The 42,059-nt window shown below is 52.5% G+C and carries 35 protein-coding genes and 1 tRNA gene (1 of these 36 only partly in view); 15 read left to right on the forward strand and 21 right to left on the reverse strand.

Going from position 1 to position 42,059, the window contains the following annotated elements; translation table 11 throughout:
• On the forward strand, window positions 1-469 hold the 3' portion of the coding sequence (locus tag OGY04_RS15505; protein ID WP_286585584.1) for a MurR/RpiR family transcriptional regulator. Its footprint begins 356 nt before the window's first position; 469 of the gene's 825 nt are visible here — the last part of the coding sequence; its start codon lies beyond the left edge, outside the window; its stop codon occupies window positions 467-469.
• Between the two features lie 55 nt (window positions 470-524).
• Here the strand turns inward: OGY04_RS15505 and eno are convergent, their stop codons facing one another.
• The 5 genes from eno to rlmD form a co-directional block, all read right to left on the reverse strand.
• Entirely contained in the window at window positions 525-1,823 is a 1,299-nt protein-coding gene (gene eno / locus OGY04_RS15510; RefSeq protein ID WP_003034129.1) for a phosphopyruvate hydratase, read from the reverse strand.
• A gap of 87 nt (window positions 1,824-1,910) precedes the next feature.
• Window positions 1,911-3,548 carry a glutamine hydrolyzing CTP synthase gene (gene pyrG, locus OGY04_RS15515; protein ID WP_003034127.1) on the reverse strand — a complete coding sequence of 546 codons (1,638 nt, stop codon included), beginning with the start codon at window positions 3,546-3,548 and terminating at the stop codon, window positions 1,911-1,913.
• Window positions 3,549-3,898: 350 nt separating this feature from the next.
• The gene (gene mazG / locus OGY04_RS15520) at window positions 3,899-4,690 is read right to left on the reverse strand and encodes a nucleoside triphosphate pyrophosphohydrolase (RefSeq protein WP_003825693.1); all 792 of its coding nucleotides are present in this window, start codon (window positions 4,688-4,690) and stop codon (window positions 3,899-3,901) included.
• Between the two features lie 130 nt (window positions 4,691-4,820).
• Window positions 4,821-7,055 carry a GTP diphosphokinase gene (gene relA / locus OGY04_RS15525; RefSeq protein ID WP_003825690.1) on the reverse strand — a complete coding sequence of 745 codons (2,235 nt, stop codon included), beginning with the start codon at window positions 7,053-7,055 and terminating at the stop codon, window positions 4,821-4,823.
• A gap of 100 nt (window positions 7,056-7,155) precedes the next feature.
• A complete protein-coding gene (gene rlmD, locus OGY04_RS15530) occupies window positions 7,156-8,454 on the reverse strand; it encodes a 23S rRNA (uracil(1939)-C(5))-methyltransferase RlmD (protein ID WP_286585585.1) in 1,299 nt (432 codons plus the stop codon).
• Between the two features lie 57 nt (window positions 8,455-8,511).
• On the opposite strand from rlmD, the gene barA reads away from it, so the two are divergent.
• Window positions 8,512-11,268 (forward strand): two-component sensor histidine kinase BarA, encoded by a 2,757-nt coding sequence (barA, locus tag OGY04_RS15535; protein WP_153686788.1) that lies wholly within the window; start codon window positions 8,512-8,514, stop codon window positions 11,266-11,268.
• A 247-nt stretch (window positions 11,269-11,515) separates the two neighbouring features.
• Here barA and OGY04_RS15540 read toward each other — a convergent pair whose 3' ends face one another.
• From OGY04_RS15540 to syd, 8 genes are all read right to left on the reverse strand, one after another.
• Window positions 11,516-12,658 (reverse strand): glycerate kinase, encoded by a 1,143-nt coding sequence (locus OGY04_RS15540; RefSeq protein WP_008785686.1) that lies wholly within the window; start codon window positions 12,656-12,658, stop codon window positions 11,516-11,518.
• Window positions 12,659-12,740: 82 nt separating this feature from the next.
• Entirely contained in the window at window positions 12,741-14,081 is a 1,341-nt protein-coding gene (gudD, locus tag OGY04_RS15545) for a glucarate dehydratase (RefSeq protein ID WP_003034111.1), read from the reverse strand.
• Window positions 14,082-14,101: 20 nt separating this feature from the next.
• Window positions 14,102-15,442: an enolase C-terminal domain-like protein gene (locus OGY04_RS15550; RefSeq protein WP_234103216.1), complete on the reverse strand. Its 1,341-nt coding sequence runs from the start codon at window positions 15,440-15,442 to the stop codon at window positions 14,102-14,104.
• Between the two features lie 2 nt (window positions 15,443-15,444).
• Window positions 15,445-16,797: a galactarate/glucarate/glycerate transporter GudP gene (gene gudP / locus OGY04_RS15555; RefSeq protein ID WP_048215647.1), complete on the reverse strand. Its 1,353-nt coding sequence runs from the start codon at window positions 16,795-16,797 to the stop codon at window positions 15,445-15,447.
• Window positions 16,798-17,140: 343 nt separating this feature from the next.
• Window positions 17,141-17,590: a flavodoxin gene (locus OGY04_RS15560; RefSeq protein ID WP_003825676.1), complete on the reverse strand. Its 450-nt coding sequence runs from the start codon at window positions 17,588-17,590 to the stop codon at window positions 17,141-17,143.
• A gap of 19 nt (window positions 17,591-17,609) precedes the next feature.
• Window positions 17,610-18,392: a tRNA pseudouridine(65) synthase TruC gene (gene truC / locus OGY04_RS15565; RefSeq protein WP_286585588.1), complete on the reverse strand. Its 783-nt coding sequence runs from the start codon at window positions 18,390-18,392 to the stop codon at window positions 17,610-17,612.
• Window positions 18,392-18,721, reverse strand: coding sequence for a YqcC family protein (locus OGY04_RS15570; protein WP_115454806.1), 330 nt, complete (start codon window positions 18,719-18,721; stop codon window positions 18,392-18,394). The genes truC and OGY04_RS15570 overlap by 1 nt, the downstream gene beginning before the upstream one ends.
• Before the next feature lie 633 nt (window positions 18,722-19,354).
• A complete protein-coding gene (gene syd / locus OGY04_RS15575; RefSeq protein WP_032944836.1) occupies window positions 19,355-19,900 on the reverse strand; it encodes a SecY-interacting protein in 546 nt (181 codons plus the stop codon).
• Window positions 19,901-19,968: 68 nt separating this feature from the next.
• On the opposite strand from syd, the gene queF reads away from it, so the two are divergent.
• The 5 genes from queF to xni all read left to right on the forward strand — a co-directional run bounded on the left by queF (window position 19,969) and on the right by xni (window position 26,491).
• Window positions 19,969-20,817, forward strand: coding sequence for an NADPH-dependent 7-cyano-7-deazaguanine reductase QueF (queF, locus tag OGY04_RS15580; RefSeq protein WP_003825665.1), 849 nt, complete (start codon window positions 19,969-19,971; stop codon window positions 20,815-20,817).
• Window positions 20,818-20,930: 113 nt separating this feature from the next.
• Window positions 20,931-22,295 carry a nucleotide 5'-monophosphate nucleosidase PpnN gene (gene ppnN / locus OGY04_RS15585; RefSeq protein WP_003034076.1) on the forward strand — a complete coding sequence of 455 codons (1,365 nt, stop codon included), beginning with the start codon at window positions 20,931-20,933 and terminating at the stop codon, window positions 22,293-22,295.
• 560 nt (window positions 22,296-22,855) lie between these two features.
• Window positions 22,856-24,145, forward strand: a complete 1,290-nt coding sequence (locus OGY04_RS15590; protein ID WP_003034073.1) for an HAAAP family serine/threonine permease — start codon at window positions 22,856-22,858, stop codon at window positions 24,143-24,145.
• Window positions 24,146-24,198: 53 nt separating this feature from the next.
• Window positions 24,199-25,566, forward strand: a complete 1,368-nt coding sequence (locus OGY04_RS15595; RefSeq protein WP_003034070.1) for an L-serine ammonia-lyase — start codon at window positions 24,199-24,201, stop codon at window positions 25,564-25,566.
• A gap of 169 nt (window positions 25,567-25,735) precedes the next feature.
• Entirely contained in the window at window positions 25,736-26,491 is a 756-nt protein-coding gene (gene xni, locus OGY04_RS15600; protein WP_219987664.1) for a flap endonuclease Xni, read from the forward strand.
• A 76-nt stretch (window positions 26,492-26,567) separates the two neighbouring features.
• Here the strand turns inward: xni and fucO are convergent, their stop codons facing one another.
• Together fucO and fucA are read right to left on the reverse strand one after the other, a co-directional pair.
• Window positions 26,568-27,716 (reverse strand): lactaldehyde reductase, encoded by a 1,149-nt coding sequence (gene fucO / locus OGY04_RS15605; protein WP_060683307.1) that lies wholly within the window; start codon window positions 27,714-27,716, stop codon window positions 26,568-26,570.
• A gap of 11 nt (window positions 27,717-27,727) precedes the next feature.
• Window positions 27,728-28,375, reverse strand: coding sequence for an L-fuculose-phosphate aldolase (gene fucA / locus OGY04_RS15610; RefSeq protein ID WP_003825656.1), 648 nt, complete (start codon window positions 28,373-28,375; stop codon window positions 27,728-27,730).
• A 563-nt stretch (window positions 28,376-28,938) separates the two neighbouring features.
• Here fucA and fucP point away from each other — a divergent pair.
• The 5 genes from fucP to fucR all read left to right on the forward strand — a co-directional run bounded on the left by fucP (window position 28,939) and on the right by fucR (window position 34,792).
• Entirely contained in the window at window positions 28,939-30,249 is a 1,311-nt protein-coding gene (gene fucP, locus OGY04_RS15615; RefSeq protein ID WP_008785696.1) for an L-fucose:H+ symporter permease, read from the forward strand.
• A gap of 31 nt (window positions 30,250-30,280) precedes the next feature.
• A complete protein-coding gene (gene fucI / locus OGY04_RS15620) occupies window positions 30,281-32,056 on the forward strand; it encodes an L-fucose isomerase (protein ID WP_003825648.1) in 1,776 nt (591 codons plus the stop codon).
• 107 nt (window positions 32,057-32,163) lie between these two features.
• On the forward strand, window positions 32,164-33,582 hold the full coding sequence (fucK, locus tag OGY04_RS15625) for an L-fuculokinase (protein ID WP_286577201.1): 1,419 nt from the start codon (window positions 32,164-32,166) through the stop codon (window positions 33,580-33,582).
• Window position 33,583: 1 nt separating this feature from the next.
• Window positions 33,584-34,006: an L-fucose mutarotase gene (gene fucU / locus OGY04_RS15630; RefSeq protein WP_048236690.1), complete on the forward strand. Its 423-nt coding sequence runs from the start codon at window positions 33,584-33,586 to the stop codon at window positions 34,004-34,006.
• Window positions 34,007-34,063: 57 nt separating this feature from the next.
• Window positions 34,064-34,792: an L-fucose operon activator gene (gene fucR / locus OGY04_RS15635; protein WP_003825642.1), complete on the forward strand. Its 729-nt coding sequence runs from the start codon at window positions 34,064-34,066 to the stop codon at window positions 34,790-34,792.
• Between the two features lie 35 nt (window positions 34,793-34,827).
• Here the strand turns inward: fucR and rlmM are convergent, their stop codons facing one another.
• From rlmM to OGY04_RS15655, 4 genes are all read right to left on the reverse strand, one after another.
• Entirely contained in the window at window positions 34,828-35,928 is a 1,101-nt protein-coding gene (rlmM, locus tag OGY04_RS15640) for a 23S rRNA (cytidine(2498)-2'-O)-methyltransferase RlmM (RefSeq protein WP_003034040.1), read from the reverse strand.
• Window positions 35,921-36,316: a DUF423 domain-containing protein gene (locus OGY04_RS15645; RefSeq protein WP_003034037.1), complete on the reverse strand. Its 396-nt coding sequence runs from the start codon at window positions 36,314-36,316 to the stop codon at window positions 35,921-35,923. The genes rlmM and OGY04_RS15645 overlap by 8 nt, the downstream gene beginning before the upstream one ends.
• 18 nt (window positions 36,317-36,334) lie before the next feature.
• Window positions 36,335-37,252: a glycine cleavage system transcriptional regulator GcvA gene (gene gcvA / locus OGY04_RS15650; RefSeq protein ID WP_003034035.1), complete on the reverse strand. Its 918-nt coding sequence runs from the start codon at window positions 37,250-37,252 to the stop codon at window positions 36,335-36,337.
• Window positions 37,253-37,617: 365 nt separating this feature from the next.
• A complete protein-coding gene (locus OGY04_RS15655) occupies window positions 37,618-37,845 on the reverse strand; it encodes a YgdI/YgdR family lipoprotein (protein WP_003825635.1) in 228 nt (75 codons plus the stop codon).
• Between the two features lie 192 nt (window positions 37,846-38,037).
• Here OGY04_RS15655 and csdA point away from each other — a divergent pair, with 192 nt between their 5' ends.
• Both csdA and csdE read left to right on the forward strand, forming a co-directional pair.
• Entirely contained in the window at window positions 38,038-39,243 is a 1,206-nt protein-coding gene (csdA, locus tag OGY04_RS15660) for a cysteine desulfurase CsdA (RefSeq protein WP_286585590.1), read from the forward strand.
• A complete protein-coding gene (gene csdE / locus OGY04_RS15665) occupies window positions 39,243-39,689 on the forward strand; it encodes a cysteine desulfurase sulfur acceptor subunit CsdE (protein ID WP_103014855.1) in 447 nt (148 codons plus the stop codon). The genes csdA and csdE overlap by 1 nt, the downstream gene beginning before the upstream one ends.
• Before the next feature lie 77 nt (window positions 39,690-39,766).
• Here csdE and tcdA read toward each other — a convergent pair whose 3' ends face one another.
• On the reverse strand, window positions 39,767-40,573 hold the full coding sequence (tcdA, locus tag OGY04_RS15670; RefSeq protein WP_003825630.1) for a tRNA cyclic N6-threonylcarbamoyladenosine(37) synthase TcdA: 807 nt from the start codon (window positions 40,571-40,573) through the stop codon (window positions 39,767-39,769).
• Between the two features lie 108 nt (window positions 40,574-40,681).
• Entirely contained in the window at window positions 40,682-41,779 is a 1,098-nt protein-coding gene (gene mltA / locus OGY04_RS15675) for a murein transglycosylase A (RefSeq protein ID WP_008785702.1), read from the reverse strand.
• 205 nt (window positions 41,780-41,984) lie between these two features.
• Between mltA and OGY04_RS15680 the strand changes: the two genes are divergently transcribed.
• A tRNA-Met gene (locus OGY04_RS15680) sits at window positions 41,985-42,058 on the forward strand.
• The last annotated feature ends 1 nt before the right edge of the window (window position 42,059 follow it).

Here is a 42,059-nt window from a genome sequence, read left to right on the forward strand (position 1 = left end):
GGCACTGCATCAGGCCCAGTCGGTACAGATTTATGGCGTAGCGGCCAGCGCTATTCTGGGTGAGTATTTACATTACAAACTCCTGCGCCTCGGCAAACCTGCACAATTGTTCAGTGACATGCATCGTGCAGCCATGAACGCCACAACGCTTAACAAAGACTCGCTGGTGGTAGCGATTTCCAGTTCAGGCTCGACGCGCGATCTACTGCATGTCGTTAAACTGGCGCGTAAGCAAGGCGTGCGCGTACTGGCGTTAAGTAATACGCCGCGCAGCCCGTTGGCTTCGCTGAGTGATATTCAACTGGTCGCAGCCAAACCCGAAGGTCCGTTAAGTGCTGGCGCGCTAAACGCCAAGGTGGGAGTGATGCTGTTGGTAGAACTTCTCACCACGTCGCTGATTGCGCTGGATGAAAAGTACGGTGATGTGAGCCAGCAAACCGCCAGCGCGACCTTACCGTTGCTGCTTTAAAGACATAAAAAAACCCGCCGCAGCGGGTTTTTACGTTAAGAGCTAAAGAACAGGATTACGCCTGACCTTTGATCTCTTTACGACCGTTGTACGGTGCTTGTTCACCCAGAGCTTCTTCGATACGAATCAGCTGGTTGTACTTAGCAACGCGGTCAGAACGGCTCATAGAACCAGTTTTGATCTGGCCTGCAGCGGTACCAACAGCCAGGTCAGCAATGGTAGCGTCTTCAGTTTCGCCAGAACGGTGAGAGATGACAGCGGTGTAGCCAGCGTCTTTCGCCATTTTGATCGCAGCCAGAGTTTCGGTCAGAGAACCGATCTGGTTGAATTTGATCAGGATGGAGTTAACGATGCCTTTTTCGATGCCTTCTTTCAGGATCTTGGTGTTAGTTACGAACAGATCGTCACCAACCAGCTGGATTTTGTCGCCCAGTACTTTAGTCTGGTATGCGAAACCGTCCCAGTCAGACTCGTCCAGACCATCTTCGATGGACACGATCGGGTACTGTTTGGTCAGTTCTTCCAGGAAGTGAGTGAATTCTTCGGAGGTGAATGCTTTGTTGCCTTCGCCAGCCAGAACGTATTTACCGTCTTTGTAGAATTCAGAAGCTGCACAGTCCATCGCCAGGGTGATGTCTTTGCCCAGCTCGTAGCCAGCTGCTTTAACCGCTTCAGCGATTACAGCCAGAGCTTCAGCGTTGGAACCCAGGTTCGGCGCATAGCCGCCTTCGTCACCAACTGCAGTGTTCATACCTTTAGCTTTCAGAACTTTAGCCAGGTTGTGGAACACTTCAGAACCCATACGAACGGCTTCTTTCAGAGTCTTAGCGCCAACCGGCTGAATCATGAATTCCTGGATGTCGACGTTGTTGTCAGCGTGCTCACCACCGTTGATGATGTTCATCATCGGAACCGGCATGGAGTATTTACCCGGAGTACCGTTCAGTTCAGCGATGTGTGCATACAGCGGCAGGCCTTTTGCAGCAGCTGCTGCTTTGGCGTTAGCCAGGGACACAGCCAGGATGGCGTTTGCACCGAAGTTGGATTTGTTTTCAGTACCGTCCAGATCGATCATGATCTTGTCGATGCCAGCCTGATCTTTAGCATCTTTACCCAGCAGAGCCTGAGCAATTGGGCCGTTAACAGCTGCAACAGCTTTCAGTACGCCTTTACCCATGAAACGGGATTTGTCGCCATCGCGCAGTTCCAGTGCTTCGCGGGAACCAGTAGAAGCACCTGACGGAGCTGCTGCCATACCAACGAAACCACCTTCCAGGTGTACTTCGGCTTCAACAGTCGGGTTACCACGGGAGTCGATGATTTCACGACCGATGATTTTAACGATTTTGGACATTAGATTTTCCTCAGTACAAGTTAAACTAAAACTCCAGACAAACAATGCACCCTAATGGGTGCATTGCCGTTCTAACTTATTTACTTCTTACTTCGCCTGACGCTTCTGATGTTCACTGGCGGCTTTCACAAAGCCGGCAAACAGCGGGTGCCCATCACGTGGCGTGGAAGTAAATTCCGGGTGGAACTGACAGGCCACGAACCACGGATGATTCGGTACCTCAATGATCTCGACCAACTGATCATCACCGGAACGGCCTGCAATACGCAGACCCGCAGCTTCAATCTGTTTCAACAGCATATTGTTGACTTCGTAACGGTGGCGATGGCGTTCAACAATTGTCGGCGCGCCGTACAGCTGACGAACCAGGCTATCGTCGCTCAACTGACACTGCTGCGCACCAAGGCGCATTGTGCCGCCCAGATCGCTCTTCTCGGTACGGACTTCGACGTTGCCGTCTTCATCGCGCCATTCGGTAATCAGGGCCACCACCGGGTACTTACAGTCTGGCACAAATTCCGTGGAGTTGGCGTTATCCATACCCACTACGTTACGTGCAAACTCAATCAACGCAACCTGCATACCCAGGCAAATGCCCAGATAAGGAATATTGTTCTCACGCGCAAAGCGCGCCGTCGCGATTTTACCTTCAACACCACGGTAGCCGAAGCCGCCTGGGATCAGGATTGCATCAAGACCTTTCAGGATCTCAACGCCACGCGTTTCGACATCTTGCGAATCGATCAGCTTGATGTTGACGGTGACACGATTCTTCAGACCACCGTGCTTCAGCGCTTCGATAACTGACTTATAGGCATCCGGCAGTTCAATGTACTTGCCGACCATACCGATAGTCACTTCGCCTGCCGGATTCGCTTCTTCGTAAATAACCTGTTCCCATTCTGACAGATTAGCTTCCGGACAGTTCAAGCTGAATCGTTTACAAATATAATCGTCAAGGCCCTGAGATTTCAACAGGCCCGGGATTTTATAGATGGAATCGACATCTTTCAGAGAAATCACCGCTTTTTCCGGAACGTTACAGAACAATGCAATTTTTGCACGTTCATTAGCCGGAACTGCGCGATCGGAGCGGCAAATCAGGATATCTGGCTGAATACCGATAGAAAGCAGCTCTTTTACAGAGTGCTGAGTCGGTTTAGTTTTGACTTCACCAGCCGCCGCCATGTACGGAACCAGCGTCAGATGCATAAACAGCGTGTGCTCACGGCCAATTTCTACGGCCATCTGGCGAATCGCTTCAAGGAACGGCAGAGATTCGATATCCCCAACGGTTCCGCCGATTTCGACCAGAACAACATCATGACCTTCACCGCCTTCCAGAACGCGCTCTTTAATGGCATTCGTGATGTGCGGGATAACCTGAACTGTTGCGCCCAGGTAGTCGCCACGGCGCTCTTTACGCAGAACGTCGGAGTAGATACGACCCGTAGTGAAGTTGTTGCGGCGGCTCATTTTGGTACGAATGAAACGCTCATAGTGACCCAGGTCCAGGTCGGTTTCAGCGCCGTCTTCGGTAACGAACACTTCCCCGTGTTGGATTGGACTCATAGTACCTGGATCGACGTTGATGTACGGATCCAGTTTCATCATGGTTACATTGAGGCCACGGGCTTCAAGAATGGCTGCCAGGGAGGCTGCGGCAATGCCTTTTCCCAGAGAGGATACGACCCCGCCGGTCACAAAAATATAGTTCGTTGTCATGCTGGACCTGAGAAGTTAGGGTGAAACGATGGAATTACCAAGACGGGAAAGTAGTATACCCGAACATGACGAGCGCCACAAACTTTCATTATCCCCTCTCCTTCGTTCTTCAAGCCGCACCGGTGTTGGCTTCCTTCACTCACCCCAGTCACATAGCATTTCTATGTTCCTGGGGATTCTTTCAGTCGCCGCCTTGTTGCGACTCGAATAACTCGAAGAGGCAGTATACAAGGTGTTTCATCAACATAACGGGAAGAGAAAATAGCCTCTTTTGGGTAAATGTTTTTGACGTAAATCAAGCGCTTGTTATTTAAAAAATCACACAAATCGCCCTTGACCGACGAAATCCCTTAGAGATCAATTTCCTGCCGTTTTACCTGTTGCCAGACTTCTTCCATAGTTTCCAGATCAACACCAGTCATTTCCAGACCGCGCGAAGCCACAATTCGCTCAACTTCACGAAAACGCCGCTCAAACTTCTCGTTCGCTTTCTGCAATGCGGTCTCTGCTTTAGTGCCTAAATGCCGGGCCATATTAACCGTAGCAAATAGCAGATCGCCCATTTCCTCCTCCAGTTTAGCCTGGTCAACAACAGCCTGCTTAGCCTCAAACATGACTTCGTCGATCTCTTCGTAAACCTTGTCGACAACCGGTCCTAACGTTTTCCAGTCGAAGCCAACATTTGAGCAGCGTTTCTGGATTTTTTGGGCGCGCATTAATGCCGGTAAACTGCGGGGAATATCGTCGAGTGCGGAATGCTGTGCCTTCTGGGCGCGTTCTTCACTTTTGATTTTTTCCCAACGGGTCAAAACCTCAGTACTGTTACTGGCAGAAACATCAGCAAAAACATGTGGATGACGGCGTTCAAGTTTATCGCTTATCGCAGCACAAATATCATCAAAGTTGAAGCGTCCTTCTTCCTGCGCCATCTGGGCGTAAAACACCACCTGGAACAGCAGGTCGCCCAGCTCTCCGCGCAGGTCGTCAAAATCTTCACGCGCAATCGCGTCCAGCACTTCATAGGTTTCTTCGAGGGTGTATGGGGCAATAGTGGAGAATGTCTGCTCTTTGTCCCACGGACAGCCGTTTTCCGGGTCGCGCAGGCGCTGCATAATACCGAGCAGTCGGTCGATTTGATTCATTGGAATGTCCTGAAATTTCAATACAGTAGACCGGATAAGGCGATAGCCGACATCCGGCAACATAGCAATGCCTGATGGCAACGCTAACGCGTCTTATCAGGCCTACAAGGTTATCCGGCCTACAAAATCATTAATTACCGTGCAAGCGACGTGCGTCGATCACATCCGGTACCTGGTTCAGCTTGCCGAGCACGCGCCCGAGCACCTGCAGGTTATAAATTTCGATGGTCATATCGATGGTGGCCAGTTGTTGTTTTGTATCACTTCGGCTGGCAACTCCCAGCACGTTCACCTTCTCGTTGGCGAGAATCGTGGTGATATCACGTAACAAGCCGCTGCGATCGTTGGCCTGGACGCGAACCACCAGCGAATACCCTGCCGAGTAGCTTTCGCCCCAGACTGCATCAACAATACGTTCCGGTGCATGGGAGCGCAGCTCAGCCAGCTGTTCACAATCCGCCCGGTGCACGGAAATACCGCGTCCCTGGGTAATAAACCCGACAATCTCATCGCCTGGAATCGGCTGGCAGCAGCGGGCGATGTGGTGCATCAGGTTACCTACCCCTTCCACCACCACACGACCGTCGTCTTTACGACGGCTCTGCGGTGCCTGTGTTTTCTGCTGAAGCTGTTTCAGCGCGGCGGCATCCTGTTCGGCAGCGCTTGGCTTATTAAACTGCGCCTGCAGGAAGTTCACCATTTGGTTGAGGCGGATGTCTCCCCCACCAATCGCCGCCAGCAACTCGTCCAGCTCATTGAAGCTGTAGCGCGGCAGCAGGTGTTTTTCCGCCTCTTTCAGGCTGATACCTAAATGCGCCAGCTCATCGTCGAGGATCTGGCGACCAGCAAGGATGTTTTTGTCGCGGTCCTGTTTACGGAACCAGGCGTGGATCTTCGAACGCCCACGACTGGTGGTTACGTAGCCAAGGTTAGGATTCAGCCAGTCGCGGCTTGGGTTTGGCTGTTTCTGGGTGATAATTTCAATTTGATCGCCCATCTGCAGCTGGTAGGTAAACGGTACGATGCGCCCGCCAATTTTCGCGCCAATGCATCGATGCCCCACATCGCTATGAATGTGGTAAGCAAAATCGAGCGGCGTGGAGCCCGCAGGTAAGTCTACAACGTCGCCTTTTGGCGTAAAGACGTACACGCGGTCATCAAAGACCTGGCTACGGACTTCATCCAGCATTTCACCGGAATCCGCCATCTCTTCCTGCCAGGCGATCAGCTTACGCAGCCACGCAATGCGATCTTCATGACCAGAACGCGCCGCGCCTGAAGCGGTGCCCTCTTTGTACTTCCAGTGCGCCGCGACGCCCAGTTCGGCATCTTCGTGCATCTGTTTTGTACGGATCTGAATTTCGATGGTTTTCCCGCCCGGCCCCAGTACAACCGTATGGATTGACTGGTAGCCATTGGGTTTCGGATTTGCAACGTAATCATCGAACTCATCCGGCAGATGGCGATAGTGAGTATGTACTATCCCGAGTGCGGCATAGCAGTCCTGTAAACGCTCTGCCACGATACGCACTGCGCGTACATCGAACAGTTCATCGAAGGCCAACTGCTTTTTCTGCATTTTGCGCCAGATGCTGTAGATATGCTTCGGACGTCCATACACTTCGGCTTTGACGCCTTCCGTTTTCATCTCTGAGCGCAAATGACCGACGAACTCATCAATGTAATGTTCCCTGTCGATACGACGTTCATGCAGCAGCTTGGCTATGCGTTTGTATTCAGCCGGGTGCAGATAACGGAAGCAATAATCTTCCAGCTCCCATTTTAATTGCCCGATTCCCAAACGGTTGGCCAGCGGTGCATAGATATTGGTGCACTCTTTTGCCGCCAGAACGCGTTCATCTTCCGGCGCGTCTTTCACTTCACGCAGATGGGCAATCCGCTCTGCCAGCTTGATGACCACACAGCGGAAGTCATCCACCATTGCCAGCAGCATGCGACGGACGTTATCGACCTGCTCGGAAGAAACTGAATCGGTATGCGTGGCTTTAAGCTGGCGTATCGCCGCCATATCACGCACACCGTGGATAAGATGAACAATGGATTTGCCCACGCTCTCGCGCAGGATGTCTTCACTGACCACGTTGGCATCAGCCAGAGGGAACAGCATTGCGGCACGCAGCGTGTCGATATCCATGCTCAACATAGAGAGAATTTCTACCATCTCCACGCCACGCCACAGCAGCAGATCCGCATCCGGATGCCCCTGTGTCTGCTGGAGGCAGTACGCCCAGGTTTCGGCTAAGCGTTCACACGACTGCTGGCTGGAGATCCCCAGACTCGCGATCCATTTCTTTGGATCAAACTCACCAGCTTTATTTATATGTGCACTTCTTACCGCAACCATTGTCCTCTCCTTAAGGGGCCAGGCCTGTCGAAGTCGACAAGCCCTACCCATTGTCTTTCATGCTGCATTACAACCCGAAATCCAATGGGTACAAAATTCATTACAAACGCTCAAACAGGACCATTGATTCCAGGTGTCCAGTGTGCGGAAACATATCGAGCATCGCCAGTCGCCGTATGGCGTATCCAGCGTTGAGCAAAGCATCGCTGTCACGAGCCAGCGTTGCTGGGTTACAGGATACATAAACAACGCGTATAGGTTCTAATTTTATAATATGTTGCATCACACCTGCAGCCCCCGCACGCGCAGGATCAAGCAATACTTTGTCGAATCCGTTTTTCGCCCACGGCTGTCGGGTAACATCTTCCTCAAGGTTTTCATGAAAGAATGTCACATTGTGTAATCCGTTATTCAGCGCGTTTTCTCGGCCTTTTTCCACCAACGCAGGAACACCTTCTACGCCAACCACGCTTGCTGCCCGAGTTGCCAGCGGTAGGGTAAAATTTCCCATGCCACAGAACAGATCGAGTACACGATCTTCAGGTTGCACATCGAGCCATTCCAGCGCACGGGCGACCATTTGTTGGTTTACCCCTTCATTGACCTGAATAAAATCGCGCGGGCTGAAGGTTAACCGTAGTCCATTTGAATCATACCAGGGCGATTCTTCTGATATTGATTCCAGTATCTCGCTTTGCGGGGCCAGAAACAAAGACAGCTCCTGAGAATGCGAAAAGCATTCCAGTTTTTCTTTATCCGCAGCACTCAATGGCGCCGTGTGGCGCAAAATCATCAGGGTTCCGCTTCCCGCCTGCACCAGTTCGACATGGCCAAGATGGCGTAACCCTTGCAGACTTTCCAGACACGCTCTGAGATGGGGCAATAACGCCTCAAGCTGGGGCACCAAAATAGGGCATTGTTTGACATCGATAATGTCGCTGGAACCGGATTTGCGAAACCCCATCTGCAATTTTTGTTCTTTTGGCCGATAGTTCAGACTCAAACGTGCGCGACGACGATAGCCCCACGGGGCATCAGCTATAACATCCGACACCTCACATTTCATTAAACGCGACAACGCTGCGCTTTTGCTACGCTGCTGCAATGAGATGCTGGCATGCTGCTGCTGGCAACCGCCGCACACGCCAAAATGCGGGCAACGTGGCACTTCACGCTGTGGGCTGTCGTTTAAACGTCGTTTTACTTGCGCGCGGGCAAACTGTTTTTTATCTTCGGTAATCACCACCTCGGCGCTTTCCTGGGGTAGCAATTCCGGTATAAACAACGCCTTTCCGTTATGGCGAGCGACGCCCTGACCAAAAGGATCGAGGTCATTGACGGTAACGGTTATGATCTGACGCGTCGTCACGCGTCGTTTTGCAGAGTAGAATTGCGCCATCGACGAGATATTTCTCTATTTAACAGTGTGACCCTAATTGTCCCATAACGGAACTCCATGACCAACTACAGCCTGCGCGCACGCATGATGATTCTGATCCTGGCCCCGACCGTCCTGATAGGTTTGTTGCTCAGTATCTTTTTTGTTGTGCATCGCTATAACGACTTGCAGCGTCAACTGGAAGATGCTGGTGCCAGCATCATTGAACCACTCGCGGTCTCCAGCGAATATGGCATGAACCTGCAAAACAGGGAATCCATCGGCCAGCTTATCAGCGTGCTGCATCGTCGCCATTCCGATATCGTGCGGGCAATTTCTGTTTATGACGAAAATAACCGACTGTTCGTCACCTCAAATTTTCATCTCGATCCGTCTGAAATGCAGTTGGCGACAGGTTCACCGTTTCCCCGGAAGCTGAGCGTCACCCGGCACGGGGATATCATGATCCTGCGAACCCCTATTATATCGGAAAGCTATTCACCGGATGAATCCGCCGTAAGCGACGCCAAAAACACCAAAAATATGCTGGGGTATGTGGCGCTTGAGCTGGACCTTAAGTCCGTACGATTGCAGCAGTACAAAGAGATCTTTATCTCCAGCGTAATGATGCTGTTTTGTATTGGTATTGCGTTAATTTTCGGCTGGCGTCTAATGCGCGACGTGACCGGCCCGATTCGCAATATGGTGAATACCGTTGACCGAATACGTAGAGGACAGCTCGACAGCCGCGTGGAAGGTTTCATGCTGGGCGAGCTGGATATGCTCAAAAATGGTATCAACTCGATGGCGATGTCTCTCGCTGCTTACCATGAAGAGATGCAGCACAACATCGATCAGGCCACCTCTGACCTGCGCGAAACGCTGGAGCAGATGGAAATCCAGAACGTCGAGCTGGATCTGGCGAAGAAACGCGCCCAGGAAGCGGCACGTATTAAGTCTGAGTTTCTGGCAAACATGTCCCACGAGCTGCGAACACCGCTGAATGGCGTGATTGGCTTCACCCGTCTGACGCTAAAAACCGAGCTCAACACCACACAGCGCGATCACCTGAATACCATTGAACGCTCGGCTAACAATCTGCTGGCCATCATCAATGATGTACTCGACTTCTCCAAACTTGAGGCGGGCAAGCTGATTCTGGAAAGCATTCCGTTCCCGCTGCGCAGCACGCTGGATGACGTCGTTACGCTGTTAGCGCATTCATCCCATGATAAAGGGCTTGAGCTGACGCTGAATATTAAGAATGACGTACCGGACAACGTCATCGGTGACCCGCTGCGTTTACAGCAGGTGATCACCAATCTGGTCGGCAATGCCATCAAATTTACCGAAGGCGGTAACATCGACATTCTGGTCGAGAAGCGAGCCCTTAGTAACACGAAAGTGCAAATTGAAGTACAAATCCGCGATACCGGGATCGGTATTCCTGAGCGCGATCAATCCCGTCTGTTCCAGGCTTTCCGTCAGGCGGATGCCAGTATTTCCCGGCGTCATGGCGGAACCGGGCTAGGTCTGGTCATTACGCAAAAACTGGTCAACGAAATGGGTGGGGATATCTCCTTCCACAGCCAACCTAATCGGGGTTCCACGTTCTGGTTCCATATCAGCCTCGATCTCAACCCTAACGTGCTTATTGATCGTTCGACAACTCGATGCCTTGCCGGTAAACGACTGGCCTACGTCGAACCTAACGCCACCGCCGCGCAATGCACGTTAGATATCTTAAGTGAAACACCGCTGGAGGTGATTTACAGCCCTTCGTTCTCCGGGTTGCCAGCGGAGCACTACGACATTCTGTTGCTGGGCATTCCGGTCACTTTGCGCGAACCACTCACCATGCAGCATGAGCGGCTGGCAAGCGCAGCAGCGATGTCCGACTTCCTGTTGCTAGCCTTGCCTTGTCATGCACAAATTAACGCTGAGAAATTGAAACAGGGCGGCGCGGCGGCGTGTCTGTTGAAACCTCTCACCTCAACCCGCTTACTGCCCGCGCTGACAGAGTATTGTCAGCTGAACCACAGCGCGGATCCGCTGCTGATAGATGAAAGCAAAATTGCGATGACTGTTATGGCGGTAGACGACAACCCGGCGAACCTCAAGCTGATTGGCGCATTGCTGGAAGATAAGGTCCAACACGTCGTGCTTTGCGACAGCGGGCATCAGGCGGTGGATCGCGCCAGACAAATGCCGTTTGACCTGATCCTGATGGATATTCAGATGCCAGACATGGACGGTATTCGTGCCTGCGAACTGATCCACCAGCTTCCTCATCAACAGCAGACACCGGTCATTGCGGTCACCGCACACGCCATGGCCGGGCAGAAAGAGAAGCTGCTCAGCGCCGGGATGAACGATTACCTGGCGAAGCCTATCGAGGAAGATAAGCTGCATAATCTGCTGTTACGTTACAAACCGGGCGCAAGCACATCGCTGCGGGCACTCACCGCAGAACCTCTTGAGCCGGTCGTCAATCCGAACACGACGCTCGACTGGCAACTGGCATTAAGGCAAGCCGCGGGTAAGAACGATTTGGCGCGGGATATGCTGCAAATGCTGATCGATTTTCTGCCTGAGGTGCGTAACAAAATCGAAGAGCAACTGGTCGGAGAGAACCCCGAAGGGCTGGTGGATATGATTCACAAGCTGCACGGCAGTTGCGGTTATAGTGGTGTCCCCCGCATGAAAAACCTGTGTCAGCTCATTGAACAACAGCTACGCAGTGGAACCAAAGAAGAAGAGCTGGAACCTGAATTTTTAGAGCTTCTGGATGAAATGGACAACGTTGCGCGCGAAGCGAAACGGATATTGGGGTGATATTCGCCGGATGCGGCGTAAACGCCTTATCCGGTCTACAGGTTTCGCTGTTTACTGTAGACCCGATAAACGTCGTGCATCGGGCAGTAAACGCCTTATCCGGTCTACAGGTTTCGCTGTTTACCGTAGGCCCGATAAGCGTCGCGCATCGGGCAGTAAACGCCTTATCCGGCCTACAGGTTTCGCTGTTTGCCGTAGGCCCGATAAGCGTCGCGCATCGGGCACATCGACGAATGCGGCTAACAATTCAGCGTAATTGCTGCCCTGCTTTAAGCGTTGCGGCTACGTTTCGCGCCGTCATTCGTACGTTGTCGCTCGCGTTCTTCAGCGCCTCATCCAGGGTACAAATGGAGTAGATGACGCTGAAAACCGCATCCAGCCCATGCTCGTGTACGACCCCCACATCGGCCGTCAGGCTACCTGCGATACCGATAACCGGCTTGTTGTAACGCTTTGCGACCTTCGCCACGCCAACCGGAACCTTACCGTGAATAGTCTGACTATCAATGCGCCCTTCACCTGTGACCACTAAATCCGCATCCGCAACGCAGGCATCAAGGTGTAACGCATCGGTCACTATCTCAATACCGCAGCGTAACTGTGCGCCGCAAAACGCATACAGTGCCGCCCCCATACCACCCGCCGCACCACCACCGGCCAGATCCAGCACGTTGACGTCCAGATCGCGGGCAATGAGTTGCGCATAGTGCGTGAGCGCCCGATCCAGGCGGGTAATCATCTCCGGCGTCGCCCCTTTTTGCGGACCAAAAACCGCAGATGCGCCCTCTTTTCCAGTCAACGGGTTGGTCACATCGCAAGCAACTTCTATACGGCACCCGGCAAGACGGCTGTCTAACTGAGAAATATCAATCCGGGACAGAGATTCCAGACCGATTCCGCCTTGCGCAATTTCGTTATTTTGCGCATCCAGCAGTTTTGCTCCCAGCGCTTGCACCATCCCGGCACCGCCATCATTGGTGGCGCTACCGCCAATCCCAATGATGATATGCTCAACGCCAGCGTCCAGCGCATGACGGATTAACTCCCCGGTTCCCCAGGATGTCGTTTTCAGCGGATCGCGTAACCCCACAGGAACCTGTTCCAGTCCGCTGGCGGCCGCCATTTCGATAAACGCCGAGCGCTCATCACCAGATAAACCATAAAATGCCTGAATTGTGTTGCCCAAAGGGCCGGTAACATCAACATGCACAAGGTGACCTTGCGTTGCGGCAACCATCGCTTCGACCGTTCCTTCACCGCCATCTGCAACCGGAATCTTCACGTAATCCGCATCGGGCCAGATCTCACGAAACCCCAGCTCTATAGCCGTTGCCACCTCAAGCGCACTCAAACTTTCCTTATAGGAATCGGGTGCGATTACTATTTTCATAAAGCATCCTTACGCATGTTGATTATGTTAAGCATACACCAGGAGCAAAACCGCTCACTCTATAGGAGCGGTCCTGGATCACTTAGCGAACCATGCACGGACGCTTATTATCAAACGTCCAGTTCGGGATAAGATACTGCATACCCATCGCATCATCACGCGCACCCAGTCCATGTTGCTGGTACAGTTCATGCGCTTTCATGACCTGATCCATATCCAGCTCCACGCCCAGACCCGGTTTTGCCGGAACCTGCACCATGCCGCCTTTGATTTCAAACGGCTCTTTGGTCAAACGCTGGTTGCCTTCCTGCCAGATCCAGTGGGTGTCGATAGCGGTAATTTTTCCTGGAGCCGCCGCCGCAACATGCGTAAACATCGCCAGCGAAATATCAAAGTGGTTGTTAGAGTGCGATCCCCAGGTCAGCCCGAACTCATGGCACATCTGCGCCACACGGACAGAACCCTGCATAGTCCAGAAGTGCGGGTCCGCCAGTGGGATATCCACAGACTGCAACGACAGTGTATGCCCCATCTGACGCCAGTCGGTGGCGATCATGTTGGTGGCGGTCGGCAGACCGGTGGCGCGGCGGAACTCCGCCATCACTTCACGCCCGGAGAAGCCCTGCTCCGCACCACACGGATCTTCCGCGTAAGCCAGAGAGCCTTTCAGGTACTTACCAATTTTGATCGCTTCATTCAGCGACCACGCGCCGTTTGGATCCAGCGTCACGCGCGCCTGCGGGAAACGTTTCGCCAGCGCAACAATGGATTCCGCTTCTTCTTCTCCGGCCAATACGCCGCCTTTCAGTTTAAAGTCGTTAAAGCCATATTTCTCATACGCCGCTTCCGCCAGGCGCACTACCGCATCCGGGGTCATCGCTTCTTCATGACGCAGACGATACCAGTCGCATTTCTCATCCGGCTGACTCTGGTACGGCAGCGGCGTTGCCTTACGGTTACCCACGAAGAACAGGTAACCCAACATTTCAACTTCACTACGCTGCTGGCCATCCCCCAGCAAAGAGGCGACGTTTACGCCCAAATGCTGACCTAACAGATCCAACATGGCCGCTTCGATCCCTGTAACCACATGAATAGTGGTACGTAAATCGAAGGTCTGCAAACCGCGACCGCCCGCATCACGATCGGCAAAAGTATTGCGTACTGCATTCAGCACATTTTTGTATTCACCTAACGTTTTACCTACCACCAACGGGATCGCATCTTCCAGCGTTTTGCGGATTTTTTCGCCGCCGGGAATTTCACCCACGCCGGTATGACCGGAGTTATCTTTAATAATCACAATATTGCGCGTGAAGAACGGAGCATGTGCGCCGCTCAGGTTCATCAACATGCTGTCATGACCCGCAACCGGAATAACCTGCATAGAGGTAACCAATGGGGTAGAAAATTGTGCGCTCATAATTAAGTCCTTATTCAAAATTAGTGGCGGCCGAAAACGGGACGTTTACGGTCAAAAGTCCATCCGGGGATCAGATACTGCATTGGGCCTGCGTCATTACGCGCGCCGCCGGGCAGCGCCTTATAGGCTTCATGCGCTTTCTGTACCTGAGCCCAGTCCAGTTCCACGCCCAGACCGGGCGCATCGGGTACCGCAATTTTTCCGTTTTTAATCTCCAGCGGATTTTTGGTCAGGCGGCAATCGCCCTCCTGCCAGATCCAGTGGGTATCAATAGCCGTTGGATTACCCGGTGCAGCCGCACCAACGTGGGTGAACATCGCCAGGGAAATATCAAAATGATTGTTAGAATGGCAGCCCCAGGTCAGGCCCCAGTCGTCGCATAACTGTGCCACGCGTACCGCGCCAGAAAGGGTCCAGAAGTGCGGATCGGCCAGCGGAATATCTACTGAATTCAGCATCACCGCATGGCCCATTTCACGCCAGTTGGTAGCTATCATGTTCGTTGCTACCGGCAGACCAGTTGCACGGCGGAACTCGGCCATCACTTCACGGCCAGAAAAACCCTGTTCAGCGCCGCATGGATCTTCGGCGTAGGTCAGAACATCGTTCAGCCCTTTACACAGGGAGATGGCTTCATCCAGCAGCCAGGCACCGTTGGGATCAACCGTAATACGCGCATCCGGGAAGCATTTTTTCAGCGCACGAGCGGTGTCGATTTCCTGCTCGCCAGGCAGTACACCACCTTTGAGTTTGAAATCTTTAAAGCCGTAGCGATCCTGCGAAGCCTGAGCCAGACGTACCACTGCCTCACTGTTCATCGCTTGCTGATGACGCAGGTGATACCACTCATGGTTTCCCGGCGTACTTTCCAGATACGGTAAATCGGTCTTTGTGCGATCGCCCACGTAGAACAGATAGCCGAGTACGGTGACCGCATCGCGCTGCTTGCCCGGCCCTAACAGTTCACAAACCGGCACGTTCAGCGCCTTACCCAGCAGGTCGAGCAATGCGGCTTCCAGCGCCGCTACCGCATTGACCCGTAGTTCAAAGGTCCAGGCGCCTTTGCCAAAGGTGTCAAAATCAGCGGCCTGATTGCCTTTATGCACCTGCTGTACCACCTTATTCAGGCGCGCCACTTCCTGGCCCAACACCTGCGGAATCGCATCCACCAGCGTCTGATAAATCACTTCGCCACCTGGCGCTTCACCGACACCGGTGTTTCCGGCATTATCGGTGAGCACCACAATATTACGAGTAAAGTATGCGTTATGCGCGCCGCCAATATTGAGCAGCATGCTGTCATGACCGGCCACCGGGATGACCTTCATATCGGTAATAACGGGACTCGATTGTGTTGTCATCATCATTGTCCTGCGACAGGTTTCAGTTCGATACGTTTAATATCGCCCACCAGCACCAGATAGCTCACCACCGCAATCAGCGCATGTACCCCGACGTAAATCAACGCGCCGTTAAACGAGCCGGTAGTCCCGACGATGTAGCCGATAGCAATTGGCGTGACGATGCCGGAAATGTTGCCAAACATGTTGAACAAACCGCCGCTCAGACCGCTGATCTCTTTAGGTGCGGTATCAGCCATCACTGCCCATCCCAGCGCACCGATACCTTTGCCGAAGAAGGCCAGCGCCATAAAGCCGATGATCATCCACTCCACATTGACGTAGTTACAGAACACCATCACCATCGACAGCAGCATACCGAGTACGATTGGCGTTTTACGGGCGATATTCAGCGAACCGGTACGGCGCATCAACCAGTCGGAAATAATGCCGCCGAGCACGCCGCCGGCGAATCCGCAAATGGCCGGAACCGAAGCAACAAAGCCAGCTTTCAAAATCGACATACCGCGAGCCTGTACCAGATAAACCGGGAACCAGGTGATAAAGAAGTAGGTCAGCGCGTTAATGCAGTATTGGCCGATGTAAATCCCGATCATCATCCGTGAACCCAGCAGCTGTTTGATTTGCCCCCACTTCACGCTAAACGGCACTTTTGTTTTGGCTGCCGCCTGATCCATGTTGATCAGCGCCCCACCTTCGGCAATGTACTCCAGCTCTTTTTGGTTTACGCCTGGATGCTGGTTAGGTTCATGAATCACCTTCAGCCAGACGAAGCTGATAACAATCCCAAGACCGCCCATAAAAAAGAACACATGCGACCAGCCCACTTCGTGGGTCAGCCAACCCATGATTGGCGCGAAGATAACGGTGGCAAAGTATTGCGCAGAGTTAAAGATAGCGACCGCTGTGCCCCTTTCCTGTGCCGGGAACCACGCCGCCACAATACGACTGTTGCCGGGGAAGGAGGGCGCTTCAGCTAAACCGACGAGGAAACGCAGGGTAAACAGCGCAACGATAATGCCGAAACCACTGAAGATATCGACAAAACCCTGCAGCAGGGTAAACATGGACCAAATAAAGATGGACCAGAAATAAACGCGTTTTGAACCAAAGCGGTCGAGCAACCAGCCGCCGGGGATCTGGCCGATAACATAGGCCCATGAGAAAGCGGAGAATACATACCCCATCCCTACCGCATCCAGACCAATGTCTTTGGCCATCTCCGAACCGGCAATGGATAAGGTGGCGCGATCGCCGTAGTTGAAGGATGTGACGATAAACAGCATCACCACTATCCAGTAGCGAGCGTTAGTGCGTTTTTCCGCGCTGCTCGCCGCCTGACTTAATGAACTCATTGTTGCACTCCTGAATCCTGGCTTTCGCCAGTTCATTCTGTACAGCACCTGTAGGGTGATCAGAATGAGAGGTTAGTGTGTGGCAGTGTTGGTACAGCTCAGGGCCGTTTTATTCTGACTCGCTGCCATTCCGGGAACTGACGGGAAAAGTATATGAAGGAGTGCCACTGACCCTCACCGTGCATGAACACAACATTAGGGAGGCAGTGAGAAGTTGTTTGGGGCATAAGCCCAAAGTAGTGGAAGTTAGTTCACGTAATTGGGGTTTTATTGCCGGGTGGCGGCTTCGCCTGGCCCGGCTTGCGGTTCAAATGGGGGTTGCATGCCCGTACGAGCGAGGGAGTTATTTAAGCAAGGTTCCCCAGTTTTCTACCCAGGGATTGGATTCGCTTTCCGGTTCAGGATGCTCGCTGGCATCAATCAGCAGCATTTCTCCTACACGGTGGGCGCTTTGTTCCTGCAACAAGGCATCGAACTGTTTGCCGCCATTGCAGAAATTAACGTAGCTACTGTCGCCCAGCCCAATTACCCCGTAATGCAGATTTGGCTGGAAACCGAGATTATCTTTGATCCCCTGAAACAGCGGCACGATGCTATCCGGCAGATCGCCCTGCCCGGTCGTGGAAGTCACCACCAGTACATATTTATCCTGATATGCCTGCCAGTCGCTAAGCTCCGGATCTTCGAACACCGTAGCTTTATGACCCTGCGCCGTCAAAATAGCTTCGGCCTCTTCGGCAACCAGCAGCGCGTTTCCGTACATCGTGCCGACAAAAATTCCAATTTCCGCCATAACCGTAATCTCCTGGGACTTAAGAATCTATCTGCTCATCCTGACCTGACAGCCCGTTGAACTCAACCCTTTCATTCTCAGGGAGAAGTCCACGCCAGCCAAATTGTGATAACGCCTGCATCCAGAAGTCATCCAGCCCGGCGCGAATAACCAGCGGTTCGCCGGTGAAAGGATGGGTCAGCGCAAGCTGGCTGGCATGCAGCATTAATCGCTGACAACCAAAATGCTCTGCGGCGCTGCGATTTTGCCGCAAATCACCGTGCTTGCTGTCGCCGATAATCGGATGGCGCAAGTGCGCCAGATGGCGTCTGAGCTGGTGCTTGCGACCGGTTTTAGGGTCCAGCTCCACCAGCCCGTAACGAGTAGTCGGATAACGCCCGGTCGCTACCGGCATTTCTACCGTTGCCAGGCCACGATAATGAGTGACAGCAGGCTGCGGGCCTTTATCATCGCGGGCAAACTTATCGGCAATCTTATCCAGCTCTTCGACCAGCGGGTAATCCAGCACGGCATCATCCATCAGCCAGCCACGCACAATCGCATGATAGCGTTTCTGAATTTGATGATGTTCAAACTGCTGGGACAGCAAACGTCCGGCTTCGCTGGACAGTCCCATCAGCAGTACGCCGGAGGTTGGTCTGTCGAGACGATGGGCGGTAAATACGTGCTGACCAATTTGGTCACGCACCGTTTGCATCACCACCACTTTCTCATCCCGGTCGAGCCAACTGCGGTGAACCAACCAGCCTGAAGGTTTATTGACGGCGACCAGCCATTCGTCCTGATAAAGAATTTCCAGCATCAGGCGTTATCACTTGTAAACAGCGCATCCAGCTCCTGCAATGCCGCCAGGAGAATGTCGCGTTGCGGATGATCGGCTGCCAGCGCCATTTCGTAATACGGTGCAACAGCAAAAGCCTGCGGAAGCGGCTGCGCGTTATCGAGTAGCGTATGCATGCGGGGAATCAGCACCCATTGCAGCCACTCGACCGGCTCCATGGTATCCATACAAAAAGGCTGCGTACTGGTAAACAGATGCTCTGCTGGCTCATCCATCCGCCAGTGATGATGTTCACGCAGTAGCGCTTCAAGTGCGTGTAACTGCTGGCGCACACGGTCATGAGTCGTCATGAAATTAACCTCAATGATGAAAAAATCTGGCGCGAAGAATAGCACTAGTGGAGGGGAAATAAAAAAAGGGAGCACTGTAAAAACAGTGCTCCCGGTTCGTTTCGCAGCATTCCAGCTACTTTTAGTGCTCCCTGCTCATCCGTGACAACTTTTCCTGTGGTCTTGCGACCGTGTTCATCCTGAACTTTTGCATCCTGCTCACATCACCCCGATGTGAAAACTTCATCCTGAAGTATCCTGGCCATCCAGACCCGCCGAACATCCTGACCGGCTCTCATTCTCCATCCTGGAGGTGTCCTTTAACGCATCCAGCGTCTTCCTCTTTGCTTCGTCCTGAAGCCTGTCCTTGCAACACCGTCCTGGTGTGTCCTGGCGAAGAGCCATCATCCTGATGTTCTCTTCGTTGTGCGACTCCTTGTCGACAGATATAGAATCGCCTGTTTCGCTTTGTCTTACAAGATGCTTACAGGCTTACCCTTACGATTATTTTCGTATGAAAGTTGACAATAAAACACTAACCAATTGAATAATAATAAATTATTATTTTATCAATTCATTAAGTCTTTACTTATCACCTGGCAATGTCCTACAGGGTTTGTAAGAGATCTCTCACAAGGTTCAGGGCAAACTGGATTACAGAACTGGCTTAAGTTGAGTGAGGAATTCCGCAAGTGAGGCCGCCAGCACCGTTCGTTTACGGGTTCCCAGCGTTTCTTTGCACACTTCACCGGACAGATTGCACACCGAAATGACGTCAAGCTCATTATCTTGTGTGGCAATAAAAAGCGTAGGTGATAGCTTGAGGCGCTTTTGCGTAACCAGATGACCAATCAGGTTTTCCTGAACGCGCCTGAAGTCATCTTCACTCCAGGTTTGCAGCAGCGTGAGCTTTTCATCCGCAAACTGCGCGTGCATATCACCAGCAAACTGGGTGGTGTAAAAAGCGTGAACGGCAGGTTGTACCACAATATCAAAGGCCCGTTCAACCGCATTGAGGTTATTTTCGCCGACAAAAGGTTGAGGCTGCCAAAATACCGCATCGTCTGTGGAAGAAATGATACACGGAGAAGGTACGCCATACAGCTCTTCGCTGAGCGGCCAACTGTTGTTTTTTTCATGCCATGCGTCGCAATAACGCGTCGTAAAGGCTATCAACGCCTGCGCTGTCAATTCGTCCACTGATTTCTCTCTTCACAAAAGCCAGGATACACTTGTCGCATAGTGTATCTGGTTTATGACGGTGAAACATGTCCTCTTATGAAAATCATCAGGCGCTTAACGGCCTGACACTCGGTAAATCAACGGATTACCGAGACAATTACGATGCAAGTCTGTTGCAGGGCGTTCCGCGCAGCCTGAATCGCGACCCGCTGGATTTAAAGGCCGATAACTTGCCTTTTCACGGTGCGGATATCTGGACGCTATATGAACTGTCGTGGCTGAATGCCAACGGCTTACCGCAGGTTGCGGTCGGTCATGTGGAGCTGGATTACACCAGTGTAAATCTGATTGAATCGAAAAGCTTTAAGCTGTACCTGAACAGTTTTAACCAGACGCGTTTTGATTCCTGGGACGCGGTACGCCAGACGCTGGAAAACGATCTGCGCGCCTGCGCTCAGGGCGATGTCAGCGTGGCGCTGTACCGCCTTGACGAACTGGAAGGGCAGCCGATAGCCCACTTTAATGGGACCTGTATCGACAATCAGGATATCGTCATCGACAACTATCAGTTCAGCACTGCGTATCTGGAAAATGCCGTGAGCGGTGAAAAGGCAGTCGAAGAGACGCTGGTCAGCCACCTGCTGAAATCCAACTGTCTGATCACCCACCAGCCCGACTGGGGCTCCATACAAATTCAGTATCGTGGACGGAAAATCGACAGAGAGAAGCTGCTGCGTTATCTGGTCTCCTTCCGCCACCATAATGAATTTCATGAGCAGTGCGTGGAACGTATTTTCAATGACATTCTGCGCTTCTGCCAGCCAGAGAAACTGAGCGTCTATGCACGCTACACGCGACGTGGCGGCCTGGACATTAACCCATGGCGCACCAACACCGATTTCACTCCGGCAACCGGTCGTCTGGTACGTCAGTAATCTTTTTTCTCAATTTTGCGTGCCGGATTCCGCGCGCAAGGTTGTGAAAGGTCATAAGCCAGGGCTATTGTAATCAATAGGGAATGACGTGTTGCGTCCCATAAGGAGTTTACTTGATTACACATATTAGCCCGCTTGGCTCAATGGACATGTTGTCGCAGCTGGAAGTCGATATGCTTAAACGCACGGCCAGCAGCGACCTGTATCAACTGTTTCGTAACTGTTCGCTTGCCGTTCTGAACTCCGGCAGTTTGACCGACAACAGTAAAGAACTGCTGTCCCGCTTTGAAAGTTTCGATATTAACGTACTGCGCCGCGAACGGGGCGTGAAGCTGGAACTGATCAACCCACCTGAAGATGCGTTTGTTGATGGACGCATTATTCGTGCGCTACAGGCTAACCTGTTTGCCGTACTGCGCGACATTCTGTTCGTCAATGGACAGATCCATAACGCCGGTCGTTTTCAGCATCTGGATCTCGAAAGCTCGGTGCATATTACCAACCTCGTATTCTCGATCCTGCGTAATGCCCGGGCGCTGCACGTCGGTGAAGCGCCGAACATGGTCGTCTGCTGGGGCGGTCACTCAATCAACGAAAATGAGTACCTGTATGCCCGTCGCGTCGGCACTCAGCTGGGTCTGCGCGAACTGAACATCTGTACTGGCTGCGGTCCGGGGGCGATGGAAGCGCCAATGAAAGGCGCTGCGGTCGGCCACGCCCAGCAGCGATACAAAGACAGCCGCTTTATTGGCATGACCGAACCGTCAATCATCGCCGCTGAACCGCCTAACCCGCTGGTAAACGAACTGATCATCATGCCGGACATTGAAAAACGTCTGGAAGCGTTCGTGCGTATCGCTCACGGTATTATCATCTTCCCGGGTGGCGTAGGGACAGCAGAAGAGCTGCTGTATCTGCTGGGGATCCTGATGAATCCGGCCAACAAAGATCAGGTTCTACCGCTGATCCTGACCGGACCAAAAGAGAGTGCGGATTACTTCCGCGTGCTGGACGAATTTATCGTGCACACGCTAGGGGAAGATGCGCGTCGCCACTATCGCATTATCATTGACGATGCGGCGGAAGTTGCGCGTTTGATGAAAAAAGCGATGCCGCTGGTGAAAGAAAACCGTCGCGACACAGGAGATGCATACAGCTTTAACTGGTCGATTCGTATCGCGCCCGATCTGCAGATGCCGTTCGAGCCGTCCCATGAAAACATGGCCAACCTGAAGCTGTACCCGGATCAACCCGTTGAAGTATTGGCCGCCGATTTACGGCGTGCATTCTCCGGTATTGTGGCAGGTAACGTGAAGGAAGTCGGGATCCGCGCTATTGAAGAGTTTGGCCCGTACAAAATCCACGGTGACCGCGAAATGATGCGCCGCATGGACGATCTCCTGCAGGGCTTTGTTGCACAACATCGTATGAAGTTACCGGGCACTGCGTATATCCCTTGTTACGAGATCTGCGCCTAACCTTCAACACCCGCTAGCAGCGCTATAGCGGTGACAGTTTTGTCCATATCAAAGCCGGGTTTGGCGCACTTGCCTCCCGGCTTTTTTTAGTGATACCAGTCACATAGCTCCGACAATCATATAAATACCAGTGATGATTCATAAAAAACAGCGCGTCACGCAAACGATTACCTTGAAAAACCAACCGTGATTTATCTTAGAAAATTATTATTAGTCGCCGAAATCATCTAAAAACAACAGTTTTTACAGCTGAACACGCCTATCTTCGCGCCTTCGCTTTCATGAGATATGTCGTTAATGTTAGCCTTCGCGCCCGTAAATTCGCTTTGACTATTTTTTAACAGATTAATGGCCCAAATTTATCCACATAAAAGGTGGATTATTGCATTTGGGATCCCGATCACTGATACATTCATTACTAAAATGTATCTTTCCGCCCGAAAATTATTACGGCGAAAAATTATATAAAAATCGCTCAACGAATTTCGATTTACAGTCGGGTACTTTCTCATTGGATTGACCCCAAACCCGACTTTTTAAGCTTCCTCCAGGAGAAATAGATGGAAAACACTCAAACCAGCACTATCGTTACGGGCCAGACCCGCAGCGCATGGCGCAAAACAGACACCATGTGGATGCTGGGCCTTTACGGCACGGCGATTGGGGCGGGTGTATTGTTCCTGCCGATTAACGCAGGCGTAGGCGGTATGATCCCGCTGATCATCATGGCGATCCTTGCCTTCCCAATGACCTTCTTTGCACACCGCGGTCTGACTCGCTTTGTGCTGTCCGGTAAAAATCCGGGTGAAGACATCACCGAAGTTGTAGAAGAACACTTTGGTGTTGGTGCAGGTAAACTGATTACCCTGCTCTACTTCTTCGCTATCTACCCGATTCTGTTGGTTTACAGCGTAGCAATCACCAACACGGTTGAAAGCTTCCTGACCCACCAGCTGGCGATTACGCCGCCGCCGCGCGCAATCCTGTCACTGATCCTGATTGTCGGCATGATGACCATCGTGCGCTTCGGTGAGCAGATGATCGTTAAGGCGATGAGCATCCTGGTATTCCCGTTCGTTGCGGCTCTGATGCTGCTGGCGCTGTACCTGATCCCTCAGTGGAGCGGTGCGATTCTGGAAACCATGTCTTTTGACTCTGCGGCAACCACCGGCAACGGCCTGCTGTTGACCCTGTGGCTGGCAATTCCGGTAATGGTGTTCTCCTTCAACCACTCCCCGATCATCTCCTCCTTCGCCGTGGCGAAGCGTGAAGAGTACGGTGATGAAGCAGAGAAAAAATGCTCCAAGATTCTGGCATTCGCTCACATCATGATGGTACTGACCGTTATGTTCTTCGTCTTCAGCTGCGTGTTCAGCCTGACTCCGGCAGACCTGGCAGCAGCGAAAGAGCAGAACATCTCGATTCTGTCTTACCTGGCGAACCACTTTAACGCGCCGATTATTGCCTGGATGGCACCGATCATCGCGATTATCGCTATCACCAAATCCTTCCTGGGCCACTACCTGGGCGCACGTGAAGGCTTCAATGGTATGGTGATTAAGTCTCTGCGTGGCAAAGGCAAATCCATCGAAATCAACAAACTGAACAAAATCACTGCGCTGTTCATGCTGGTAACCACCTGGATTGTGGCTACGCTGAACCCAAGCATCCTCGGCATGATTGAGACCCTGGGTGGCCCAATCATCGCGATGATTCTGTTCCTGATGCCGATGTATGCCATTCAGAAAGTACCGGCAATGCGTAAGTACAGCGGCCATATCAGCAACGTCTTCGTTGTGATTATGGGCCTGATCGCTATCTCCGCTATTTTCTACTCTCTGTTCAGTTAATTCCCCTGCGCCGCTCCTCGGGGCGGCGCACCTCGATACACAATGGACGCCTCATGATTAGCGTATTCGATATTTTCAAAATCGGCATTGGCCCTTCCAGCTCCCACACTGTTGGCCCGATGAAAGCAGGCAAACAATTCACGGATGACCTGATTGCACGCGGAATTCTCACTGACGTAACCCGCGTAGTGGTTGATGTCTATGGCTCTTTATCTCTGACGGGGAAAGGTCACCATACCGACATCGCGATAATTATGGGCCTGGCGGGTAATCTGCCGGATACCGTAGACATTGATGCCATTCCGTCCTTTATCCAGGATGTGAATACTCATGGGCGTTTGCTGCTGGCAGACGGTCAACATGAGGTCGAGTTCCCGGTCGACAAGTGCATGAATTTCCATGCGGACAATCTGTCCCTGCACGAAAACGGGATGCGCATTACCGCACTGGCGGGCGAAAAGGCTATTTACAGCCAGACTTACTATTCCATTGGCGGTGGGTTCATCGTTGATGAAGAACATTTTGGTTTACCGAACAACTCTCCGGTAAACGTGCCATATCCGTATAAATCCGCAGCTGATTTGCAACGTCATTGCCAGGAAACCGGCCTGTCGCTTTCCGGTCTGATGATGCAAAACGAACTGGCGCTGCACAGCAAAGAAGAGCTGGAACAGCACTTTGCTAACGTCTGGGAAGTGATGCGTAGCGGGATTGAACGCGGCATCACTACCGAAGGTGTATTGCCGGGCAAACTGCGCGTTCCGCGTCGTGCTGCTGCGCTGCGTCGCATGCTGGTCAGCAGCGACAAAACCACCACCGACCCGATGGCGGTTGTTGACTGGATCAACATGTTCGCGCTGGCCGTGAACGAAGAAAACGCAGCCGGTGGACGCGTGGTGACTGCACCAACCAACGGTGCATGCGGGATTGTTCCTGCCGTACTGGCGTATTACGACAAGTTTATCCGTGAAGTGAACGCTAACTCGCTGGCACGCTACATGCTGGTCGCGAGCGCCATTGGTTCACTGTACAAGATGAACGCCTCTATCTCTGGTGCCGAAGTCGGCTGTCAGGGTGAAGTTGGCGTCGCCTGCTCCATGGCAGCGGCTGGTCTGGCTGAACTGCTGGGCGGTAGCCCAATGCAGGTATGCATCGCGGCAGAAATCGGTATGGAACACAACCTGGGTCTGACCTGCGACCCGGTTGCCGGCCAGGTTCAGGTACCGTGCATTGAGCGTAATGCCATTGCTTCGGTTAAAGCGGTGAACGCTGCACGTATGGCGCTGCGCCGTACCAGTGAACCACGCGTGTGCCTCGATAAAGTTATCGAGACCATGTACGAAACCGGTAAAGACATGAACGCCAAATACCGCGAAACCTCTCGTGGTGGTCTGGCGATGAAGATTGTCACCTGCGATTAATTCTCAGCACATTTTTGTATCTGTAGGCCGGATAAGGCGCTCGCCGCATCCGGCTTTTATTGCCTGATGGCGCTTCGCTTATCAGGCTTACGGATAGCGCTCTTTCGCAATGCTCGTCTCCACTCGTCGTGAATGTTACCCTACAGACTAATTTGTTAGGGAGAACACCGTGGCCGTCCACCTGCTCATTGTTGATGCACTGAATCTCATCCGCCGTATTCACGCCGTACAGGGCTCTCCCTGCGTGGAGACATGCCAGCACGCGCTCGATCAGCTGATTATGCACAGTCAGCCCACGCACGCCGTGGCGGTATTTGATGACGAAGCGCGTAACAGCGGCTGGCGTCACCAACGGTTACCTGACTACAAAGCCGGTCGCCCGCCGATGCCTGACGATTTACACCAGGAAATGCCCGCCTTACGCGCCGCTTTTGAACAGCGCGGCGTCTGCTGCTGGGTATCCAGCGGGAATGAAGCCGATGATTTAGCCGCCACTCTGGCGGTGAAAGTTAGCCAGGCGGGACACCAGGCGACTATCGTCTCAACCGATAAAGGCTACTGTCAGCTACTCTCCCCAACGCTGCGGATTCGCGATTATTTCCAGAAACGCTGGCTGGATGCGCCGTTTATCGAGAAAGAGTTCGGCGTACTGCCGCAACAGTTGCCTGATTACTGGGGACTGGCCGGGATCAGCAGTTCTAAAATACCGGGGGTTGCCGGTATTGGTCCTAAAAGTGCCACACAACTGCTGGCACAGTTTCCAACGCTGGAAGCGCTGTATGAACACCTGGATGATGTACCGGAGAAATGGCGCAAGAAACTCGAAGAACATCGGGAGATGGCGTTTTTGTGCCGCGATATCGCGCGGCTGCAAACAGACTTACATATCGACGGAAACCTACGGCAACTACGGCTGGCGCGGTAGCCTTATTTCCGGATGGCGCTGCGCTTATCCGGCCTACTTATTGTACAACCCTGTAGGCCAGATAAACGCCAGGTGATTACCAGGCGGTATGGTACAGCTCAACGATATCCCCAAGGCTCGCTTCACGCGGATTTCCCCCGGTACAAACATCGTCAAATGCGGCTTGCGCCAGCGCAGGAATATCCTCTTTACGGACGCCAACATCGCGTAGATGCAGTGGGATACCTACATCGCGATTAAGGGCGAAGACGGCATCCACCGCCGCTTTGCGTGCCTCTGCCAGCGTCAGTCCTTCAACCTTAACCCCCATTACCCGGGCGATATCGCGGAATTTTTCCCCGGTGAATTCGGCGTTATAGTGCATCACGTGCGGCAGCAAAATGGCATTCGCGACGCCGTGCGGCGTGTTGTAGAACGCGCCTAACGGGTGTGCCATGCCATGCACTAATCCCAGACCTACGTTGGAGAAACCCATCCCGGCAACGTACTGGCCCAGAGCCATCGCTTCCCCCGCCTGGCTGTCGCCCACAACGGAACCGCGTAATGACCCGGCAATAATTTCGATGGCTTTAATGTGCAGCGCATCGGTAAGCGCCCACGCAGCCCGCGTGATGTAGCCTTCAATGGCATGAGTCAGTGCATCTACGCCAGTAGCCGCTTTTAATGCGGCAGGCATGCCGTCCATCATGTCAGCATCAATGAACGCCACCTGCGGGATGTCATGTGGATCGACACAAACAAACTTACGCCGATTCTCTTCGTCAGTGATCACGTAGTTAATGGTCACTTCCGCCGCCGTTCCCGCAGTGGTTGGTATAGCCATAACTGGCACGCTCGGGAAGCGTGTCGGCGATAACCCTTCAAGGCTGCGTACATCCGCAAACTCCGGGTTATTGTTAATAATACCAATCGCTTTACAGGTATCCTGCGGGGAGCCACCGCCAATGGCGACCAGATAGTCTGCGCCGCTTTGCTGAAAGACACTCAATCCTTCCTGCACTACCGCAATGGTTGGATTAGGAATAACGCCTGAATAGATTTCCCATGCCAGACCTGCAGCATCCATTCGGGAAGTCACCTTCTCAACAATGCCGCACTGCACCAGATTTTTATCAGTCACAATCAATGCTTTGCGATAACCACGACGAATAACTTCATCGGTTAATGCGCCAACAGCTCCCCGGCCAAACCATGCCGTTTCGTTCAGAATCATTCTGTTCGCCATCGTTTTATCTCCTATTCCTCAATACGCAATCCATATGTTTTGAATTTTTCCAGCACAATAGCGATAGCCTCATCGTCCAGTACCGGAACCGGATCGGTAATCGCCAGCGTGCTGAGATAAAGCTGCGCCAGCACTTCCACTTCATGCGCTAACCACAGGGCTTTTTCCAGATTTTCCTCGCAGGCGATCAGCCCATGATGCTGCAACAGCGTTGCTTTTCGGTTTTTCAGCGCTACCGCAACGTGCTCGGAAAGCTCACGCGTACCAAACGTCGCATATGGCGCACAGGGAATTGAGTTACCGCCAGCCGCCGCAATCATGTAATGGATTGCCGGGATTGGCCGATTGAGAATAGAAACAGCAGTACAATGCACGGCATGATTATGGACCACCGCCTGAGCATCGGGACGCGTCTGATAAGCGGCCATATGGAACCGCCACTCGCTGGAAGGTAATTTCCCTTCTTCGTGCTGCCCCTCAGCGTTGATGTACACAATGTGGGATTCGGTGAGTTTGTCATACGGAATACCCGTCGGGGTAATTAACATCCCGTCCTGGTAACGCACACTTACATTACCCGCAGTCCCCTGATTCAACCCCAGACGGGTCATTTCCAGGCAGGTATTGATAATCTGCCGTGCCAGCGTATTTCGTTCCATTACTTACCTCTCTCAGTGAGTCAAAATGCGACAACAGAACATTGCTAATACCTCGACGCTCTGTTGATTTAAGCGGGTATTTGCTAACTATCATCATGCTGAATAAAGAGAAGGGAATTTTTAGCACTGGATTTTGTGATGTTCATCAACTAATAACGCTGAATAAAAACATGCAGGCATAATATTACAATTCCAAAATGTCCGTTCTTAATAAAACCATTGTAAAACGGTCATTTGCGAATAAATTGTTACCATTGCCCGTTTTCCACTTAACTAATTAATTCGGGCATTATCCCTGTGGCTTTTTAATTTATTTTTCTCAAACGGTCATTGTTTTAAAGAAATTAAAGTGATGATAATCACATAAACCCACACCCTGAGCATAAATGTGACCACCATCATATTAATGGCCGGTTTTTATTTGAAAATGAATTCATGAGTTCATTCATGAAGGCCAATTTTATCTGGCAGGTTACCGGAACTCACCTGGATTAGCAGGTTGGTAAAAATCACCAACCGTACTCTTAAGCTGTTGAACATGCTTATGAACTGATGAGGATGCTATGGGAAACACATCAATACAAACACAAAGTTTTCATGCGGTAGAGCGGGGGCAGACAAAAAATTATGTCATTCCCTTCGCGTTACTCTGTTCACTGTTTTTTCTTTGGGCGGTTGCCAATAATCTTAATGACATTTTATTACCACAATTTCAGCAAGCTTTTACATTAACAAACTTTCAGGCTGGTCTGATTCAATCTGCTTTTTATTTTGGTTATTTCGTCATTCCAATCCCAGCCGGGATCCTGATGAAAAAACTTAGTTATAAAGCAGGCATTATTACCGGATTATTTTTATATGCCATCGGTGCAGCATTATTCTGGCCAGCGGCTGAGGTAATGAATTACACCTTATTCCTGATTGGCCTATTTATTATTGCGGCGGGCTTAGGTTGTCTGGAAACGGCTGCCAACCCCTTTGTAACCGTACTGGGCCCGGAAAGCGGCGGTCATTTCCGATTAAATCTCGCGCAAACTTTTAACTCATTTGGTGCCATTATTGCGGTTGTTTTTGGGCAAAGTCTTATTTTGTCTAATGTGCCACATCAATCTCAAGACGTACTCGATAAGATGGCGCCAGAACAGCTAAGCGCCTACAAGCACAGCCTGGTGTTATCGGTTCAAACCCCTTATATGATCATCGTCGCGGTCGTTTTGCTGGTCGCCCTGCTGATCATGTTTACCAAGTTTCCGACCCTGCAAAGTGACGATCACAGTGACAACGCTCAGAGTTCATTCTCCGCGTCCCTTTCCCGCCTGGTGCGCATTCGTCACTGGCGTTGGGCGGTACTGGCGCAGTTCTGCTACGTCGGTGCACAAACTGCCTGCTGGAGCTACCTGATTCGCTACGCAATCGAAGAGATCCCAGGCATGACGCCAGGTTTCGCCGCCAACTACCTGACCGGCACCATGGTGTGCTTCTTTATCGGTCGTTTCTCCGGCACCTGGCTTATCAGTCGCTTTGCGCCGCATAAAGTGCTGGCCGCATATGCCCTGCTTGCCATGATTCTGTGCCTGATTTCCGCCTTCACCGGTGGCCAGATCGGCCTGCTGGCCCTGACGTTGTGCAGCGCATTTATGTCGATTCAGTACCCAACCATTTTTTCTCTGGGGATCAAAAATCTGGGACAAGACACCAAATACGGCTCGTCTTTTATCGTCATGACCATCATTGGCGGCGGCATTGTGACCCCGGTGATGGGCTTTGTCAGCGATGCCGCTGGCAATATCCCGACCGCTGAACTGGTCCCGGCGCTTTGCTTCGCCATCATCTTTATTTTTGCCCGCTTCCGTTCACAAACGGCAGCCAACTGAATATTTATCCGAATAACGTGAGGAATCTGTGATGAAAAAAATCAGCTTACCAAAAATTGGTATTCGCCCGGTTATTGACGGACGTCGTATGGGTGTACGTGAGTCGCTCGAAGAGCAAACCATGAATATGGCTAAAGCTACCGCAGCGCTTATCACTGAAAAACTTCGTCATGCCTGCGGCGCACAAATTGAATGTGTGATTGCCGATACCTGTATCGCCGGCATGGCGGAATCCGCAGCCTGTGAAGAAAAATTCAGCAGCCAGAATGTTGGCGTGACGATTACCGTTACCCCATGTTGGTGCTACGGCAGTGAAACCATCGACATGGATCCGATGCGCCCGAAAGCGATCTGGGGCTTCAACGGCACGGAACGTCCGGGGGCGGTTTACCTGGCCGCCGCACTGGCAGCTCACAGCCAAAAAGGCCTTCCTGCCTTCTCCATCTATGGTCATGACGTACAGGATGCAGACGACACATCTATCCCTGCCGATGTTGAAGAAAAACTGCTGCGCTTTGCCCGTGCCGGCTTAGCGGTCGCCAGTATGAAAGGGAAAAGCTACCTGTCTGTCGGTGGTGTATCAATGGGCATCGCCGGTTCTATCGTCGACCATAACTTCTTTGAATCCTGGCTGGGTATGAAGGTGCAGGCGGTTGATATGACCGAGCTGCGTCGTCGCATTGACCAGAAAATCTATGATGAAACCGAGCTGGAAATGGCGCTGGCGTGGGCGGACAAAAACTTCCGCTACGGCGAAGATCAGAACGCGCAGCAATATAAGCGTAACGCAGAACAAAGCCGCGCAGTGCTGAAAGAAAGCCTGCTGATGGCCATGTGCATTCGCGACATGATGCAGGGTAACAAAAAGCTGGCAGACAAAGGTCTGGTCGAAGAATCCCTGGGCTATAACGCGATCGCCGCAGGCTTCCAGGGCCAGCGTCACTGGACCGATCAATACCCAAATGGCGATACCGCCGAAGCGTTGCTCAACAGCTCCTTTGACTGGAATGGCGTTCGTGAACCGTTCGTTGTCGCAACCGAAAACGACAGCCTGAACGGCGTGGCGATGCTGTTCGGCCATCAACTCACCGGCACGGCCCAGGTCTTTGCCGATGTGCGTACCTACTGGTCGCCAGAGGCGGTTGAACGCGTCACGGGTAAACCGCTGACCGGTCTTGCTGAGCACGGCATTATTCACTTGATTAACTCCGGTTCTGCGGCACTGGACGGTTCCTGCAAACAGCGCGACAGCGAAGGTAAACCGACCATGAAACCACACTGGGAAATCTCGCAGAAAGAGGCGGATGAATGCCTGGCGGCAACCGAATGGTGCCCGGCTATTCACGAATACTTCCGCGGGGGCGGTTACTCATCTCGCTTCCTGACTGAAGGCGGTGTGCCGTTCACCATGAGCCGTATCAACATCATCAAAGGGTTGGGGCCGGTGCTACAAATCGCGGAAGGCTGGAGCGTGGAGTTGCCGAAAGATATGCACGACCAGCTTGATGCGCGTACCAACTCCACATGGCCAACCACCTGGTTTGCTCCGCGCTTAACCGGCAAGGGCCCGTTCAGCGACGTCTATTCCGTCATGGCTAACTGGGGCGCTAACCACGGGGTGCTGACGATTGGTCACGTAGGTGCGGACTTTATCACTCTGGCTGCCATGCTGCGTATCCCGGTGTGCATGCACAACGTGGAAGACGAGAAAATTTATCGTCCTTCCTCCTGGGCCGCCCACGGTATGGATACGGAAGGTCAGGATTACCGCGCTTGTCAGAACTACGGCCCGCTGTATAAGCGTTAAACATCGAGCGATTGCCTGATGGCGGCGCGGCCTACGAAGCACACGGTTTTGTAGGCCGGATAAGGCGAAGCCGCCATCCGGCAATAGGTAATCTCCCAGGAGCAATTATGAAACAAGAGGTTATTCTGGTTCTCGACTGTGGCGCGACCAACGTACGGGCCATTGCCGTTGACCGACAGGGAAAGATTGTCGCCCGCGCAGCGACCCCGAACGCCAGTGACATCGCCGCAGAAAACAGTGCCTGGCACCAATGGTCGCTGGAGGCCATTCTGCAGCGCTTTGCCGACTGCTGTCAGCGGCTTTCCTCACAATTGGCCGCCTGCCAAATTCGCGGGATCGCCGTCACCACCTTCGGCGTGGATGGCGCGCTGGTGGATAAGAACGGCAAACAACTGTACCCGGTGATCAGCTGGAAATGCCTACGTACCGCAGCGGTAATGGAGAATATCCATCGCTACATGTCACCGCAGCAACTGCAGGAAATCTCCGGCGTTGGGGCGTTTAGCTTCAATACGCTGTACAAACTGGTGTGGCTGAAAGAGAACCACCCGCAATTACTGGAACAGGCGCACGCCTGGCTGTTTATCTCGTCGCTTATCAACCAACGTTTAACCGGCGAGTTCACAACTGACATCACCATGGCGGGAACCAGCCAGATGCTGGATATCCAGCAACGTGATTTCAGCCAGGACATTTTGCAGGCAACAGGCATACCGCGTCGCCTGTTTCCGCGCCTGGTTGAAGCAGGCGAACAAATTGGGGTACTGCAACGCGAGGCCGCCAGCCAGCTCGGACTTCCAGAGGGTATTCCAGTCATCTCTGCCGGACACGACACACAGTTTGCGCTATTTGGCGCAGGAGCCCAACAGGATGAACCGGTACTCTCTTCCGGCACATGGGAAATTCTGATGGTACGCAGTGCGCAGGTAAATACCTCCCTGCTCAGTCATTATGCGGGCTCCACCTGTGAGCTGGATAGTCAGGCTGGGCTTAACAATCCCGGTATGCAGTGGCTGGCCTCCGGTGTGCTTGAATGGGTTCGTAAGCTGTTATGGACCGCGGACACGCCCTGGCAAACGTTGATTGATGAAGCTCGGGATATTCCCGCTGGTGCCGAAGGGGTGAAGATGCACTGCGACCTGCTGGCCTGTCAGAATGCGGGCTGGCAAGGGGTTACCCTCAATACTACCCGTGGGCACTTTTATCGCGCCGCGCTGGAAGGACTGACAGAACAGCTGCAGCGGAATCTGCAAACGCTGGAAAAAATCGGCCATTTCCAGGCCTCTGAACTGCTATTAGTTGGCGGGGGCAGCCGCAACATCTTGTGGAACCAAATCAAAGCGAACGTTCTCGGGATCCCTGTCAAAGTGCTGGATGATGCCGAAACCACCGTGGCAGGCGCCGCAATGTTTGCCTGGTCAGGCATCGGGGAATTTACCTCCCCGGAGCAGGCGCGCGAACAGGTGCGCTATCAGTACCGTTACTTCTATCCGCAAACCGAATCCGAACTCACAGGAGTCGAGTAACATGCTTAAAACGATATCTCCCTTAATTTCCCCCGACTTACTGAAAGTGCTGGCCGAAATGGGACACGGCGATGAGATTATCTTTTCCGATGCCCACTTCCCGGCCAACAGCATGGGGCCACAGGTCATCCGCGCTGACGGTCTGCTGGTCAGCGATCTGCTGCAGGCGCTTATTCCGCTATTTGAACTGGACAGCTACGCCCCACCGCTGGTGATGATGGCTGCGGTTGAAGGTGACACTCTCGATCCTGACGTTGAGACTCGCTATCGTCAGGCGCTTTCATTGCAGACCCCCTGCCCGGACATCACGCGTATTGACCGCTATGCCTTTTACGAACGAGCACAAAAGGCGTTTGCGATCGTTATCACAGGAGAGCGGGCAAAGTACGGGAATATTCTTTTAAAAAAAGGGGTAACGCCGTAATCTCTGGTCAGAATGCCCGTCAGGTACGGGCATTCATCATAAGATGAGGATCAGAACATGAAAGCGGCGCGCCAGCAGGCAATCGTAGATCTGCTTACTAACCACAAAAGCCTGACAACCGAAGCCCTGGCTTTGCAGCTTAACGTCAGCAAAGAGACCATCCGCCGCGATCTCAGCGAGTTACAGACCCAGGGAAAAGTGTTACGCAACCACGGTCGGGCCAAAGTTATTCACCGGGAAAATCAGGACAGCGGTGACCCATTTCATATTCGACTCAAAAGCCACTATGCACACAAAGCGGATATCGCCCGTGAAGCGTTGGCATGGATCGAAGAAGGTATGGTGATTGCCTTAGACGCCAGCTCTACCTGCTGGTATCTTGCGCGACAGTTACCGGACATCAACATTCACGTTTTTACCAACAGCCAGCCCATCTGCCAGGAATTGGCTAAACGTGAACACATTCAGCTTATCAGCTCCGGCGGTCGCCTTGAGCGCAAATACGGTTGCTACGTTAATCCCTCGCTTATCTCGCAGCTAAAACCACTCGAGATTGACCTGTTTATTTTTTCCTGTGAAGGGATCGACAGCGACGGCGCGCTCTGGGACTCAAATGCAACCAACGCAGACTTCAAATCCATTCTGCTTAAGCGTGCATCGCAGTCTTTATTACTGATCGATAAAAGTAAATTTAATCGTTCGGGAGAGGCCAGAATTGGGCATCTGGATGATGTGACGCATATTGTTTCAGATACACAGCTGATTGAAGCAATCCAGGCCGAATAGGGCGATTACGCCGCCATCCGGCCTGGGTTGTAGCCTTATCGCTCGTCGCGACGACCGCCGACGGCAGCCCACAGACGACGTACGTGAACGGTTACTTCTTCACGGTCATGATACAGCTGACGCGCCTGAATCTGGGCATTTACACCATGTTCATCAAGCTGGGCCTGAATGTACGCCAGGTTCTGTGATACCTCTTCGTAGCGTTTTTTCATCGGCAGCTTGAGGTTGAAGATCGTCTCACGACACCAGCCGTTGACCAGCCATTGCGCCATCAGCGCGGCAACCTTCGCCGGCTTCTCCACCATGTCACAGACCATCCACGAAATGTTGTTGCGATTCGGACGGTACTTAAATCCGTCTTCACGTAGCCAGGTGACCTGCCCGGTATCCATCAGGCTTTGCGCCATCGGACCGTTATCCACGGAGTAAACCCACATATTGCGTTTAACCAGTTGATAGGTCCATCCGCCAGGGCAGGCGCCTAAATCCACCGCATACATTCCGTTCGCCAGACGCTCATCCCATTCATCGGCAGGGATAAACACGTGCAGCGCTTCTTCCAGCTTGAGCGTTGAACGGCTCGGCGCATCGGCTGGAAACTTCAGACGCGGAATCCCCATGTAAAACGGTGAGTTATTGTCAGGCCAGGAATAGCCGGTATAACAACAGCCAGGGGCGATAAAGAAGACGTGAACCACCGGACGCTTTGGCGTTTCATACTTTGCCAGTACGCCCGCTTCGCGCAGCGCTGCACGCAACGGTACGGTAAATTTACGGCAAAATTTAACCAGCTCTTTGCTTTCATTGGTGTCGGCAACTTCTACTCGCAGATCGCCACCCTTTTCCACCACGCCCTGCAACATGCCAACGATCGGTGTAATACGATCTTCCGGCGGTAAGTATTGCAGCAGCTCGCCCACCACAAACATTTGACGAGCAAAAATCAGCGAACTAAACGGCAGCTCTTTCACTAACTTTTCAGCATCGTCCTGCTGATAGCATTCGAAGATGACGTAACCCGCATTGTCTTTCACGCGGGCAAAACCGAAGATTTCCCGGCGTCCTGCTTTATCCGTAATTTCTGCGGCGCACTCTTTTTCAAAACCTGGGCGACACAACAATACAACCTTATTCATGGCTAACGCCCTTACGTTTCAATCGAATAGCGCCCACTAACATCAGCGCCCAGCCTACGAGGAAGCTGAAGCCGCCGACAGGGGTAACAAACGCCCACAGGCGTAAATGAGAGAGCGCGAGACAATACAGGCTGCCGCTAAACAGCACTGTACCTAATGCCAGAAACACGCTACTCCAGTAAAACCAAATACTAATGCGCCGTTGCATGGCGACGGCCAGGCCAAAGATAGCCAGCGTATGAAACGCCTGATACTCAAGGCCGGTCTGAATCCACCCCATTTCAACAACACCGAGGGTTTTGCTCAGAACATGTGCCCCAAAGGCGCCCAACGCCACAAAGATAAAGCCACTTACGGCGGCAAAAATCAGCATAAAACGGCTGGTCATTTGAATACCCTACGTAAATTATTGTTCATAACGAAAGCGGAATTTTTCTTGTTCCGTGGCCGCTTTCGCCAGAATCCACTGACGGAAGGCGGCTATTTTACCCAGTTCTGCCTGACTGTCATGACAAACCAGATAAAATGCGTTTTTGCTGACCAGAACATCGTTAAACGGACAGACCAGACGTCCGGCTTCAATTTCGGACTGCGCCATGACGTTGTTAGCCAGCGCGATCCCCTGTCCATGGATTGCAGCCTGTAGCACCATGGCGCTATGGCTGAAGATAGGTCCCTGCTGCACGTTGATATGATTCAGGCCAAGCTGGCGCGTATAGGCTTGCCAGTCTCGTCGCGACGCATCATGCAATAACGTGTGTTTTGCCAGGTCGTCCGGTGTCTTTAGCGGTTTATCACCGGTAAGCAACAGCGGAGAGCAGACCGGCAATAAATATTCTGCGTACAATTTTTCAACGCGCAGACCCGGCCAGTTACCGCGTCCGTAGAAAATCGCCACATCAACATCATCAGCCAGTTTGTCTTCCTGACGGTCCACCGCCTGGATCCTGACATCGATTCCCGGATAAGCTGAGTTAAAGCTAGAGAGTCTGGGCACCAGCCATTGGATCGCAAAACTGGGCAATAAACTAACGGTAAGCGCACCTTTTGCACTGCGTGCCTGAAGTTTACGCGTCGCGTCGGTTAATTGCGAAAAAATCTCTTTAATGTCGAGAAAGTAGCTTTGACCTTCTTCCGTTAACAGCAAAGATCGATTGCGTCGACGAAACAGTTTTAGCCCCAAAAAATCCTCAAGTGACTTGATTTGGTGACTTACTGCGGCCTGCGTCACAAAAAGCTCTTCTGCTGCGCGAGTAAAGCTTAAATGACGCGCTGCAGCATCAAAAACACGTAACGCATTTAAGGGTGGTAATCGTTTTGACATGACTTTTAGGCTTTGATGTTAAATGAATTTAACAATTAGCTAACAGGCTGTAACCTATTAGTTTTTTTTATCTGAGCCATTATAAATTGTCCGTTGAGGTTCTACCAGCAAATACCTATAGTGGCGGCACTTCCTGAAGCCGGAACGAAAAGTTTTATCGGAATGCGTGTTCTGGTGGGCTTTTGGCTTACGGTTGTGATGTTGTGTTGTTGTGTTTGCAATTGGTCTGCGATTCAGACCATGGTAGCAAAGCTACCCTTTTTCACTTCCTGTACATTTACCCTGTCTGTCCATAGTGATTAATGTAGCACCGCCAAATTGCGGTGCTTTTTTTTGTCCACGTTTCGTCGATGGCCGACCGGCTATTATTGCTCCAGTTCTACCATCTCTTTCACGTCAGTGCGGTTAATCTGCTGTTTGTTGCCGTTAGCGTCTTTATACGAAATCATCCCCGTCTCATTATCGGTCTGTGGTTTACCATCAGCTACGATTGATCGACCATCATTGGTGTGCATCACGTAATTCGAACCAGAACAGGCGCTCAGGGCAAAAGTCAGCATACAGGCAGAAATAATGGCGGCAGTCTTTTTCATCTTCTTCTCCTTAAAGCGATTTATGCTATTAAAAACATACTCCGTAACAGGCAAAATTGTTCGCCTAACGCTATTTAGCATAAGACACTGAACGGGCTTTGCCAGGATATCCAGAGTATTCCGATGGTTAGCACAACCCTTGTATCAATGCCCTTTTTGCGCCACGATCGGTTTACTGAACTGAGGAATACCATGAACGCTTTTAACCCCGCGCAGTTTCGCGCACAATTTCCCGCACTCAACGATGCTGGCGTCTATCTCGACAGCGCTGCTACGGCGCTAAAGCCACAGGCGGTCATTGAGGCTACCCATCAGTTTTATAGCCTGAGTGCCGGGAACGTCCATCGCAGCCAGTTTGCTGAAGCCCAGCGCCTGACCGCACGCTATGAAGCCGCGCGGGAAAAAGTCGCACACCTGATTAATGCGTCGGATGACAAAACCATCGTCTGGACCCGCGGCACAACGGAAGCGATCAACATGGTTGCCCAAAGCTATGCGCGTCCACGCCTTCAACCGGGTGATGAGATTATCGTTAGCGCAGCGGAACATCACGCCAACCTCGTTCCCTGGCTGATGGTCGCGGAGCAAACGGGGGCTAAGGTCGTCAAACTCCCACTCAACCCCCATTTGTTGCCAGACGTTGAGCGCCTCACGCAGCTCATCACCCCGCGCAGCCGCATTCTGGCGCTCGGGCAAATGTCGAACGTCACCGGTGGCTGCCCGGATCTGGCCCGCGCCATTACGCTCGCCCATGCGGCTGGCATGGTGGTGATGGTTGATGGTGCCCAGGGGATTGTGCATTACCCTGCCGATGTACAGCAGTTGGATATTGATTTCTATGCGTTTTCAGGCCACAAGCTATATGGCCCCACCGGTATTGGCGTGCTGTACGGTAAGCCGGAACTGCTGGAAGCCATGTCTCCCTGGCTTGGGGGCGGTAAGATGATTAGCGAAGTCAGTTTTGACGGTTTCACCACTCAGCCCGCACCATGGAAGCTGGAAGCCGGTACGCCTAACGTTGCAGGCGTTATCGGGCTAAGCGCGGCGCTCGAATGGTTGGCGGACGTCGACGTTGCGCAGGCCGAAAACTGGAGCCGGGGTCTGGCGACGCTGGCAGAAGATGCCCTGGCGAAACGCCCTGGCTTTCGTTCCTTCCGCTGCCAGGACTCCAGTCTGTTAGCCTTTGATTTCGCGGGTGTTCATCACAGCGATATGGTCACTCTATTGGCCGAATATGGCATTGCGCTGCGCGCGGGGCAACACTGCGCACAACCGCTGCTGGCGGAACTTGGCGTATCCGGAACACTACGCGCCTCATTTGCCCCTTATAATACCCAAAGCGATGTGGATGCGTTGGTCACAGCCGTCGACCGCGCGCTGGAAATATTGGTGGATTAATGACAAGCCCTCTGTTCGCCGGACACCCGTTTGGCACAACCGTAACCGAAGAGACGTTACGCAATACCTTTATCCCGCTTACTCAGTGGGAAGATAAATATCGCCAGCTGATTCTGCTGGGTAAGCAGTTGCCGGCGCTCCCGGATGCGCTAAAGGCGCAGGCCAAAGAAATTGCGGGCTGCGAAAACCGCGTCTGGCTGGGGCATACTCTTCATGAGAATGGCACTCTGCATTTCTTCGGCGACAGCGAAGGTCGAATAGTACGTGGGCTGTTGGCGGTATTACTCACCGCGGTCGAAGGTAAAACGGCAGCCGAGTTACTGGCGCGTTCGCCGATGGCGTTATTTGACGAACTGGGTTTACGCGCGCAGCTCAGCGCCTCGCGTAGCCAGGGACTACATGCTCTGAACGAAGCGATTCTCGAGGCGGCCCAGAAAGCCGGATGACGACGCTGGTATGTCTTATCCGGCCTACAACACTGCACGAACTGTAGGTCGGATAAGCGTAGCGACATCCGACACAATCAGGCCTGACGCGCGGCCTTCGCCATCATCTTCTTCAGCGCATGGGAGACAGCAACAAAGCCAAAGGTGGCTGTCACCATGGTGGCCGCGCCAAACCCGGACGCGCAATCCATACGCTTCGGCCCTTCCGCCGTCGCTTTCATCGCACATACCGAGCCATCCGCCTGCGGGTAAACCAGCGCTTCGGTCGAGAACACGCAGTCCACGCCCAGCTTGCCTTTACTGTTTTTCACCACGCCAAAATCGCTTTTCAGCCGCTCACGTAGTTTGGCCGCCAGCGGATCCTGGATGGTTTTTGCCAAATCAACGACCTGAATCTGGGTAGGATCGATCTGTCCGCCCGCACCACCGGTGGTCACCAGCGGAATTTTATTACGTCGACAGTACGCGATCAGTGCCGCTTTTGGGCGCACGCTATCAATCGCATCGATGACGTACGAAAATCCCGCATTCATATATTCAGCAACGTTATCTGGCGTAACAAAATCATCGACCACGTTCACCCGGCACTCCGGGTTAATCTGTCGGATACGCTCCGCCATCACTTCAGCTTTTGCCAGACCGACGTTATCACGCAGCGCATGGATCTGGCGGTTTGTATTGGTGACGCACACATCATCCATATCAATGAGTGTGATAGCGCCAATACCGGTTCGCGCCAGCGCTTCCGCCGCCCATGACCCTACTCCGCCAATCCCAACCACGCAAACGTGCGATTGGGCAAACAGCTGCAACGCATTTTCGCCATACAGACGTGCCGTACCGCCAAATCGTTGGCGCCAGGCATCGCTAATAACCACAGACATAGAACCTCAAATTCATTAATACCGAGCAGTCTGACTGCCTGATGTCGGCTACGCCTTATCAGGCCTACTCAATAATGTAGGCTTGATAAGCGAAGCGCCATCCGGCAATTAACCGCTGAACACGTTACCCGCACCCGGCGCTGTTTTTAGTACCCATACGCGACCGTAGTGATTATACCACCCGGCACGGTGTCCGGCGTCAGCGCCAATACCCTGATAGATGTCGAAGTGTTGCCCTTTAATAGCCCCACCCACATCTAACGCCACCATCAGGCGCAGTTCGTACTGGCCGGTAAACTTGCCGTTATTGTCCAGTAACGGGACTTCCGCCAGTAACGTTGTGCCCGCAGGAATGATACTACGGTCAGAAGCTACGGACGCGCGGCCAATCAGCGGCACCGCGCTGGCCCCTTTCACCGGAGCAAAAGATTGCGGTTTAAAGAAGACAAACGATGGGTTCTGCTCCAGCAGCTCACGCACTTCGGCTTCGCTGTGCGTTTCACCCCAGTGGCGAATAGCCTGCATCGACATATCTTCTTTTTTCACTTCGCCACGGTCGATAAGCACTTTACCGATACTGCGATAGGCGTGGCCGTTTTTCCCGGCATAGCTAAAGAAGTTGAGCGGGCTGCCATCGCCAAAATCGATGTAGCCACTGCCCTGAACATCCATAATGAAGTTATCCATCAGGGAATTACTGTATGCCAGAATATAATTGTCGCTTAGCGCGCCCGCGTAGATCTCGGCACGAGAGGGTAAGCGCCCACGTTTTGGCGGCATGCGATAGATAGGATACTGAAACTCGCCCTGGCGCGTATGGCGCGCCTGGATAACCGGTGTGTAGTAACCGGTAAACTGGACGTTACCGTAGTTGTCCGCCCCTTCCATTTGCCAGGCATCAATACCAAACTGGCGCATACTGCGCGTATCACCGCCCGCACGTAACCATTGCTGGATAGCGTTGTAGACGTCGCTCTGGTTGCCGTACAAACGTGGCGAAGCGCTGCGAATTTGATTAACCTGCTCGGCGAAATCACCGGCATTGATTGGCGCGCCAACCGCATCAGGCTGGTTCACCAGTGAGAAAGGCTGGGTAAATTTCCCGTCTTTATACTGCTGCCCACGATCGGTGGGTTTTGAGGAACACGCGGCGAGCATCGCGACTACAGCTCCCGCCAGAAGATATTTTGCCCAACGTCCTTTCATTGTTCTCGTCTTATGTTGCCTGAATGCGAGACGAAGATAACAAACCCCCGAACCTAATGAAATGCGTATACATACCCGAACGCAAATTTTGAGCAAAAAATAATCCAGAATGCGTTGTTTTTGTTCATTTTCACCCTAAAAACGTGATCAAGGTGAAAAAAGGGTTGCATGAAAATGCGAGCAGAGTATAGTGCGCATCCACGGACGCGGGGTGGAGCAGCCTGGTAGCTCGTCGGGCTCATAACCCGAAGGTCGTCAGTTCAAATCTGGCCCCCGCAAC

The sequence above is a fragment of the Citrobacter sp. Cpo091 genome (assembly GCF_030332645.1).
Lineage (GTDB): Bacteria > Pseudomonadota > Gammaproteobacteria > Enterobacterales > Enterobacteriaceae > Citrobacter > Citrobacter portucalensis.

Bases quoted from the DNA above. Each gene is read 5' to 3' on its own strand.
- eno (WP_003034129.1), bottom strand. From the start codon at position 1,823: ATGTCCAAAATCGTTAAAATCATCGGTCGTGAAATCATCGACTCCCGT.
- pyrG (WP_003034127.1), bottom strand. From the start codon at position 3,548: ATGACAACGAACTATATTTTTGTGACCGGCGGGGTCGTATCCTCTCTG.
- mazG (WP_003825693.1), bottom strand. From the start codon at position 4,690: ATGAATCAAATCGACCGACTGCTCGGTATTATGCAGCGCCTGCGCGAC.
- relA (WP_003825690.1), bottom strand. From the start codon at position 7,055: ATGGTTGCGGTAAGAAGTGCACATATAAATAAAGCTGGTGAGTTTGAT.
- rlmD (WP_286585585.1), bottom strand. From the start codon at position 8,454: ATGGCGCAATTCTACTCTGCAAAACGACGCGTGACGACGCGTCAGATC.
- barA (WP_153686788.1), top strand. From the start codon at position 8,512: ATGACCAACTACAGCCTGCGCGCACGCATGATGATTCTGATCCTGGCC.
- OGY04_RS15540 (WP_008785686.1), bottom strand. From the start codon at position 12,658: ATGAAAATAGTAATCGCACCCGATTCCTATAAGGAAAGTTTGAGTGCG.
- gudD (WP_003034111.1), bottom strand. From the start codon at position 14,081: ATGAGCGCACAATTTTCTACCCCATTGGTTACCTCTATGCAGGTTATT.
- OGY04_RS15550 (WP_234103216.1), bottom strand. From the start codon at position 15,442: ATGACAACACAATCGAGTCCCGTTATTACCGATATGAAGGTCATCCCG.
- gudP (WP_048215647.1), bottom strand. From the start codon at position 16,797: ATGAGTTCATTAAGTCAGGCGGCGAGCAGCGCGGAAAAACGCACTAAC.
- OGY04_RS15560 (WP_003825676.1), bottom strand. From the start codon at position 17,590: ATGGCGGAAATTGGAATTTTTGTCGGCACGATGTACGGAAACGCGCTG.
- truC (WP_286585588.1), bottom strand. From the start codon at position 18,392: ATGCTGGAAATTCTTTATCAGGACGAATGGCTGGTCGCCGTCAATAAA.
- OGY04_RS15570 (WP_115454806.1), bottom strand. From the start codon at position 18,721: ATGACGACTCATGACCGTGTGCGCCAGCAGTTACACGCACTTGAAGCG.
- queF (WP_003825665.1), top strand. From the start codon at position 19,969: ATGTCCTCTTATGAAAATCATCAGGCGCTTAACGGCCTGACACTCGGT.
- OGY04_RS15590 (WP_003034073.1), top strand. From the start codon at position 22,856: ATGGAAAACACTCAAACCAGCACTATCGTTACGGGCCAGACCCGCAGC.
- OGY04_RS15595 (WP_003034070.1), top strand. From the start codon at position 24,199: ATGATTAGCGTATTCGATATTTTCAAAATCGGCATTGGCCCTTCCAGC.
- fucO (WP_060683307.1), bottom strand. From the start codon at position 27,716: ATGGCGAACAGAATGATTCTGAACGAAACGGCATGGTTTGGCCGGGGA.
- fucA (WP_003825656.1), bottom strand. From the start codon at position 28,375: ATGGAACGAAATACGCTGGCACGGCAGATTATCAATACCTGCCTGGAA.
- fucP (WP_008785696.1), top strand. From the start codon at position 28,939: ATGGGAAACACATCAATACAAACACAAAGTTTTCATGCGGTAGAGCGG.
- fucI (WP_003825648.1), top strand. From the start codon at position 30,281: ATGAAAAAAATCAGCTTACCAAAAATTGGTATTCGCCCGGTTATTGAC.
- fucK (WP_286577201.1), top strand. From the start codon at position 32,164: ATGAAACAAGAGGTTATTCTGGTTCTCGACTGTGGCGCGACCAACGTA.
- fucU (WP_048236690.1), top strand. From the start codon at position 33,584: ATGCTTAAAACGATATCTCCCTTAATTTCCCCCGACTTACTGAAAGTG.
- fucR (WP_003825642.1), top strand. From the start codon at position 34,064: ATGAAAGCGGCGCGCCAGCAGGCAATCGTAGATCTGCTTACTAACCAC.
- rlmM (WP_003034040.1), bottom strand. From the start codon at position 35,928: ATGAATAAGGTTGTATTGTTGTGTCGCCCAGGTTTTGAAAAAGAGTGC.
- OGY04_RS15645 (WP_003034037.1), bottom strand. From the start codon at position 36,316: ATGACCAGCCGTTTTATGCTGATTTTTGCCGCCGTAAGTGGCTTTATC.
- gcvA (WP_003034035.1), bottom strand. From the start codon at position 37,252: ATGTCAAAACGATTACCACCCTTAAATGCGTTACGTGTTTTTGATGCT.
- OGY04_RS15655 (WP_003825635.1), bottom strand. From the start codon at position 37,845: ATGAAAAAGACTGCCGCCATTATTTCTGCCTGTATGCTGACTTTTGCC.
- csdA (WP_286585590.1), top strand. From the start codon at position 38,038: ATGAACGCTTTTAACCCCGCGCAGTTTCGCGCACAATTTCCCGCACTC.
- csdE (WP_103014855.1), top strand. From the start codon at position 39,243: ATGACAAGCCCTCTGTTCGCCGGACACCCGTTTGGCACAACCGTAACC.
- tcdA (WP_003825630.1), bottom strand. From the start codon at position 40,573: ATGTCTGTGGTTATTAGCGATGCCTGGCGCCAACGATTTGGCGGTACG.
- mltA (WP_008785702.1), bottom strand. From the start codon at position 41,779: ATGAAAGGACGTTGGGCAAAATATCTTCTGGCGGGAGCTGTAGTCGCG.